Origin of the sequence: Kitasatospora sp. NPDC088351 (assembly GCF_040685575.1) — a bacterium.
In the GTDB taxonomy this organism is placed as follows: domain Bacteria; phylum Actinomycetota; class Actinomycetes; order Streptomycetales; family Streptomycetaceae; genus Kitasatospora.
In genome coordinates this window covers 9640-64773 of record NZ_JBFBIL010000027.1, presented here as the reverse complement: position 1 = coordinate 64773, position 55134 = coordinate 9640, and the positions used below count along the sequence as shown (strand labels likewise).

At 74.2% G+C, this 55134-nt stretch carries 50 protein-coding genes, 3 pseudogenes and 1 riboswitch (1 of these 54 only partly in view); of the genes and pseudogenes, 27 read left to right on the top strand and 26 right to left on the bottom strand.

Features of this window, described 5'->3' with window-relative positions:
- Positions 1-1058, bottom strand: the beginning of a protein-coding gene (locus AB0P06_RS20220; protein WP_363609121.1) for an ATP-binding domain-containing protein. The gene continues 1183 nt to the left of window position 1, outside the view; only the first 1058 of its 2241 coding nucleotides appear in the window; it begins with the start codon at positions 1056-1058; its stop codon lies off the left edge, out of view.
- Positions 1059-1176: 118 nt separating this feature from the next.
- Between AB0P06_RS20220 and purB the strand changes: the two genes are divergently transcribed.
- Positions 1177-2607, top strand: a complete 1431-nt coding sequence (gene purB / locus AB0P06_RS20215) for an adenylosuccinate lyase (RefSeq protein WP_363609119.1) — start codon at positions 1177-1179, stop codon at positions 2605-2607.
- Positions 2608-2648: 41 nt separating this feature from the next.
- On the opposite strand, the gene AB0P06_RS20210 is transcribed toward purB, so the two are convergent.
- Entirely contained in the window at positions 2649-4193 is a 1545-nt protein-coding gene (locus AB0P06_RS20210; protein WP_363609117.1) for an MFS transporter, read from the bottom strand.
- Positions 4194-4504: 311 nt separating this feature from the next.
- Positions 4505-4663, top strand: a riboswitch (cyclic di-AMP (ydaO/yuaA leader).
- A 3-nt stretch (positions 4664-4666) separates the two neighbouring features.
- Here AB0P06_RS20210 and AB0P06_RS20205 point away from each other — a divergent pair.
- Positions 4667-5635 carry a LysM peptidoglycan-binding domain-containing M23 family metallopeptidase gene (locus AB0P06_RS20205; protein WP_363609116.1) on the top strand — a complete coding sequence of 323 codons (969 nt, stop codon included), beginning with the start codon at positions 4667-4669 and terminating at the stop codon, positions 5633-5635.
- Positions 5636-5871: 236 nt separating this feature from the next.
- Here the strand turns inward: AB0P06_RS20205 and AB0P06_RS20200 are convergent, their stop codons facing one another.
- The gene (locus AB0P06_RS20200; protein WP_363609114.1) at positions 5872-6603 is read right to left on the bottom strand and encodes a DUF2470 domain-containing protein; all 732 of its coding nucleotides are present in this window, start codon (positions 6601-6603) and stop codon (positions 5872-5874) included.
- Between the two features lie 169 nt (positions 6604-6772).
- Between AB0P06_RS20200 and AB0P06_RS20195 the strand changes: the two genes are divergently transcribed.
- Complete coding sequence (locus tag AB0P06_RS20195; protein ID WP_363609112.1) at positions 6773-7984, top strand: MFS transporter; 1212 nt, start codon at positions 6773-6775, stop codon at positions 7982-7984.
- Between the two features lie 73 nt (positions 7985-8057).
- Here the strand turns inward: AB0P06_RS20195 and AB0P06_RS20190 are convergent, their stop codons facing one another.
- The 3 genes from AB0P06_RS20190 to AB0P06_RS20180 are packed head-to-tail and all read right to left on the bottom strand — an operon-like array spanning position 8058 to position 10416.
- Positions 8058-8483 carry a RidA family protein gene (locus AB0P06_RS20190; RefSeq protein WP_363609110.1) on the bottom strand — a complete coding sequence of 142 codons (426 nt, stop codon included), beginning with the start codon at positions 8481-8483 and terminating at the stop codon, positions 8058-8060.
- A gap of 29 nt (positions 8484-8512) precedes the next feature.
- Positions 8513-9283 carry an IclR family transcriptional regulator gene (locus AB0P06_RS20185; protein WP_363609108.1) on the bottom strand — a complete coding sequence of 257 codons (771 nt, stop codon included), beginning with the start codon at positions 9281-9283 and terminating at the stop codon, positions 8513-8515.
- On the bottom strand, positions 9280-10416 hold the full coding sequence (locus AB0P06_RS20180) for a sugar kinase (protein WP_363609106.1): 1137 nt from the start codon (positions 10414-10416) through the stop codon (positions 9280-9282). The genes AB0P06_RS20185 and AB0P06_RS20180 overlap by 4 nt, the downstream gene beginning before the upstream one ends.
- A gap of 129 nt (positions 10417-10545) precedes the next feature.
- On the opposite strand from AB0P06_RS20180, the gene AB0P06_RS20175 reads away from it, so the two are divergent.
- From AB0P06_RS20175 to AB0P06_RS20160, 4 genes are all read left to right on the top strand, one after another.
- The gene (locus AB0P06_RS20175; protein WP_363609104.1) at positions 10546-11847 is read left to right on the top strand and encodes an alanine racemase; all 1302 of its coding nucleotides are present in this window, start codon (positions 10546-10548) and stop codon (positions 11845-11847) included.
- A complete protein-coding gene (locus AB0P06_RS20170; protein ID WP_363609102.1) occupies positions 11847-13469 on the top strand; it encodes a D-aminoacylase in 1623 nt (540 codons plus the stop codon). The genes AB0P06_RS20175 and AB0P06_RS20170 overlap by 1 nt, the downstream gene beginning before the upstream one ends.
- Positions 13466-14161, top strand: a complete 696-nt coding sequence (locus tag AB0P06_RS20165; RefSeq protein WP_363609100.1) for a bifunctional 4-hydroxy-2-oxoglutarate aldolase/2-dehydro-3-deoxy-phosphogluconate aldolase — start codon at positions 13466-13468, stop codon at positions 14159-14161. The genes AB0P06_RS20170 and AB0P06_RS20165 overlap by 4 nt, the downstream gene beginning before the upstream one ends.
- A 78-nt stretch (positions 14162-14239) precedes the next feature.
- Entirely contained in the window at positions 14240-15820 is a 1581-nt protein-coding gene (locus AB0P06_RS20160) for an alpha-amylase family glycosyl hydrolase (RefSeq protein WP_363609098.1), read from the top strand.
- 109 nt (positions 15821-15929) lie between these two features.
- Here the strand turns inward: AB0P06_RS20160 and AB0P06_RS20155 are convergent, their stop codons facing one another.
- Genes AB0P06_RS20155 through AB0P06_RS20145 form a run of 3 tightly spaced genes read right to left on the bottom strand, consistent with a single transcriptional unit; the run spans position 15930 to position 16981 of the window.
- Positions 15930-16661 (bottom strand): (2Fe-2S)-binding protein, encoded by a 732-nt coding sequence (locus AB0P06_RS20155; protein WP_363609096.1) that lies wholly within the window; start codon positions 16659-16661, stop codon positions 15930-15932.
- Entirely contained in the window at positions 16658-16798 is a 141-nt protein-coding gene (locus tag AB0P06_RS20150; RefSeq protein ID WP_363609095.1) for a hypothetical protein, read from the bottom strand. Before AB0P06_RS20150 ends, AB0P06_RS20155 begins: the two co-directional genes overlap by 4 nt.
- Before the next feature lie 30 nt (positions 16799-16828).
- Entirely contained in the window at positions 16829-16981 is a 153-nt protein-coding gene (locus tag AB0P06_RS20145; protein WP_363609093.1) for a hypothetical protein, read from the bottom strand.
- 211 nt (positions 16982-17192) lie between these two features.
- Between AB0P06_RS20145 and AB0P06_RS20140 the strand changes: the two genes are divergently transcribed.
- The 3 genes from AB0P06_RS20140 to AB0P06_RS20130 all read left to right on the top strand — a co-directional run bounded on the left by AB0P06_RS20140 (position 17193) and on the right by AB0P06_RS20130 (position 19796).
- Entirely contained in the window at positions 17193-18413 is a 1221-nt protein-coding gene (locus AB0P06_RS20140; RefSeq protein ID WP_363609091.1) for a histidine kinase, read from the top strand.
- Positions 18414-18543: 130 nt separating this feature from the next.
- Positions 18544-18990: a hypothetical protein gene (locus tag AB0P06_RS20135; RefSeq protein WP_363609090.1), complete on the top strand. Its 447-nt coding sequence runs from the start codon at positions 18544-18546 to the stop codon at positions 18988-18990.
- Positions 18991-19100: 110 nt separating this feature from the next.
- Entirely contained in the window at positions 19101-19796 is a 696-nt protein-coding gene (locus AB0P06_RS20130; RefSeq protein ID WP_363609088.1) for a response regulator transcription factor, read from the top strand.
- A gap of 329 nt (positions 19797-20125) precedes the next feature.
- Here the strand turns inward: AB0P06_RS20130 and polX are convergent, their stop codons facing one another.
- Positions 20126-21853, bottom strand: coding sequence for a DNA polymerase/3'-5' exonuclease PolX (gene polX / locus AB0P06_RS20125; protein WP_363609086.1), 1728 nt, complete (start codon positions 21851-21853; stop codon positions 20126-20128).
- Positions 21854-22169: 316 nt separating this feature from the next.
- On the opposite strand from polX, the gene AB0P06_RS20120 reads away from it, so the two are divergent.
- From AB0P06_RS20120 to AB0P06_RS20110, 3 genes are all read left to right on the top strand, one after another.
- Complete coding sequence (locus tag AB0P06_RS20120; RefSeq protein WP_363609084.1) at positions 22170-22910, top strand: hypothetical protein; 741 nt, start codon at positions 22170-22172, stop codon at positions 22908-22910.
- A gap of 232 nt (positions 22911-23142) precedes the next feature.
- A complete protein-coding gene (locus tag AB0P06_RS20115; protein ID WP_363609082.1) occupies positions 23143-23787 on the top strand; it encodes a helix-turn-helix domain-containing protein in 645 nt (214 codons plus the stop codon).
- Positions 23784-25154, top strand: a complete 1371-nt coding sequence (locus tag AB0P06_RS20110) for an MFS transporter (protein ID WP_363609080.1) — start codon at positions 23784-23786, stop codon at positions 25152-25154. The genes AB0P06_RS20115 and AB0P06_RS20110 overlap by 4 nt, the downstream gene beginning before the upstream one ends.
- Before the next feature lie 60 nt (positions 25155-25214).
- On the opposite strand, the gene AB0P06_RS20105 is transcribed toward AB0P06_RS20110, so the two are convergent.
- From AB0P06_RS20105 to AB0P06_RS20095, 3 genes and pseudogenes are all read right to left on the bottom strand, one after another.
- The gene (locus tag AB0P06_RS20105) at positions 25215-25364 is read right to left on the bottom strand and encodes a DUF6629 family protein (protein ID WP_363609078.1); all 150 of its coding nucleotides are present in this window, start codon (positions 25362-25364) and stop codon (positions 25215-25217) included.
- 66 nt (positions 25365-25430) lie between these two features.
- A pseudogene (locus tag AB0P06_RS20100) lies at positions 25431-25498 on the bottom strand (hypothetical protein); the annotation flags it as partial.
- Between the two features lie 149 nt (positions 25499-25647).
- Positions 25648-26676, bottom strand: a complete 1029-nt coding sequence (locus AB0P06_RS20095; RefSeq protein WP_363609076.1) for a DMT family transporter — start codon at positions 26674-26676, stop codon at positions 25648-25650.
- 239 nt (positions 26677-26915) lie between these two features.
- Here AB0P06_RS20095 and AB0P06_RS20090 point away from each other — a divergent pair, with 239 nt between their 5' ends.
- Positions 26916-27179 (top strand): dsRBD fold-containing protein, encoded by a 264-nt coding sequence (locus AB0P06_RS20090; RefSeq protein WP_363609074.1) that lies wholly within the window; start codon positions 26916-26918, stop codon positions 27177-27179.
- A gap of 152 nt (positions 27180-27331) precedes the next feature.
- On the opposite strand, the gene AB0P06_RS20085 is transcribed toward AB0P06_RS20090, so the two are convergent.
- Positions 27332-28870 (bottom strand): MFS transporter, encoded by a 1539-nt coding sequence (locus AB0P06_RS20085; RefSeq protein ID WP_363609072.1) that lies wholly within the window; start codon positions 28868-28870, stop codon positions 27332-27334.
- Between the two features lie 99 nt (positions 28871-28969).
- Here AB0P06_RS20085 and AB0P06_RS20080 point away from each other — a divergent pair, with 99 nt between their 5' ends.
- Entirely contained in the window at positions 28970-29704 is a 735-nt protein-coding gene (locus AB0P06_RS20080; protein ID WP_363609070.1) for a helix-turn-helix domain-containing protein, read from the top strand.
- A 100-nt stretch (positions 29705-29804) separates the two neighbouring features.
- Positions 29805-30641 (top strand): DUF1963 domain-containing protein, encoded by an 837-nt coding sequence (locus tag AB0P06_RS20075; RefSeq protein ID WP_363609068.1) that lies wholly within the window; start codon positions 29805-29807, stop codon positions 30639-30641.
- A gap of 82 nt (positions 30642-30723) precedes the next feature.
- Here AB0P06_RS20075 and AB0P06_RS20070 read toward each other — a convergent pair whose 3' ends face one another.
- From AB0P06_RS20070 to AB0P06_RS20060, 3 genes are all read right to left on the bottom strand, one after another.
- The gene (locus tag AB0P06_RS20070) at positions 30724-31248 is read right to left on the bottom strand and encodes a hypothetical protein (RefSeq protein WP_363609066.1); all 525 of its coding nucleotides are present in this window, start codon (positions 31246-31248) and stop codon (positions 30724-30726) included.
- 81 nt (positions 31249-31329) lie between these two features.
- Positions 31330-31608 carry a hypothetical protein gene (locus AB0P06_RS20065; protein ID WP_363609064.1) on the bottom strand — a complete coding sequence of 93 codons (279 nt, stop codon included), beginning with the start codon at positions 31606-31608 and terminating at the stop codon, positions 31330-31332.
- Between the two features lie 48 nt (positions 31609-31656).
- Entirely contained in the window at positions 31657-31902 is a 246-nt protein-coding gene (locus AB0P06_RS20060; RefSeq protein ID WP_363609062.1) for an alpha/beta hydrolase, read from the bottom strand.
- A gap of 60 nt (positions 31903-31962) precedes the next feature.
- Here AB0P06_RS20060 and AB0P06_RS20055 point away from each other — a divergent pair.
- Positions 31963-32443, top strand: a pseudogene (locus tag AB0P06_RS20055) (MarR family transcriptional regulator).
- A gap of 59 nt (positions 32444-32502) precedes the next feature.
- On the opposite strand, the gene AB0P06_RS20050 reads toward AB0P06_RS20055, so the two are convergent.
- The gene (locus tag AB0P06_RS20050; protein ID WP_363609060.1) at positions 32503-33495 is read right to left on the bottom strand and encodes a hypothetical protein; all 993 of its coding nucleotides are present in this window, start codon (positions 33493-33495) and stop codon (positions 32503-32505) included.
- A 298-nt stretch (positions 33496-33793) separates the two neighbouring features.
- On the opposite strand from AB0P06_RS20050, the gene AB0P06_RS20045 reads away from it, so the two are divergent.
- The 7 genes from AB0P06_RS20045 (at position 33794) to AB0P06_RS20015 (ending at position 43665) form a co-directional block, all read left to right on the top strand.
- Positions 33794-35365, top strand: coding sequence for a DUF3604 domain-containing protein (locus AB0P06_RS20045; protein WP_363609058.1), 1572 nt, complete (start codon positions 33794-33796; stop codon positions 35363-35365).
- Positions 35366-35427: 62 nt separating this feature from the next.
- Complete coding sequence (locus AB0P06_RS20040; RefSeq protein ID WP_363609056.1) at positions 35428-36240, top strand: polysaccharide lyase; 813 nt, start codon at positions 35428-35430, stop codon at positions 36238-36240.
- 83 nt (positions 36241-36323) lie between these two features.
- A complete protein-coding gene (locus AB0P06_RS20035) occupies positions 36324-37889 on the top strand; it encodes an ABC transporter substrate-binding protein (RefSeq protein ID WP_363609055.1) in 1566 nt (521 codons plus the stop codon).
- Positions 37890-37942: 53 nt separating this feature from the next.
- The gene (locus tag AB0P06_RS20030) at positions 37943-38902 is read left to right on the top strand and encodes an ABC transporter permease (protein WP_363609053.1); all 960 of its coding nucleotides are present in this window, start codon (positions 37943-37945) and stop codon (positions 38900-38902) included.
- Positions 38899-39741, top strand: a complete 843-nt coding sequence (locus AB0P06_RS20025) for an ABC transporter permease subunit (RefSeq protein ID WP_363609051.1) — start codon at positions 38899-38901, stop codon at positions 39739-39741. Before AB0P06_RS20030 ends, AB0P06_RS20025 begins: the two co-directional genes overlap by 4 nt.
- Positions 39738-41558 carry an ABC transporter ATP-binding protein gene (locus tag AB0P06_RS20020; RefSeq protein WP_363609049.1) on the top strand — a complete coding sequence of 607 codons (1821 nt, stop codon included), beginning with the start codon at positions 39738-39740 and terminating at the stop codon, positions 41556-41558. Before AB0P06_RS20025 ends, AB0P06_RS20020 begins: the two co-directional genes overlap by 4 nt.
- 43 nt (positions 41559-41601) lie before the next feature.
- Entirely contained in the window at positions 41602-43665 is a 2064-nt protein-coding gene (locus AB0P06_RS20015; protein ID WP_363609047.1) for a hypothetical protein, read from the top strand.
- A 22-nt stretch (positions 43666-43687) separates the two neighbouring features.
- Here the strand turns inward: AB0P06_RS20015 and AB0P06_RS20010 are convergent, their stop codons facing one another.
- Positions 43688-44038, bottom strand: coding sequence for a hypothetical protein (locus AB0P06_RS20010; RefSeq protein WP_363609045.1), 351 nt, complete (start codon positions 44036-44038; stop codon positions 43688-43690).
- Positions 44039-44216: 178 nt separating this feature from the next.
- Positions 44217-45143: an AEC family transporter gene (locus AB0P06_RS20005; protein ID WP_363609043.1), complete on the bottom strand. Its 927-nt coding sequence runs from the start codon at positions 45141-45143 to the stop codon at positions 44217-44219.
- 97 nt (positions 45144-45240) lie between these two features.
- Between AB0P06_RS20005 and AB0P06_RS20000 the strand changes: the two are divergent.
- A pseudogene (locus AB0P06_RS20000) lies at positions 45241-45327 on the top strand (phosphohydrolase); the annotation flags it as partial.
- 31 nt (positions 45328-45358) lie between these two features.
- Here AB0P06_RS20000 and AB0P06_RS19995 read toward each other — a convergent pair.
- From AB0P06_RS19995 to AB0P06_RS19975, 5 genes are all read right to left on the bottom strand, one after another.
- Positions 45359-46669 (bottom strand): sulfatase-like hydrolase/transferase, encoded by a 1311-nt coding sequence (locus tag AB0P06_RS19995; protein ID WP_363609042.1) that lies wholly within the window; start codon positions 46667-46669, stop codon positions 45359-45361.
- A 3-nt stretch (positions 46670-46672) separates the two neighbouring features.
- Positions 46673-47698, bottom strand: coding sequence for a hydroxyacid dehydrogenase (locus AB0P06_RS19990; RefSeq protein ID WP_363609040.1), 1026 nt, complete (start codon positions 47696-47698; stop codon positions 46673-46675).
- Positions 47699-47774: 76 nt separating this feature from the next.
- On the bottom strand, positions 47775-48992 hold the full coding sequence (locus AB0P06_RS19985) for an ROK family protein (RefSeq protein ID WP_363609038.1): 1218 nt from the start codon (positions 48990-48992) through the stop codon (positions 47775-47777).
- 273 nt (positions 48993-49265) lie between these two features.
- Entirely contained in the window at positions 49266-49634 is a 369-nt protein-coding gene (locus AB0P06_RS19980) for a transglycosylase SLT domain-containing protein (protein WP_363609036.1), read from the bottom strand.
- 469 nt (positions 49635-50103) lie between these two features.
- Positions 50104-51663, bottom strand: a complete 1560-nt coding sequence (locus AB0P06_RS19975) for a carboxyl transferase domain-containing protein (protein ID WP_363609034.1) — start codon at positions 51661-51663, stop codon at positions 50104-50106.
- A 362-nt stretch (positions 51664-52025) separates the two neighbouring features.
- Here AB0P06_RS19975 and AB0P06_RS19970 point away from each other — a divergent pair, with 362 nt between their 5' ends.
- A complete protein-coding gene (locus tag AB0P06_RS19970; protein ID WP_363609032.1) occupies positions 52026-52697 on the top strand; it encodes a helix-turn-helix domain-containing protein in 672 nt (223 codons plus the stop codon).
- Between the two features lie 205 nt (positions 52698-52902).
- Positions 52903-53577 carry a universal stress protein gene (locus AB0P06_RS19965; protein WP_363609030.1) on the top strand — a complete coding sequence of 225 codons (675 nt, stop codon included), beginning with the start codon at positions 52903-52905 and terminating at the stop codon, positions 53575-53577.
- Between the two features lie 443 nt (positions 53578-54020).
- On the opposite strand, the gene AB0P06_RS19960 is transcribed toward AB0P06_RS19965, so the two are convergent.
- Complete coding sequence (locus tag AB0P06_RS19960) at positions 54021-54578, bottom strand: SMI1/KNR4 family protein (RefSeq protein WP_363609028.1); 558 nt, start codon at positions 54576-54578, stop codon at positions 54021-54023.
- Between the last annotated feature and the right edge of the window lie 556 nt (positions 54579-55134).

The following is a 55134-nucleotide window of genomic DNA, read 5'->3' as shown; positions in this document are numbered from 1 at the left end:
CAGACCCGGTGCGACAGACGCAGCCCGTCGCCGAGGTCGAGTCCGTCGGCGGGCGCCGACTGGTGGGCCCGGACGGCGCGTTGGAGGACGTCGGCCATCCAGGGGCCGCCCTTGGCGACGGCGGTGGCGGGGGTGTCGGAGGCCGTGGCGTCGACACCGGGGAAGAGCCCGCCGACGGTGCAGAGCACCACCTCGGTCTCGCCGAGCGCGGGCAGGACCTGGTCGATGTAGCGCAGGAAGGCCGGGCTGGGGCCGACGACCAGCACGCCGCGCCGCTCCAGCACCGCGCGGTGCGTGTACAGCAGGTAGGCGGCGCGGTGCAGGGCGGCGACGGTCTTGCCGGTGCCGGGGCCGCCCTGGACGACCAGGGCGCCGGAGAGCGGGGCGCGGATCACCCGGTCCTGCTCGGTCTGGATGGTGGCCACCGCGGTGCCCATCCGGCCGGTGCGCTCGCGGCCCAGCGCGGCCAGCAGGGCGGCCTCGCCGACCAGGGTGCGCCGGCCCTCCTCGCCGAGGCCGGCCAGGTCTAGGGCCTCGTCGTCCAGGCCGGTGACGGTGCGGTCGCGGGTGTGCAGATGGCGGCGGCGCACCACGGTGCCGGGGTCGGCCGGGGTGGCGGTGTAGAAGGGGCGGGCGGCGGGGGCGCGCCAGTCCAGCAGCAGCGGCTCGTACTCCTCGTCGGTCAGTCCGGTGCGGCCGATGTGGTGAACGGTGCCGTCGCGTGCGTCGAGCCGGCCGAAGCAGAGGCCGCGTTCGACGGCGTCCAGCCGGGCGCACCGGCGGGCGGCCTCGGTGGCACGGACCTCGCGCTCCAGCCTGGCCTGGTGGGTACCGCCGGCGCCGGCCTGGGCGAGGACGCCGTCCAGGGTGCGGCGGGTCTCCTCCCGGACGGTGTCCAGCCGGGCGTACAGCCGGGTGAGGCAGGCCTGTTCGGTGCGCAGGGCCTCGGCGAGCGCCTCGGCCGCCGACGGCTCCGGGGGTACGGCAGGGTTCGCCGCCGGTTCCGGATGTGCTGGTGCTCCCGGGCGGGCTGTCGGTTCCGCTGGAAATTCGTCCATCGATGTGGTATCCTTGCGGTGAGGAGTTTGTAGTGCCTCTAATTTTCCGTGCTCAAGTGACCCAGCCTACCCGATGCGCGGCCGTTCCGGCTGACCTCGGCTGTTAGGCTTGCGAAGCGTGAGCGCGAAGCCCCAGATCCCCAATGTCCTGGCCTCCCGGTACGCCTCGGCGACCCTGGCCCAGCTGTGGTCCCCCGAGCACAAGGTGGTCCTCGAGCGCCACCTGTGGCTCGCCGTCCTGAAGGCCCAGCAGGACCTCGGTGTCGAGGTGCCCGCCACCGCCGTCGCCGACTACGAGCGCGTGGTCGACCAGGTCGACCTCGGCTCCATCGCCGCCCGTGAGCGGATCACCCGCCACGACGTGAAGGCCCGGATCGAGGAGTTCAGCGAGCTCGCCGGTCACGAGCAGATCCACAAGGGGATGACCTCCCGGGATCTGACCGAGAACGTCGAGCAGCTGCAGATCCGCCAGTCGCTGGAGCACGTGCGGGACCGCACGGTGGCCGTCCTGGTCCGCCTCGGCCGTCTCTCCGCCCAGCACGCCGAGCTGGTCATGGCCGGCCGTTCGCACAACGTGGCCGCGCAGGCCACCACCCTGGGCAAGCGCTTCGCGACCGTCGCCGACGAGCTGCTGGTCGCCTTCAGCCGCCTGGAGGAGCTGATCGCCCGCTACCCGCTGCGCGGGATCAAGGGCCCGGTCGGCACCGCCCAGGACATGCTGGACCTGCTCGGCGGCGACACCGACAAGCTCGCCGAGCTGGAGCGCCGGGTGGCCGGCCACCTCGGCTTCCAGAACGTGCTGACCAGCGTCGGCCAGGTCTACCCGCGCTCGCTGGACTTCGAGGTGCTCACCGCCCTCGTCCAGCTCTCCGCCGCGCCCTCCAGCCTGGCCAAGACCATCCGTCTGATGGCCGGCCACGAGCTGGTCACCGAGGGCTTCAAGGAGGGCCAGGTCGGCTCCTCCGCGATGCCGCACAAGATGAACACCCGCTCCTGCGAGCGCGTCAACGGCCTGGCCGTCATCCTGCGCGGCTACGCCTCGATGACCGCCGAGCTGGGCGGCGACCAGTGGAACGAGGGCGACGTCTCCTGCTCGGTGGTCCGCCGGGTCGCGCTGCCGGACGCCTTCTTCGCCTTCGACGGCCTGCTGGAGACCTTCCTGACCGTCCTCGACGAGTTCGGCGCCTTCCCGGCCGTGATCGAGGCCGAGCTGGACCGCTACCTGCCGTTCCTGGCCACCACCAAGGTGCTGATGGGCGCGGTGCGGGCGGGCGTCGGCCGGGAGACCGGGCACGAGGTCATCAAGGAGCACGCCGTCGCCTCCGCGCTGGCGATGCGGGCCGGCGCCCGGGAGAACGAGCTGCTGGACCGGCTGGCCGCCGACGAGCGGATCCCGCTGGACCGGGCCGCCCTGGACGCGCTGCTCGCCGACCGGCTCTCCTTCACCGGTGCGGCCGGCGCCCAGGTCGCCGAGGTGGTCCGCCGGGTCGAGGCCGTCGCGGCCGCGTACCCGGAGGCCGCCAAGTACGCGCCGGGCGACATCCTCTGACGCCCCGTCTGCACTGACGCCGCGCCTGCGCCGGTGTGCCGTCAGTTCGCCGAGGGCCCTGCCGCCGTTCCGGTGGCGGGGCCCTCGGCCGTTCCGGCGTCGACGTGGCCCGGGTCGAGCGGCGGGGCGTTGGTGCCGCAGGACCACTGGCAGTCCGGCTCGGCCACCGGGCGGTGGTCCTCGGGGGCCAGCACATTGCCCCGGACGGTGGTGACGGCCACCAGCGCGCCGGCGACCAGCAGCCCGGCGCAGATCAGCATCGCGGTGTGGAAGGCCGAGTCCACCGAGGCGGGCACCCGGTAGGCCTCGCCGCTGAGACCGGCCAGGGCGGGCAGGGCGGCGACCGCGAGCAGGCCGGCGGCCCGGGCGGCGGCGTTGTTGACACCGCTGGCGATGCCCGCGTGCCGGACCTCCACCGCCGCCAGCACCGTGGCGGTCAGCGGCGCGACCAGCAGCACCATCCCGCAGCCCAGCACGGTGACGGCGGGCAGCACGTCCGCCCAGTACGAGGCGCCGGGGCCGATCCGCAGCATCAGCAGCACACCGCCCGCGCAGAGCAGCGGACCCACGGTGAGCGGCAGCCGCGGGCCGATCCGCTTGCCGAGCCGCCCGGCGCGTGCCGACAGGGCCAGCATCAGGACGGTGACCGGGATCAGGGACAGCCCGGAGACCAGCGGGGAGAACCCGGAGACCGTCTGCAACTGCACCACCAGGAGGAAGAACACTCCGCTGAAGGCCGCGTACACGCAGAGGGTGACCAGGTTCACCGCGGTGAACAGCCGGGAGGAGAAGAGGCCGAGCGGCAGCATCGGCTCCGGGCTGCGGCGCTCCACCGAGACGAAGGCCGCCCCCAGCAGCAGGCCGGCCACGCCGGTCACCCAGACGGACGCGGACACCCCTCCACCGGCCGCCGTCAGCGCGTAGGTGATCGCGCCCAGGGTCAGGGCGGCGAGCAGTGCGCCGAGGACGTCGAACCGGCCGGTCGCACTCTCGTCCCGGCTCTCCGGCACGTGCCGGGCCGCCACCGCGACCACCAGGACGGCGAGCGGGACGTTCAGCAGGAAGATCCACCGCCAGCCGGGGCCGTCCACCAGCCAGCCGCCGAGGAACGGCCCGACCGCGGCCGACACCCCGCCGAGGCCGGACCAGAGGCCGACCGCCGCCGAGCGGTCGTCCGGGTGGAAGACGGCCTGGAGCATCGCCAGTGAGCCGGGGGTGAGCAGGGCGCCGCCGATGCCCTGCACGGCGCGGGCGATGACCAGCACGCCGATGGTGGGCGCGGCGGCGCAGGCCGCCGAGGCGACGGCGAACCAGACCACGCCGATCAGGAACACCCGGCGGCGGCCGTAGCGGTCGCCGAGCGCGCCGCCGAGCAGGATCAGCCCGGCCAGGGTCAGCAGATAGGCGTTGAGCGTCCATTGCAGGGCGGCGAGGGGGGCGCCCAGATCGGCGCCGATCCGGGGCAGGGCGACGTTCACCACGGTGCCGTCGAGCATCGCCATGCTGGAGCCGAGCACCGTCGCCAGTAGTACCCAGCGACCCTGCGCGGTGCCCAGGCGCAGGGTGCCGGCCTCGGAGGTGGCCACCGCCCGATCGTGCGCCCCGCGGGCCGACGTGACAAGGGTCACCGGGGGGTGTGTCGGCGAATGGCATTCCGTAGGTGATCGCGTGCGTACTGACGCGAATATCGGCGGAGTGTCGCCGGGCGGTCGCTCCAGGTCAATGGATTGTGTGCGTACCGTGCAGCCGATCATTCGGAGTGTCACGACGCCTCGGGGCTTTGTGGTGACTTCACGTGATCGACATTGCTTAGCCCGTACGGATGGGTTTTAGTTCAGCGACCGCCCGGCCACGGCCCGGGCGGCCACCGGGTGGAACGCCTAGTCCTGCCGCTGCCCGGTGGTGCGAACTGAACTCTGTACGGCAGGAGCGGGGGACCCAAAGGTAAGTCGCCGGACCGGAATTCACGGTCCGGCTTGGGGTGAAGCCGCATTGCGGCCGGGCAACTCCAGCCCGAACCCGACAGCTCACCTCGTAGGCGTCGGAGAGGAAATCTTCCATGCCCGCACAGGCTCGTCGTATCGCCCTGCCCCGCGCCGCCCGCATCGGTATCGCCACCGCCGTCACCGGCGCCGCTTTCGCCCTTCCGCTGGTGACCGCGATCAGCGCCCAGGCCCACACCGCGCCGGCCGCGAAGCCCCGGCAGAGCAACTCCTCGACCGCCGACGCCGCCCCGGCCGCCGCCCCGCAGCAGGCCGCCCCGGCCGCCGCGCCGGTCGAGCAGAGCTACCAGGTCGTCGGCGGGGACACCCTGTCGAAGATCGCCGACGCCAAGCAGGTCGAGGGTGGCTGGCAGGCGCTGTACGAGCAGAACCGCTCGGTCGTCGGTGCCAACCCGAACCTGATCTTCCCGGGCCAGAAGCTCGCGCTCGGCGCCAAGGCCGCCGCTCCGGCCGAGGCCGCCAAGCTGGCCGCCCCGGTTGCTCCGGCCGCTCCGGCCGCCGCGCCGAAGCCGGTTCAGACCGCCAAGCCGGTCAAGCCCGCCCCGCAGACCCCGGTCCAGACCAAGATCGAGGTCGCCAAGCCCGCCACCCCGGCCCCGGTTACCGTGGCCGGCGTCGCCAGCTACGTCTCCCCGGTCGCCAGCCCGAAGCTCGGCACCGCCTACGGCGTGGCCGGCTCGATGTGGTCCTCCGGCCACCACACCGGCGCCGACTTCGTCGTCTCCACCGGCACCCCGCTGCGCGCCGTCGCGGGCGGCACCGTGGTGAAGGCCGGCAACGGCGGCGCCTACGGCAACGAGGTCGAGATCAAGCTCGCCGACGGCAAGTACGCCCAGTACGCGCACCTGTCCTCGATCGGCGTCAGGATCGGCCAGACCGTCACCGCCGGCCAGCAGATCGGCCTTTCGGGCGCGACCGGCAACGTGACCGGCCCGCACCTGCACTTCGAGATCCGCACCGGTGCGGGGTACGGCACGGACGTCAACCCGATCGCCTACCTGCGGGCGCACGGCGTCGCCATCTGATCGGGCATCAGAACCACCGCTGGGTGCGGGGCGTACGGCCACTCGGGATGGTCATGTCGGGTGACCGCTCGACCGGGTGATCGCCGCACCGACAGTGGCACCCTGGGCGCGGGACACGCCCAGTCGGCCGGCCCGGCTCGCGAGAAATCCTCTCGCGAGCCGGGCTGGCCGTTTTCGTTTTACGTGACGCCAAGGGAAGTTGACGTCTGGTCAGCCCAGTTGACCGGTGGCCTGGTTCAGATCCGGTGGGCGGGCAGCGCGCGGTGTGCGGCGGTCAGCAGCTGGTGTACCCGGTGGCCGAACTCGTCCGCGTCCCGGGCGGGTTCGGGGAAGACCAGACGGACGTCGCGATGGCCGTGCGGGTGGTCCAGGCGCAGCACCAGGCCGTACCGGTCGAGGGCCAGCGGGCGGATCCCGGGCCGCTCGGTGAGTAGGTCCGGGTCGAGCAGGCGGGTGAGCACGGCGAGCGCGTCCGGGTGGTCGTCGGCGAGGTGGGTGAGCAGGCCGGCCTCGTAGCGGGCGAGCGGGTCGGGCCCGGCGAGGGCGAGGTCGGCGCCGGTCAGCGCGGTGGTGCCGTACGGGGTGGAGAGGACGGCGTGTGCGACGTCCAGGCGCAGGTGGACGCCGAGCCCGTCGTCGGCGAGGTGGGCCAGGTGGAGCCGGCCGGCCAGGGAGAGCCGGCCGCGGACGCGGTCGCGGACGGCGACCGGGGCGATGTCGGTGAGGTCCAGGACGACGGCGAGCCCGTCCTGCGCGCGGGTGGCGGCGAGGGTGAGCGGCGCGTCGAGGGGGGCGTGGAGGCGCAGCCGGGAGCCCTGTACCGCGATCGGGGTGTCCAGCTCATGGTGCTCGCCGCAGGCGCGGATCACCACGGAGGAGGTGGCGGTGAGCAGACTGCAGACCCGTTCGGCGGCGGTGGGTTCGGGCGCCTCCGGCGCCTCGGGTGCCGTGGTGTCCACGGGGCTCATGGCTGACCTCCAGTAAGTTAGGTGAGCCTAACCTAATCGTGCCGAGGGGTACTGGCAAGCGTGGCGTATGTTCACCTAGGCAATATCCGGCGCTTGCAAGTATCTGGATGGTAGACGTATTGTCGGCGCTGGTAGTTGCACATGCAATCGTCTTGGAAAGCAGACTCTCATGCCCCTCGCGCTCCTGGCGCTGGCGATCAGCGCCTTCGGCATCGGCACCACCGAGTTCGTGATCATGGGCCTGCTGCCCGAGGTCGCCGGCGACTTCTCGGTGTCCATCCCCACCGCGGGCCTGCTCATCTCCGGCTACGCGCTCGGCGTCGTGGTGGGCGGACCGCTGCTCACCGTCCTCGGCACCCGGATCCCCCGCAAGGGGATGCTGCTGATGCTGATGGGCCTGTTCATCGCCGGAAACCTGGTCTCCGCCGTGGCGCCCGCCTTCGGCCTGCTGATGGTCGGCCGGATCCTCGCGGCCTTCGCGCACGGCGCGTTCTTCGGGATCGGCTCGGTGGTCGCGGCCGATCTGGTCGCCCCGCAGAAGCGGGCCGGCGCCATCGCCCTGATGTTCACCGGGCTCACCGCCGCCAACGTCCTCGGCGTGCCGATGGGCACCCTGCTCGGCCAGCACTTCGGCTGGCGGTCCACCTTCTACGTGGTCGCGGCGCTCGGCGTGATCGGGTTCGCCGGCATCGCCGCGCTGGTGCCCGTCCAGCGGCGCGCCGAGGGGGCCCGGCTCGGCCCGGAGCTGGCGGTCTTCCGCCGGCCGCAGATCTGGCTCGCGCTGACCATGACGGTGTTCGGCTGGGGTGGCATCTTCGCGATGTTCACCTACATCACGCCGATGATGACCGAGATGGCGGGCTTCGCCGACACCAGCGTCACCTGGCTGCTCTTCCTGTTCGGCATCGGGCTGTTCGTCGGCAACCTGCTCGGCGGCTGGTTCGCCGACCGCGCGCTGATGCGCAGCCTGTACGTGATCCTGGCGGTGCTGGCGGTGCTGCTGTTCGCCTTCACCTTCGCCTCGCACAGCAAGGCCGGCGCGATCATCACCATCCCGCTGATCGGCCTGTTCGGCTTCGCCACCGTCGCGCCGCTGCAGAAGCGGGTGATGGACCAGGCCGCCGGTGCGCCCACGCTGGCCTCGGCCGCCAACATCGCCGCGTTCAACCTGGGCAACGCGCTCTCCGCCTGGCTCGGCGGGCTGGTCATCTCCGCCGGGCTCGGCTACGACGCGCCGAACTGGGTCGGCGGGCTGCTCACCGTCGCCGCGCTGGGCGTCGCCCTGCTCTCCGGCACCCTGGAGCGGCGCGAGGCCAAGGGCGCCGCCCGGGTGGTGGCGCGCGGCGCGGCCGCCGAGCAGGCCGTCACCGCCGGCCGGTGACGGCGGACGAAAGCGCCGGGGCCCGGACGGCCGACTGGTCGTCCGGGCTCCGGCGCGTACCGCCTCGGGCGGCTCAGCCGATCACGGCCTGCGCGTCGATCTCGACCAGCATCGGCTCCTGCGGCAGCTCGACGAAGATCGTGGTGCGGCAGGGCTTCACCCCGCCGGCCTTGACGTTCTCGTCGATGAACTCGGCGTAGACCTCGTTCATCAGCGGGAAGTCGGCGCGCTTGGTCAGGTAGACGCGGAACATCACCACGTCCTCGATGGTGGCGCCGCCGGCCTCGACGATGGCCTTGACGTTCTCCAGCGTCCGCCGGGTCTGCGCCTTGACGTCGCCGTGGTACAGGTACTCGCCGGTGGCCGGGTCCTGCGGGCCCTGGCCGGAGACCTGCAGGATCGGGCCCTTGCGGACGCCCTGGGAGAACATCCAGGCCGGGGCGGGGGCGCCGTCGGTGCGGATCTCGGTCTTGCCGTTGACGGGCTGCTGGTCGCTCATGCGGTGCTTCCTCGGTTGGTGATGGTGGGTCAGGCGGTCGGGGCGGCCGGCCCGGCGTGCGGCGGCTGGCCGCAGTCGGCGGAGACGGCGCGGGTGGTGGCGAGCAGCTGCGGCAGCAGTTCGAGCACCTGCTCGTAGGGGAGCACGACGTCCGGGACGGAGATCGACGCGGCGGCGACCACCCGGCCGCTGGCGTCCCGGATCGGCGCGGCCACGCAGTTGATGAAGGCCTCGTGCTCGGCGTGGTCCTGCGCCCAGCCCTGGGCGGAGACCTTCTCCAGCTCGGCGAGCAGGGCCTCGGGGGTGGCCAGGGTGTGCGCGGTGTGCGGGATGAAGTCGATCCCGGCCACCACCCGGCGGCGCTCGGGCACCGGCAGGTCGGCGAGCAGCACTTTGGAGACGGCGGCGCTGTGCAGGGCGGCGCGCAGACCGATCCGGGAGTACATCCGCACCGGGTGGCGGGAGTCGTACTTGTCGATGTAGACCACCTCGCCGCCCTCGTACGCGGCCAGGTGGACGGTCTGACCGGTGGCCGCGTTCAGCCCGGCCAGGTGCGGCGCGGCGATCCGGCGGATCCCGCGCTGTTCCAGGGCGAGGCCGGAGAGGGCGAAGAGTCCGGCGCCCAGGTGGTAGCGGTAGGCCGGGTCCCGGTAGACGAAACGTTCCTCTTCGAGGCTCTGGAGCAGCCGCAGCACCGTGGTCTTGTGCACGCCGAGCACCTCGGCCAGCTGGTCGAGGGAGCGCTCGCCCTCACCGAGCTCGGCGAGGATGCGCAGGGCGCGGGTGACGGTCTGGCTCATCGTGCTCCAAGGGCCGGGGACGCGGCCGGTCGAGGGTCGGGGGCACCGCCCCCGGCCACGGGCAGTACCGGGGACACGATGCCATCCGCCGAGACCCGGGTCGCGGCCCAGTCCCCCGGGGAGGCGGTCAGCAGGGCGGTGACCACCGGCTCGGGCGGCAGCTCGGCCTGGTCGCCGTGGGCGGTGAGCGCGCAGGCCGCGCTGAGGTGGCCGAGCCGCAGCCGGCTGCGCTGGTCCAGGCCGCGCACGGTGGCGGCCAGATAGCCGGCCGCGAAGGCGTCGCCCGCTCCGGTGGCCTCGACCACCTCGACGGCGAGGGCCGGCTCGGTGACGGCGGTGCCGTCCCGGTGCAGGGCCGTGACCATTCGGGCGGCGTCCTTGACCACCACGGTGGCGGGGGAGGGGAAGAGGCGGCGCAGCGCGTCCGGGTCGCCGGTGCCGAAGGCGGCCTCCGCCTCGTCGGAGCCGAGCAGCAGCACGTCGGCCGCGTCCAGCAGGGGCGGTAGGACGGCCGGGTCGCGCTCGCGCCACAGGGCCGGGCGCCAGTTCAGGTCGAAGCTGACCAGACGGCCCGGGCGGCGGTCGGCCAGCAGGGCGCGGAGCAGCTCCAGACAGTCGTCGGAGAGGGCGGCGGTGATGCCGGACAGGTGCAGCAGCCGGGCGCCGGCCAGCAGCCGGGCGGCGGCCGGATCGTCCAGCACGGCGGGGGAGAGCGCGGACGCCGCGGAGCCGCGGCGGTGGTAGTGCAGCCGGCTGCGGCCGGGCCCGAGGTCGTGGCGGCGGCCGGTGCTGCCGCCCACCTCCTTGAGGTAGAGGCCGGTCGGGCGGTGCGGGTCGACGGCGACCGCGGACACGTCCACCCCGCGTGCGGCGACCTCGCCGGTCAGGCGGCGGCCGAAGCCGTCGTCGCCGACCCGGCTGATCCAGGCGCTCGGCACACCGAGCGCCGCCAGGGCGCCCGCCACGTTGGACTCCGCGCCGCCGACCGAGAGGTGGAAGTTCTCCACCGACTCCAGCGGGCCCGGCCGGTCGGGCAGCAGGACGGCCATCGACTCGCCCACGCACACCGCCTCCACCGCCGGGGTGCGGCGCGGCGGGGTGCCCGAGCTCACGGCCTGGTCCTGTCGTGGCATCTGCTGGGCTCCTCGTGTCCTGCGGCTGACCGTTCCGTTGACCTTCGTCCGGCGCCGATGCTAGAACCGTGATGCCAGCATGTGCAACCCTCGTTGCGTATGTTGCAACATCGGCGATGGAGGAAGACCGTGGAACAGACCTTCGCAAGCAGCGGCACCGGGCCGGGCATCGACGCCGGCAAGGTGGCGGCCCTTGCCGACGAGGTGCTCGACTGGCGGTTCAAGGCCCTGCCGCCCGAGGCCTGGGGGCTGAGCGTCCGCGACTACCTCGCCACCCGGCCCGCCCTCGCCGGCCTCGGCACCCCGCTGCTCACCCTGGACGCCGCCGCGGTCGACCACAACGTGCGGACCATGGCCGAGTGGTGCGCCAAGGCGGGGGTGGCCCTCGTCCCGCACGGCAAGACGACCATGGCGCCCGCGCTCTGGCAGGCGCAGCTCGCCGCAGGCAGTCACGGCATCACCCTCGCCAACCTGCCGCAGGTGCGGGTGGCCCGGGCCTTCGGCGTCCAGCGGATCCTGCTCGCCAACACGCTGCTCGACCCCGCCGGACTGGGCTGGCTCGCGGCCGAGCTCACCGCCGACCCGTCGTTCGCCTTCGTCTCCTGGGTGGACTCCGCCGAGAGCGTCCGGCTGATGGACGAGGCCCTGCGCGCGGCCGGCGCCGAACGGCAGGTCGAGGTGCTGGTCGAACTCGGCGGCCCCGGCGGGCGCACCGGAGCGCGCGGCGTCGAGGAGGCCGTCGAGATCGCCGCCGCGGTACTGCGCGCGCCCACCCTGCGGCTGGCCGGCGTCGGCGGCTACGAGGGGGCGCTGGCCCACGACGCGAGCGAGGAGGGGCTGGCCACCGTCCGCGGCTATCTGCGGGCCCTCGCCGATCTGCACGGGCGGCTCTCCACCGCCTGCTCCAGCGGCGCCGAGCCGATCGTGTCGGCCGGCGGGAGCGCCTACTTCGACCTCGTGGTCGAGGAGCTGGCCGGGCTGCCGGACGCCCTCGTGGTGCTGCGCTCGGGCGCGTACGTGGCGCACGACGACGGCTTCTACCGGGGCATCTCGCCGCTCGGGCGGGGCGCCGGCCAGGCGCCGTTCCGCAGCGCCCTGCACGGCTGGGCGCGGGTGGTCTCCCGCCCCGAGCCGCAACTGGCCCTGCTCGACGCCGGCAAGCGCGACCTGCCGTTCGACGAGGGCCTGCCGGAGCCGCAACTCGTCCGGGGCGGGCCCGGGCTGGCCGGGACGGCCGCCCGGATCACCGCGCTCAACGACCAGCACGCCTTCCTGCGCGACGCGGGCGACCTCGCCCCCGTCGGTGCCGTCCTGCGGCTCGGGGTCTCGCATCCGTGCACCGCCTTCGACAAGTGGACGATGATCCCGGTGCTGGACGACGCGGACAGCCCCGAGCCGAAGGTCACCGGCCTGGTGCGGACGTATTTCTGATGAGGCCTCAGGCGGAAGGGCAGGCCCTCGTCTTCAAGGGTGCCACGGTCGTGGACGGTACCGGCGCCGAGCGGTACCGCGCGGACGTCCGGATCAGCCACGGACTGATCACCGAGATCGGCCACGGCCTCGGCGCCGTCCGGGAGGTGGACGCCGACGGGCTCGTCCTGGCACCCGGCTTCATCGACATGCACGCCCACTCCGACCTGGCCCTGCTGCTCGAACCCGAGCACCCCGCCAAGGTCACCCAGGGCGTCACCTGCGAAGTGCTCGGCCAGGACGGCCTGTCCTACGCGCCGGTGGACGACGGCACGCTCGCCGCGCTGCGCCGCCAGATCGCCGGCTGGAACGGCGACCCCGAGGGCTTCGACTGGGACTGGCGCACCGTCGGCGGCTACCTGGACCGGCTGGACCGCACCGGCGTCGCCGTCAACGCCTGCTACCTGGTGCCGCACGGCTCACTGCGGATGCTCGCCATGGGCTGGGAGAACCGGGCACCGAGCGCGGCCGAACTCGACCTGATGCGCCAACTCCTGGCCCAGGGGCTGCGCGAGGGCGCGGTCGGCCTCTCCAGCGGCCTCACCTACACCCCGGGGATGTACGCGGACACCGCCGAACTGGTCGAGCTGTGCACCGTCGTCGCGGCGCACGGCGGCTTCCACGCGCCGCACCAGCGCTCCTACGGGGCCGGGGCGCTGGAGGGCTACGCCGAGATGGTGGAGATCGCCCGCCGCTCCGGCTGCCCGCTGCACCTGACCCACGCCACCATGAACTTCGGCGTCAACCAGGGGCGGGCCGGTGAACTGCTGGACCTCGTCGACCGGGCGCTGGACGACGGCGTGGACCTCACCCTGGACAGCTACCCCTACCTGCCGGGCTCCACCACCCTGGCCGCCCTGCTGCCCGGTTGGGCCACCGAGGGCGGCCCGCAGGCCACCCTGGCCCGGCTCGGCGAGGCGGACGCCCGCGAGCGGATCCGGTACGAGGTGGAGGAGAAGGGCAGCGACGGCTGCCACGGGGTGGTCACCGACTGGGAGACCATCCAGATCTCCGGCGTCCGCGCCCCCGGCCTGGCCGCGGTGGTCGGGCGGACGGTCGCCGAACTCGCCGCCGAACAGGGCCGGTCCGGTACCGAGGTCTTCCTCGACCTGCTGTGCCGGGACGAGTTGGCGACCACCATCCTCCAGCACGTCGGCCACGAGGAGAACGTCCGGACGATCATGCGCCACCGCGCGCACACCGTCGGCAGCGACGGCCTGCTGGTCGGCGCCCGGCCGCACCCGCGCGCCTGGGGCACCTTCCCCCGGTACCTCACCCGCTACAGCCGGGAGCTGGGCGTCCTCACGCTGGAGGAGACGATCGCCCGGATGACCGGCCGCCCCGCCGCCCGGCTCCGGCTGGACCGGCGCGGCCTGATCGCCCCGGGCCACCACGCCGACCTGGTCCTCTTCGACCCCGAACACGTCCAGGACGCCGCCACCTTCGACCAGCCCCGCCGGCCCGCCACGGGCATCGAGTACGTCTTCGTCAACGGCACCGCCGTCATCCAGCAGGGCCGCACCACGGGCGCCCGCCCGGGCCGCGCCCTGCGCCGAACCGACCGAGGGACCCGAGCCGCATGAGCCCCGCACAGCCCCTTCCCGCACAGCCCCTTTCCGCGCGGTCCGCTCCGGCGCAGTCCGTGCTCGCCACCGCCCGGGCCGCGCTGGCCGCCGAGCCGGTGATCGCCGTCGTCCGCGCCCCCCGGATACCGGACGCCGCCGCACTCTGCGCCGCGCTCGCCGAGGGCGGCATCACCTGGGCCGAATTCACCTACACCACACCGGATGTGACGGACCATCTGCGCCGGGCCTCGGCCGAGGGCTGGCGGGTCGGGGTCGGTACCGTGCTCACCGCCGAGCAGGCCGAGCGCGGCGTCGAGGCCGGCGCGTCCTTCCTGGTCACCCCCGGCTGCCGGCCCGAGGTGGCGCAGGCCGCACATACCGCCGGGGTGCCGGTCGTGCTCGGCGCGCTCACCCCTACCGAGGTCGCCCAGGCCGTCGACCTCGGGGCCGCCGCCGTCAAGATCTTCCCGGCCAGGGCCTTCGGCCCCGGCTACTTCAAGGACCTGCACGGCCCCTACCCGGACGTGCCGCTGGTCGCCTCCGGCGGCGTCAACGCGGGCAACGCGGCGGACTTCCTCGCGCACGGCGCGCTCGCGGTCTGCGCCGGCACCGACGTCGTGCCGCCGGCCGTCGTCGCGGCCGGGGACTGGGCCGAGATCACCCGCCGGGCCAAGGCGTTCACGGAGGCGTGTGCGACACGAGCCGCCTGACGCGGACTGTCGGGACGGCCGGGATCGGACGACAATCGTTAGCCCGGCCCCCGGCACCCGGCAGGAGGATCCACCCCCATGACCTCGACCCGACCCGGCCCCGACTGGCTGGCCGACGCCGTCCTCTACCAGATCTACCCGCAGACCTTCGCCGACTCCGACGGCGACGGCATCGGCGACTTCGCGGGCATCACCGGGCACCTCGACCACCTCGCCTGGCTCGGCGTCGACACCGTCTGGCTCAACCCCTGCTTCGCCTCGCCGTTCCGTGACGCCGGGTACGACATCAGCGACTACCTCGCCCCGGCGCCCCGCTACGGCACCACGGACGACCTGGTCGCGCTGGTCGAGGCCGCCCGCCGCAAGGGCATCCGCGTCCTGCTCGACCTGGTCGCCGGCCACACTTCGGACCGGCACCCGTGGTTCCTGGCCGCCGCCGAGGACCCGGGTGACCACCGCTACATCTGGTCCGACCGCCCGGTGGACGGCTTCGTCGCCTCGCCCGGCCGTCGGCCCGGTTGGTACCGGCCGAACTTCTTCGACTGTCAGCCCGCGCTCAACTTCGGTTACGCGCACAGCCGTTCCGACCAGCCCTGGCGCCAGCCGGTGGACGCCGACGGGCCGCGCGCCAACCGCGCCGCCCTGCGGGAGATCATGGCGCACTGGCTCGGCCTCGGCCTGGCCGGCTTCCGGGTGGACATGGCCTCCTCCCTGGTCAAGGACGACCCCGGCTTCGTCGAGACCGCCAAGCTCTGGACCGAACTGCGCGACTGGCTCGACCGCGCCCACCCGGGGGCCGCGCTGTTCGCCGAGTGGGGCGACCCGGCCGTCGCCGTCGCGGCCGGGTTCCACGCCGACTTCTTCCTCCAGTTCGGCGGCCCCGACCGGGGTCTGCCGCTGCGCTCGCTGTGGAACAACGGCGCCGGCACCGCCGAGGAGCGCTGGACACAGGGCCCCTGCTACTTCGAGGCCGAGGGCCGTGGCACCCCGCAGACCTTCCTGGACGCCTGGCGCTCCGCCGCCGAACTCACCGAGGGCACGGGCCATATCGCCCTGCCCACCGCCAACCACGACTTCTCCCGGCTCGCCACCGGCCCGCGCACCGCCGAGCAACTCGCCCCCGCCTTCGCCTTCCAGCTCACCTGGCCCACCCTGCCCGCCGTCTACTACGGCGACGAGATCGGCATGCGGTACCTGCCCGGGCTCCCGGACGTCGAGGGCAGTGTGCTCGGGCCCCACTACAACCGGGCCGGCTCGCGCACCCCGATGCAGTGGGAACCGGGCCCGAACGCGGGCTTCTCCACGGCGCCGCCCGAGCGGCTCTACCTGCCCGTCGACCCCGACCCGCACCGCCCCGACGTCGCCACCCAGCGGGCCGATCCGACCTCCCTGCTGCACACCGTCCGCCGGCTGATCTCGCTGCGCCGCGCCCACCCCGGCCTCGGCGCCGGCGGCACGGTCGAGGTGCGGCATGCCGGCTACCCGCTGGTGTACACCCGGGCCGGGCGGTACCTGGTGGCCGTCAATCCGAGGCGCGAGCCGGGGGCGGTGCGGTTCGGGCCGGGCGCGCTCCGGCCGCTGGACGTCCAAGGGGTGCGGATGGTGGACGGGGAGCTGCGGGCCGAGGGCTTCTCCTACGGGGTGTTCGAGCTGGTCTGACCGGGGGCCCCGCGGGCGGCACGCTGATGGCCGGCGCGGCCCTGTACGAGGGGCGCGGGCCGCGGCAGTGTGCTCGCCCGGGCGGGGGCCGCCGGTCAGGGGCGGGCCGCTACCCGGCCCGGGGCTCAGGCGGGCGGGTGAAGCAGCAGTCGCCGCAGACCCCGGCGCCCGGGCCGACGCGGTAGTACAGGCAGCAACTGTTCCGGCGGAACGCGGTGCCGCGCGGTCCGAGGGCGCGCAGCACACCGGTGCCGGCCAGCGGCGGGCGGTCCAGCAACTCCGCGACGAGGGCACGGCCGTGGCCGGGTGCCCCGTGGGCGTCCAGCATCCGCAGCGCGCCCGCCAGCGCGGACGCGGCGTTGCCCCAGAGCAGCCGGCCGGCGATCGGCGCCACCGTCCGGACGGCCGCTCCCAGTGGCGTCAACTGGCCCTGGACGACGGACTGGTGGAGCCGCTCGGTGAGCGGTTCACGTCCGGACGGCGCGGGTGCGTACGGCGTCCAGAGATCGATCGGCCCCTGGTCGGGCACCCGGACACGGGCGCGGTCCGGGTCCAGGTCGGGCACCACGCCCAGCAGGAGGGCCGAGCCGAGGCCGACCGACCAGAACCGGGCGGCCAGCCCGAGGTGCAGGATCGACGCCGCCACCCGGGGCTCGGCGGTGCCCAGTCGCTGTGCCACCACGCGCACCCGCCCCGCCAGCAACGAGTCCGGTCCGCCGGCGTACAGCTCGCGCAGCGGCCGGAAGCCCGGGGGCGGGCCCTCCCCGGGGGCGGTGGCGACGTCCAGGGCGAAGTACGGTCCGACGGCGGCCAGTTGCCGGTAGTCCAGCACGGGGGTCACCGGCCGGCGCCCGTCGGGCCGGTGAACACGGCGGGCGGCGCGGAGCGGGTGACGTGTCCGGGCGGGCCGACGGTGACCAGGTGGGCGGCCCGGTCCTGGGCGGCGGGGACGGCGGGAGTCGCGCGGTCGTCGATCATCGGGCCGTCCTCCGGGGATGGTCCGGGGCGTCAGCCCCGCACGGTGAAGTTGCCACTGCTGGTGCGGATGAACGCTACCGCGCCCCGGCAGTCCGGGACGGGCCGACCGAACGCTCCCCGGAGCCGGCCGAGCCGGTCGGCGCGGCCGTTGTCCTGGACGGTGATCGAGACCTTGGAGCCCACGAGCCGGCGACCGGGGAACCACGGTGCCTCGCCCCGGGTGATCACGCCCGTGGCGACGGCGTCCCGGCTGCGGCCGGATCCGCTCCGGTGTCCTGCGGTCCGTCAGTTCTGCCGCACGGGAGCGGGATCGCTCCGCCCGGGTAAGATTCCGCCCTCCCCCGGGAGGACCGTGCCGCCGTACCGCCGGGACCGGCCCCGTAGGCTCGGGCGCATGCGTACCGACCCTCCGCCCCCGGCCTTCGTCGCCCCGGTTCGCCGGTTGCTGGCCGCCGGCGCCGTCCTGGTGCTGCTGGCCCCGGTGGTGCCGGCCCGCCCGGGTGACCGCGCGGCGGCCCTGCTCGTCGCCGCCATGGCCGCGCTCACGGTGCTGGTGGCGACGGTCCGGTGGCCGGCCCGGAGGGTGACGCTCGGGGCGGCCGCCGTCGTCGTGGCCGCCGCCTCGCTGGCACTCGACGCGGGCTACTCGGGCCTCTACCGGCTCCCCGCGTTCTGGCTGCCCTTCGAGTGGCTCGCCCTTCTGGTGCTGCTCGGCCGGGCGATACGCCGGGTGCCGGGCCGATGGGTGGGCGCGGTGGCGGTCCTGGTCGGCCTGGCGACGCTCCTGGTGCCGCTGCGCTTCACCCTGCGGACCCCGCACGGTGGATGGCAGGACTCGCTGGTTGCCCTCCTGCTCTCGCTCCTCCCGGCCGTCGGCGTCGCCGGGGCGGGCCTCTACCTGCGCGTGCTGGACACCCGCCGGGAGCGCGCGGTGGCTCGCGCCCGCCGCGAGCAGCGGCTCGAAGTGGCCCGGGGACTGCACGACTTCGTCGCCCACGAGATCACCGGCATCGTCCTGGAGGCACAGGCCGGCCAGCTGCCCGGCCAGGACCGGGAGGAGACGGCCGCACTGCTGCGCCGCCTGGAGGAGGCCGGACTGCGGGCGCTGGACTCGATGGACGAGATGGTGGGCGCCCTGCGCGACCCGCAGTCCGACGCGGCGGCGGCCGGCCGGACGTCCGGTGCCACCCGGATCCGCGGGCTGGCCGATCTTCCGGAGCTGGTCGGCCGCTTCACCACGACCGGCCCCGCCGGTGCCGAGGTCCGCGCCACCGTCGAGCTGGCGCCGGATGCCACCGGAGTGCTCTCCGCCGAGGCCGAGGCCACCGTGTACGCCGTCGTCCTGGAGTCGCTGACCAATGTGCGGCGGCACGCGCCGGGCGCCACCGAGGTGGCCGTCCGGGTGACGGCCGGTCCCGGCCGGGCGGTCGAGGTGTCGGTGACGAACGACGGCGGGGCGGCGCGCGGCCCGAAGGGCCTGCTGCGCCGTCGCGTGGGCGGCGGCACCGGGCTGGCGGGCCTGGCCGAACGCGCCGCGGCGCACGGCGGCACCCTGGAGGCGGGCCCGTACCGGCCGTCCGGCTGGCGGACCGTCTGTGTGCTGCCGGTGCGGTAGGCGGCCCGGCCCGGGCGGGGCGCGCGGTCGGCCGGGTGCCGGGTATCTGCCGAACGGCAGATGGCAGCGGCGGGCGCAGCGGCGAGGCTCGTAGTCGTCACCGACCCGCTCCTGCCGGAGGATCCACCTCATGACCAGTACCCCGTCCGTCCGCCGGGCGTTTCCCCGAATGTCTGCCCGGGCGTCTTCCGGGCGGGCGCCCGCCACCGTTCTGGCCCTGGTCCTGGCCGCCTTCGTCTCGTCGGCCGCCGTCACCGGCTGCGCGACGGCGAAGGACGCCACCCCTGAGGAGAAGGTCTTCAGCTACGGCGGAACCACCCTCGACGTGCGTGCCCACGGCCTCCCCACCGACCTGGTCGCGACGGACCGTCAGGATGTCAGGGTGATCCGCTGGTTCGAAGCGCGGGTCATCGGTTCCAAGGAAGCCAGTTGGAGCCTGGACGGTGATGCCCTCGACCTCAGGGCCGGCTGCAACGGCATCGCCAACTGCGATGTGAGGTTCCGGGTGGAGGTGCCGCGCGGTCTGACCGTTCTGCGTGACGGCCGGGCGACCGACCTCGGGGGCAACGCCTCCTGACACCGGCCGTCCTTGCCTCCGGTGTCCGGGTGGGGTGGTGGTGCGCCCGGGGGCGTGGTGCCGACGCGGCCCGGTGTGGCCGGGGCCGTCGGCGTGCGAGACTGCTCGGCGTGACGAGCCCGAACCCGCAGCCCATCCGCACGTTGATCGCGGACGACCAGGAGGCGGTCCGCCGGAGCGTGCGGCGGATTCTGGACGCCCAGCCCGACATCGAGGTGGTCGGTGAGGCCGCCGACGGCGCCGCCGCGCTCGAACTCGCCGGGCAGCTGCGCCCCGACGTCGCTCTGGTCGACATCCGGATGCCCCGGATGGACGGCCTGGAACTGACCCGCAGGCTGGCCGGACCGGGTGCCGTCACCCCGGTCAGGGTGGTCGTGCTGACCACCTTCGACCTCGACGAGTACGTCTATCCGGCCCTGCGGTACGGCGCGTCGGGTTTTCTGCTGAAGCGTTCCGGCCCGGCGTTGCTGGCCGAGGCGGTCCGGGCGGCGGCGGGCGGCGAGAGTCTGATCAGCCCGTCCGTCACCGTCCGCCTGCTGGAACACGTCACCGCGCCCCGGCGTGCCGAGCGGCGGCCCGGACCGGTGGTGCCGCTCACCGAGCGGGAGGTGGAGATCGCCGGACAGGTGGCGGCGGGCCGGACCAACGCGGACATCGCCGCCGAGCTGTTCATCTCACCGGGCACGGTCAAGACGCATGTCGCCAGCATCCAGCGCAAGCTCGACGTGCCGAACCGGGTCGGCATCGCCGTGCACGCCTGGGAGATGGGGTACCCGGTGCCGGCCGCCGGGGGCCGCGCACCCTGAACCGTCCCGGAGGCCCCGGGACGCCCCGGGGGTGTCCGGCGTCGGCCTGCGGTGTTCCGGGCACCGGTGAACCTGCGAGGCCGGGGTGGCCTCCGGACTACGTCCTCCGGCCTGTTAGTTCGATCGTCGACCGAGGTACCAGCGGCAGACCTTGATCCGTCTCGATCTGTCGCCACTGCCTCCTGCGGTCAAACTCCCACTGTTACCTCGCAGGTTCACTACCATCATGCGCCTCTTACGGCCCAGGCACCAGGGGTTTCCGGGTCCGGAACCGGGCAATTCGGGAATATTCCGGACCGGTGGCGCGAGGCGTGGCCCCGGGGCGGTCATCACCGCAGCGCGTCCTTGCGCAGGAACCGCTTCAGCCGCTGCCAGGGCCAGGTGTTGATCACGTCCTCGGCGGTCAGCCAGGCCCGTTGGGCGGTGCCGATCCCGTACACCGGGTAGGCCAGTTGCGGGGTGGAGTGGGCGTCGCTGTCGATCGAGAACCGCACCCCGTGCCGTTTCGCCCGCAGCACGTCCTCGTCCCGCAGGTCGAGCCGCTGCGGCGAACTGTTGATCTCGATCGCGGTGCCGGTCCGGGCGGCCGCCTCGAAGACGGCGTCCAGATCGACGTCGATCGGCCCGCGCCGGCCGATCCGCCGCGTGGTGAGATGGCCGATGACGTGCACGTAGGGGTTCTCGCAGGCGCGGATCAGGCGGCGGGTCTGGGCGGCCCGGTCGGCGCCGAAGTGCGAGTGCACCGAGGCCACGCACACATCGAACCCGGCCAGGAACTCGGCGGGCCAGTCCACACCCCCGTCGGGGCCGATGTTCAGCTCCGTGCCGTGCAGCAGGCGCATTCGCCGGTGCCGGCCGGCCAGTTCGCGCAGCCGCTCGCGCTGGGCGAGCATCTTCTCGTCCGTCATCCGCTGCATGACCAGGTCCGGCGCATGGTCGGTGACCGCGTAGTAGGCGTAGCCGCGGGCGGCCGCCGTGTCGATCATCTCCTCCAGGGTGGCCAGGCCGTCGGTGAGATCGGTGTGGGTGTGCAGGTCGCCGCGGAGGTCGCGTTGGGTGACCAGGTCCGGCAGGTCGCCGCGCAGGGCCGCCTCGATCTCGCCGCGGTCCTCGCGCAGCGGCGGTGCGATCCAGGGCAGACCGAGCGCCGCGTACACCTCCTCCTCGGTCGCCGAGACCACCTTCTTCCCGCTCTCGGCGCCGAACAGCCCGTACTCGGAGAGCTTCAGCCCGGCCCGGACGGCCATGGTGCGCAGCTTGATGTTGTGCGCCTTGGAGCCGGTGAAGTACACCAGCGCCGCGCCCCAGTCCTCCTCCGGCACCACCCGGAGGTCGACCTGGAGGCCCTTGGCGGTGCGCACCGAGGTCTTGGTCGGGCCCTGCGCGATCACCTCGGCCACGTACGGGAGTCCGGCGAGCGCGGCCATCAGCGGTGCGGAGTCCTCGGCGGTGGCGAGCACGTCGATGTCGCCGACGGTCTCGCGCATCCGGCGCAGCGAACCCGCGTAGGCGCAGCGGGTGCAGCCCGGCACGGCCGCGATCGCCGCGACGATCTGCTCGGCCTGCTCGGTGGCCGCGTCGAGCAGCGTCCGCCCGCCGGACTGCCGCAGCAGTTCGATGCCGTGCAGAATCTTCTCGCCGCTGCGCGCGCCGAACCCGGGCACCTCGCGCAGCCGTTCGGCGCGGATCGCCTCGGCGAGCTGGTCGACGGAGGCGATGTCGAGGTCGCGGTAGAGGGCGAGCGCGCGTTTGGGACCGACGCTGGGGACGGCCATCACCTCGCGGACGCCGGCCGGGATCATGGCCCGCAGCTTCTCCAGGGACTCCATCCGGCCGGTCGCGAGGTACTCGGCGATCTTTTCGGCGGTGGACTTGCCGACGCCGGGGATCTGCTGGAGCCCCTTGGTGTCCAGCCCGGCGACGTCCTCCGGGAATCCGCCGACCGCGCGGGCGGCCTTCTCGTAGGCGCGGGCCCGGAAGGCGTCCCCGCCGGTGATCGAGATCAGGTCGGCGTACTCCCGGAGCAGCTCCTGGACCTGGTCGTTGAGCCGGGGCACAGGGCCAGTTTAGGGCGGGCGGGGTGATCGGGCCGGGTGGGCCGATCGGTCGGGGAGGTCGGGGGCGCGGGGGTGTTCCGGTGCGCCGGGGCTCTGGTGTTGTCGGGTGCGCTCCGCCGGAGGGTGGGCGCGCCCCGCCGCTCGGGGGGTACGGGTCCAGCCGTTCGGCGGGGTGCGGTGGTTGGTTCGCGCCCTGGAGCCGGATTGTCACCCGTCCGGTGCGGGCGCAGGCTTGGCGGAAGGGCCGGTGAGGCGGCCTGTTCCGGCCCGCCGCGCACCTGACGGTGGCCGCCGGTGAGGCGCGAGGGGTACAGCGATGGCACGCGGGAAGCTCTGGGCCTATGTCGCGTCGGGTGCCCGGGCGCTCGGCGGGTTCGGCGCGTTCGGGGGCTTCGGTGGCGGGTTCGGCGTGGGCGGGGACGGCGTCGGCGAACCCGACGAAGGCCCGGGCCGGTCCCACCCGGGCTCGATGGCCGGGCCGCGGGTGCTGTCCCGGCCCGAACTGGACCGGGTGCACTGGACGGACCGCCCGGAGGGCTGCCCCGCGCAGGCGCACCACGTCCAGGTGGCCGAGCTGGTGCAGCGGGTGCTGCGCGGCGGCGGTCGGGCGGCCCAGGTCGCCAACCGGGTGCCGGTCGGTCTGCCGGTCGTGGTCGCGGACGCCCGTCGACTGGAGTCGGCGCTGGCCGGGCTGGTCGATCACGCGATCCGGCGCAGCCCGCTCGGTGGCAGGGTGCTGGTCAGGGCGGACGCGGTGACCGGACCGGGTGGGCCGGGGCGGTCGGGGCAGGTGGGGTCCTCGACGCGCTCGGGGTATGCGGGGCAGTCGGGGTACTCGGGGCAGGAGAAGGCGCGGGTGGAGATCCGGGTGGTGGACCGCGGTGCCTGCGAACTCCCCGGGGCGCGCCCGTGGTTGATCGAGGGCGGGCGCCCCGGCGGCCCGGTCGGCCTGGCGGTGCAGGGCCTGGTGAGCGCGGCCGGCGCCCGTCTGGAGGCCGAACAGACGCCCGGCGGCGGTCTCACCCTGGTGCTGACCCTCCCGGTGGCCCGCGACTGACCCGTGTGGGCGGGCCGCCCTGTTCGGGTGGCCCTGCTCGGGCCGGCGGCGCGAGGCCGCGGTCCAGTCGCCCGGGGACGGTTCCGTCCCCGGGCTTCGTGCTTTCCTCCTGCCGTTCACCCGGAGCCCGGGCCTGGCGTCGGCCTGTCGTCCGCAGTGCGCGACGGAACCGCCAATACTTCTTCGCAAATAACCCTTTGCGAAGAAGTGTTTGCGGTTCTACGCTGCTGCCATGACCGAAGAACGCCGGTGGCCGCACAGTTCGGACCCGCAGACCGATGTCGTCCTCGATGCCAAGGGCCTGCGGGCCCTGGCCCATCCCGTGCGGGTCCAGCTGATCGGGCTGCTGCGCAGGCACGGCCCGTCCACCGCGACCAGGCTCGCCGAGCGGATGGGGCTGACCTCGGGCGCGACCAGCTATCACCTGCGCCAGCTCGCCGCCGCGGGCTTCGTCGCGGAGGACACCGAGCGCGGCAACGCCCGCGAGCGGTGGTGGAGGTCCGTCCACCAACTCACCTGGTGGACGGACATGGAGCTGGCCGACGAGGAGCCGGAGGCCGCCCTCGGTTACCTGCGGTCGATCGCTGCCGTACACACGCTGACCGCGCAGCGGGCCCTGAACGCGTACGAGACCATGCCTCGCGACTGGCGGCACGCGCTCGATCTCAGCGACTGGGGGCTGCGGCTCACCCCCGAGGAGGCCCACGGGCTGGCGGAGGAGCTGGCGGCCGTCGTCGGGCGCTACCGCAGGGCGGACACCGAGGGGGCCGCTCCGGACGGCACCGAGCGGGTGGCGGTGGTCGTCCAGCTGCTGCCCGATCCCGAGGGCGAGGGCGGGGACGAGGGCGCTTCGGCCGGATCGGGGGAGCGGTCATGACGGCCGTGGACTCGCCGGCTGCCGCACCGCCGCGCAGCGTCCGGCCGCTGGCCGGGGTGCTCGCGGCGACGGCCGTCTCGCTGACCGGCACCCGGGTCTCGGCCATCGCCCTGCCCTGGTTCGTCCTGGCCACCACCGGCAGCGCCACCATGACGGGCCTGGTCGCCTTCGTCGAGATGACGCCGTATGTGCTGGTCAAGGCGTTCACCGGGCCGCTGATCGACCGGCTGGGCCCGCGCGTCGTCTCCTGGACGACGGACGCGGTGAGCGCCGTCGCCGCAGGCCTCGTCCCGCTGCTGCACGGTCTGGGCGTGCTGCCGTTCTGGCTGCTGCTGATCATGGTCGCGGTGGTCGGCGCGGCGCGCGGGCCGGGGGACTTGGCCAAGGAGGTGATGGTCCCCGAGGCGGCCGACCGGGCCCGGGTGCCGCTGGAGCGGGCCACCGGGCTCTCGGGAGTCACCGAACGGCTGGCCTCCACGGTCGGCCCGGCGGTGGGCGGCGGTCTGGTCGCGCTGCTGGGGCCGATGGCCGGTCTGGCGGTCAACGCGGCCGCCTTCGCGCTGGGTTCGCTGGTCATCGCGCTCGCCCTGCCCCGGGGCATGGGGCGGGCGGTGGCCGCCGCGCAGCCGGCGGCGGAGGGCACCAAGGCGCAGGACGAGCGGGAAGCGCTGGGCGAGCCGGGCGAGCAGGCCGGCTACTGGCGGATGTTCCGGGAGGGCTTCACCTTTCTCCGCGGCGAGCCGTTGCTGCTCACCGTCATCGTGATGCTGGCGGTGACCAACCTGCTGGACGCCGGCTTCATGACGGTACTGGTGCCGGTCTGGGCCCGGGAGTCCGGCGGCGGCCCGGCCGCCATCGGCCTGACCGGCAGCGCCTGGGGGATCGCGGCCGTCACCGGAAGCCTGATAGCGGCGGCCGTCGCCCACCGGCTCCCACGCCGGGCGGTGTTCTTCGCGGGCTTCCTGCTCTGCGGGGCGCCGAGGTTCCTGGTTCTCGCGCTGGACGCGCCGATGTGGGCCGTGCTCGCGGTGTTCGCGGTGGGTGGCTTCGGCTCGGGATTCCTCAACCCGATCCTCGGTGCGGTCCTGTTCGAGCGCGTGCCGCGGCGCCTGCTCGGCCGCGTCCGCGCCCTCGGTGACTCCCTGGCCTGGGCCGGGATCCCGCTCGGCGGCCTGCTCGCCGGTTCGGCGGTGGCCTTCGCCGGGCTGATACCCGTGCTGTTCGTGAGCGGAGGCCTGTACTTCGCCACCACCATGCTGGCCGGCCTCCGCCCGGAGTGGCGGGAGATGGACCGTCTCCGCGGCCAGGGGCAGGCGGCGGACGTCCCCGATTCGGCGTCGCCCGAGCGGTCGGCGGTGTCGGCGTAGGGGTGTCAGGAGGTGATCCGGGCCCTGGGGAGGGGCGGGGCCGACCTGCCGACGGGTGGGTCAGAAGCGGGCCGGGCGGCCGGCCCAGTGGAGCAGGACGACACCGACCAGTGCCGCCAGCGCGCACCAGGTCGACACGAAGGCCAGCCGCCACAGTACCGAGCAGAGGACGGCCCCCGCGCCGGTGAGCACGCCGAGGCGGCGCAGCACACTCCGGCCGGGACCAGCACCGGCAGCATGGGCAGCGCGATCGCCGCCCGTGCGGTCCGGGCCCACCCGGCCGGTCCGGCAGGAAGTTCACCGTCCGCGCCGAGCCAGACCGCGGCCTCGACCAGCTGATGCACGCCCAGCACGAGCGGGAGCGCCGCCAGCGGCAGCCGTTCCGGCCGTCCGGCGCGGAGCGCCTCGCCAGGCAGAGCACACCGATGCCCGAGACCGCTCCGCCGGCGACCAGATCCGCCTGCGCGCTCCAGCACATCCGCCGGCCCGCCGGCTACCGGGCAGGTCTGGTGTCGTCGGCGCTCCCGGCCCGGGTCTTCCCGGCCCTGGCGTTCTCGGTTCCGGCGTTCTCGGTTCCGGTGCCGCTGCCGGCCGTCGGCGACTCGGCACCGGCCCGTTCGGCACCGGCCCGCTCGAGGTCGGGCGGCCCGCCGACGTCCTTGGGCGGGTCGCCGACGCTTCCGGGCATCGCCGGGTGGCGTCCGATGACGATCACCCCGACCACGATGGCCAGCAGCCCGGCCGACTCCCAGGCCAGCGCGCCGGGGGTGATCCGCAGGCGGTCGCCGAGAAAACCGACCGCGCAGGCGATCCCGGCGAGCGGCTGGGCCGCCGTCAGCGCGGGCAGTGACATCCGCAGCGGTGCGGCCTCGAAGGCGCTCTGCACCAGCAGCAGTCCGACCACGCCCGCCGCCACCACGGCATACGGCTGCCAGCTGCGCAGGACGGCGTCCAGCCCGTCGTGGTCGAGGCGCTGCGTCGTCGTCCGGGTGAGCGCGTCCTGGAGCCCGTAGAGCAGACCGGCGGCCAGGGCGAGCAGGGTGGCCTCCTCGAACAGCGGCAGCCGACGGGCGAGCGAGACCAGCAGCAGGGTCAGCCCGACCACCGTCCCGACCACCAGCCAGTGCCGCAGCTCCCCGGCCGGCGGACCGCCGCCGGTGGGGCGGCCGGCCAGGATGAAGGCCGTCACCCCGAGGCCGAGCAACAGCACCCCGGCCCAGCCCGAGCGGCCGAGGCTCTGACGGGTCAGCACCCGGGAGAGCGCCATGGCGAACAGCAGGTTGGTCGCGAGCAGGGGTTCGACCAGGGAGACCTCGCCCTGGTTGAGCGCGAGCGCGGAGAGCACCAGACCGCTGACCATGAAGCCGGTGCCAAGCAGCCACTCGGGCATCCGCATCAGGTCGAGCAGCAGGCGCCAGTGCAGCAGATCGGCACGAGGGGCCCGCTGCGCCGCGTGCTGCTGGAGGACGAAGCCGAGGCCCAGGCAGCAGGCGGCGCTCAATGCGAGAAGGAAGACCGCCACGGAGGGACCACCCGAACGTCGCTGATGGCGCCGCCCCGGCGGTCTCTGGGTTCGACGGCGGTCGCGGCGCGCTCTGGCCAGCGTACCGCCGGGGCTGGGCGTCGGCCGGTCCGGCCGCGCTTGCCGCCGTGGGCGTGGCGGGCGCACGCTGGTGTGAGCGGCTTTGTGAGCGGCCGTGTGCTCCGGCATCCGTGCCGGTCCGAGCAGGCGCGACGGGGGCCGGCGCCAGGAGGTGTGGCATGCACAACCAATGGGATGTGGAGCTGAGCTTCGAGGAAGACGGTGTGCACACGGGGTGCGACGCGAGGCTGACCGGGGCGAGAGCGCCGGGCCTCAGCGCCCACGGGGAGTCCGTGAAGAGCGCGGAGGACCGTCCGCTCGCCCGGATCGGCGAGGAGGTCGCGGCGTCCCGCGCCCTGGAGGCGCTCTCCCGCAAGTTGCGGGCCCAGGCGGCCGGGGAGATCGAGGACGAGGGGCACCGGCCCGGTTATCTGATCTACTGACCGCGATGTCCACCGGAGCTACCGGCTGCGGCGTCTACCGGCCGCGACCGGCCGCGACGTCGCCCGCCGATTCGACCGGGGCCGACCGGGGCTGACCGGGACCGCTCGTGGCCGCCGCCCCGCCTGGCGCGGAGGCGGCGGCCCGGCGCGGTTCACCGTCGTGCGGCCGCGTCGCGCGCCTCGTCGAGTGCCACCTCGCCGGCCGCGGCGGCTTCCCCCTGCGGGACGGCCTTCGGGCCCGGCTTCGCGCGCGGCACGAACAGCACCGCGATCACGGCCGCCGCACCCAGCAGCGCGGCGGTCACCACGAACGCCCGGTCGTACCCGGCCGCCAGTGCCGCCGCCGGTGTGTCACCCGACTCGGACGCGTGCCGGGTGGCGGTGACCGCGAGGGTGGAGAGCACCGCGAGGCCGATGCTGCCGCCGCACTGGCGCCCGGCGTTCAGCAGCCCGCTGACCAGCCCGGCCTCGTGCGGGGCGACCCCCGAGGTGCCCATCGAGGTGTTGGTGACCATACAGATCCCGATGCCCACACTGGCCACCAGGGACGGCCCGACGAACGCGGTCAGATAGCCGGACGACTCGTCGAGCCCGCCGAACCAGAGCATCCCGAGGCCGGCCAGCAGCAGGCCGCCGGTGAGGGCGGCCCGGCCGCCGAAGCGGGCGGTGAGCCGGCCGGCGACCATACTGCCCGCCATCGTCCCGGCGCAGAACGGGAGGAACGCCGCGCCCGCCGCCAGCGGGCCGTAGTGCAGCACGTTCTGCAGGTGCAGCGAACAGAAGTAGAAGCCGACCAGCATCGAGGCCCCGATCAGGGTGACGATCACGCTCGCGACCCACGCCGTACGGACCTTGAGCACGCCGAGCCGCACGATCGGCGCGGCGGCGAACCGGGCCTCCCAGGCCACGAAGGCGAGGCCGAGCAGCAGGGCCGCGCCGAGGGTGCCGAGCGTCCGGGCCGAGCCCCAGGGGTGGCGGTCGGTCTCCATCAGCCCGTAGACCAGGACGGTCATCGCGGTGGTGCCGAACGCCGCGCCGACGACGTCCAGCCGGCCGGTGCGCTGCGGGCGGACGGCCGGTATCGACCGCAGCGCCAGCAGGGCGGCCACCAGCACGATGGGCGCGTTGACGAAGAACACCCAGCGCCAGTCGAGCAGGTCGGTCAGCACACCGCCGAGCAGGACGCCCAGTGCGCTGCCGCCGGCGGTCACCATCGACCAGATGCCCAGTGCGCGGGCGCGGGCCGGTCCCTCGGCGAAGGTCACCATGATCAGCGTCAGGCTGATCGGAGCCAGCACCGCGCCGGCGACGCCCTGCCCGGCGCGGGCGGCGATCAGCTGGGCGGGGGTCTGGGCGAGCCCGCCGAGGACGGAGGCGATCCCGAACAGCACCAGCCCGGAGAGCAGCGCGCGGCGGTGCCCGGCGAGGTCGGCGATCCGGCCGCCGAGCAGCAGCAGGCCGCCGAAGGCGAGTGCGTAGGCGTTGACCACCCACGGCAGCGCGCTGTCGGCGAAGCCGAGCGCCTGGCCCATGGCGGGGAGCGCGATGTTCACGATGCTGGCGTCGAGCGTGACCATCAGCTGGCAGACGCAGACGGTCGCGAGGACGATGCCGGGGCGGGAGTGGCCGTGGGTGGGGGAGCTGGGCCCGGCGGGTGCTGTCCTGACGGTGGATGGGGCGGCTTGGGGCATGGCGACCTCCGATGCGAACGTTGTTCGCGTAAGGTAAGCCTTACTTAATGACGTGTGCAAGCGCGCTGCTGGGAGGGGGTGCCGTGGCAGGATGACGGGATGTCTGAGCAGAGCGGTCCGGCCGCATCCGGCGAGTCCGGCGGTTCCGGCGGGACGGGCGGTCCGGGCGAGGCGGCCGACCGGGGCCGGTACGGACGCCGTCGCCCCCGGCCCGGGCTGACGACGGCCGGGGTGGTCGCGGCCGGGCGCCGGGTGATCGAGCGCGACGGGATCGAAGCCCTGACGATGCGTGCCGTGGCGACCGAACTCGGTACCGCGCCGGCCTCGTTGTACCGGCATGTCACCGACCGCGACGCGCTCCTGCTGGCCGTCCTGGAGGAGATCGCCGCAGGCCTGCCGGTGGACGTGCCGGGCGCCGATCCGAAGGCCCGGCTGCTGCGGCGTCTGTGTGACGCCCACGACTACATGGCCGGACACGCCTGGGTGCTGCACATCCTGATCCGGGGCGAACTCGTCGCCGAGAACGCCCTCGACTTCAGCAACGCCTGCCTCGCCGACCTGATGGCCGCCGGCCTCCCGCCCGCCCGGGCCATGCCGGCCTACCGGTCCTGCTGGCACCTCGTCCTCGGCGAGCTGCTTGCCGACCACCCGGTGAGCCCACCCCGCGAACCCAGCCAGCGCCGCACCGTCTTCGCCTCCGTCGACGCCCGGCGGCTGCCGGACCTGGCCCGCGCCCAGGCGGCGGACCCGTACCGCGGGCCGGGCGCGCACTGTGCCGAACTCGCGGTGGCGTTGCGGGCGTTGATCGACGGTCTGGTGGGAGCGGAGGAGTGAGGGGCGTGCCTCCTCGCGCTGAACGGCGCGGTGGGGCCGGCGGGTGAAGGGAAGGCCCGAACGGCCGCAGTGTGTCATCGGGGGTCCGTAGAGTGACGGCATGATGCGCCCGAACCCTGCAACCGCCGGTGACGAACGGACGCTTCGACGGCTGATCGGCGAGGCCGGGCTCGCGCCGTGGGAGCGCGAGCTGGTGGAGGTGGCCGAGCACGGAATCGCCCTGGGGCCGCGCCCCGCCGGCTTCGAGGGGCCGGAGCCGTTCTCCCGCTGCGGCGGCGTGCCGACCGTTCCGCCCGGCTTCAGGTGGCCGTGTACCGGGTCCGGACCGGATGCGCTGCCGGACTGCTTCGTCGCCCAGATCGATCTGGCGGAGGTCTCGCGGGAGGACGTCAACGGGCTGTTGCCGTCCCACGGCCTGCTCTACTTCTTCTTCCTCGGCCATGACGGCTTCGGTGGCCGCGACCCGGTGACCGTCCTCTTCTTCCCGGACGGGGTGGCCGCCGACACCACGCCCTACGATGTGGCCTCCGATCCGGCGTTCGCCGATGCCACCGCCGGCTGGGGCGCCCCGCCGTGGGAGTTCACCGGCCCGCCGGCCCCGCTGTACGCCGTCGGCAAGGCCATGCTGGCGCGGGTCGAGCGGTTCCACGACGAGCCGCTCGTCGACCTCCCCGACGAGGCCGCCGACCGTCTGGCCGCGCTGGGGTCCGCCGCCTTCGACGTCGCGCCGGAGCGCCACGCGTACCTGGTGCTGCTCGGCCCCGACCGGGAGACGGACCAGTACGTGGTGCCGCCGCACGGCCTCGGCCCGGAACGGATCCTGCTCGATGCGGGGCGCCCGGACTTCACCGAATGCCCGCTCTACTACGTCATCCGCGACGAGGACCTCGCCGCCGCCGACTTCAGCCGAATCGAGGCGGTCACCGTCCAGCGGTGACCCGCTCCGGGGCGCGGGCCGTGACGTGCCGGCGGTCCGCACCGCCGGTGACGCTGAAATGCCGGTAACGGGGGCATGCCGCTCAGCCCTTGATGAGCGGATCGTATGGCTCACCCTCCGGCGTGAAGACCAGAGTGAAGTCCTTGCCCGCCTCGGTGGCGACCTCGCGCAGGCGAGCCAGGACTTCGGCCTCAGTGGGGAGGTCGATGCCGAGAGCCGCAGCCGCGCGGTCCCGCCGAACTGTCAGGTCGGGCATGTCCTCCACGTACTCGGCCGCCAGCTCGCGGCTCTCCTCCGCGGTGAACGCCCGGCAGTCGCGCCACCAGGGTGCGACCAGGAGGAGCCGCAGCAGCTCCGGCAAGCCGATCGCGACCAGAGCCGCGCCGCCTTCGGAATCCGCATACAGGACTGGACGTTCCTCGGCACCATCGCCGCAGAAGAAGTACGTGCCCCCGGCTCCATCGCCCGCGAAGCCTTCCAGCGCCGCGCCTGACGCGAGGTGGACCTCCTCGCCGTGGTCCCCCCGGCCGAGGTCGAAGTCGCCCGGCCAGGCCAGGAAGCGGGCAGCCTCGTCGTGTTCGACAATGGCGGTGATCAGCGATTGCATGCGTCGCACCTTAGCGGCCGGCAAGGACAGTCCTGGGCGACCGTGTTCGCCGTGTCCGTCCGGGGGCTGCTGTCGTGCCGGTCAGGGGCGGGCGGCCAGGAAGTCCGTGAGCCGGAGGTTGAGTTCGGCGGGCCGGGCCATCGGGAGGGTGTGGTGCGAGACCCCGGGCAGGACGGTCACCGCGGCCTCGGGGAGGGCGCCCCTGGCCCGGTCGGCCACCCGCAGGGCGTCGTGCGCGCGGCGGTGCTCCGCCGGCAGGACCAGCACCGGTGCGGTGAGCCGTCGCAGGCGGTCGGCGGTCGGCCGGGGGCCGGTGACCACCCGCGAGGCCGGGAAGCCGGCGTGCCCGAGCGCGTACACCTCGCGCCAGTCGGCGTCGAGGCCGTCGCCCCGGCTCTCCCAGTCCAGCTACGAGCGGGCCCGCGCGGCGCTGCGGGGCGGGAGGAAGAGCGGCAGCGCCCGCAGCGGGTAGCCGGGGCGGAAGCCCGCGAAGCACTGGGCCGGGTCGAGCGGCGCCAGCCGGCCGACCCGCGCCGGGGTGTGCAGCGCGTACTCCAGGGCGATCCACGTGCCGTACGAGTGGCCGCAGAGATCGGCCTCGGTGACGCCGGGTCCGTCGAGCACCGCGTCCAGCCAGGCCGGCAGCCCCGGCACCCCGCCGAGCGCGGGACCGTCGTGACGTGCGGGCGAAAGGACGGCAGGGTGGAGGACCGGATGGGCAGTGAGGTGGACAGCCGTGAGGACGAACCGCGGGACCCGGTGCGGCTGGTCCACCTGCTGCGCGGGCTGACCGTCGAACTCGACCTGTTCGGCGCCGAGTTCGCCGGCCGCCACGGTCTGCACCCGACCGATCTGCGGGCGCTGGTCACCCTGCTTGGACGCCGCCCGCGCCGGGCGGGTGGTCACGCCCGGCCGGCGCGGCGGGACGCTGCGGCTGAACTCGGCCGGAATCACCGGGCTGGTGGACCGCCTGGAGCGGCTCGGCCTGATCCGCCGCGAGCGCGATCCGGGGGACCGGCGGAAGGTCCGGCTGGTGGTCGAGGAACGCGCGATGGAGCTCGGGCAGGCGTTCTTCGGGCCGCTGATCGCCGGTCCGGTGGGGGCCATGGGCCGTTTCGACGCGGCCGAACTGGCGACGGCCCGGTGTTTTCTGCCGGCCATGACCGAGGTGGTGGCCGCGGCCCGGGAGGAGTGACGCCACCACGCTCCCGGGCCACGCCCCCGGCGTCTGCGGCTCGTCGGGGTCGCGGTCCGCTACGGCCGCAGCCCGGCGAACTCGTCCAGCACCGCGACCCGCAGTTCGTGCGCGCCGTCCGCGCGGGTCTGCTCGTAGTACAGGTACCAACTGCCCCGGGCCGCGACCACGTCGGCGTAGCGGACGCCCAGCCAGGGACCGTCCTCATCGAGCCGCCGCCAGTCGCGCAGGTCGGTGGAGACGGCGAGGCCGCAGCGCTCCTCGTAGTTGCCGCCCGCGTCGGCGGAGCCGTCGTAGAGCGCGAGCCAGCCGCCCCGGCCGTCCGGCAGGACGGCGGTGATCCGGGACTCGTACGCGTCCCAGCCCGCGCCCACGTCCAGCACCTCCGAACCCCGGCCCGCCGGGGCGGTGAAGCGCAGACCGTCCGGTGAGACGGCGAGCGCGCTCGGCTGGACGGTCAGGCCGGTGGTGTGGATGTCGGCGTCGGCGTGGGCGGCGGCGCGTTCCTCGGGGGAGAACGCCCGGGCCCGGGAGACCGTCGCGAACAGCTGGACGGCGCCGTCGTGTTCGAGCAGGTACGGGTCCTTGACGCCCTCGGTGCCGGTGCCGGCCGCGGTGAGCACCGGCGTGCGGGTGGCGAGGTCGAAGGCGTCCGGGGAGTCGGCCCGGACGACGTCGATGCGCCAGCGGTTGTCGGCCGGGTCGACGTAGCTGAGGTAGAGCAGGTAGGAGCCGTCGCGCCGCAGCAGGGCGAAGCGTTCCATCGAGGGGGAGTCCAGTTCGGCGCGCTCCACCGACCAGAGGTCCCGGAACTCGACGCCGTCGGTGCTCTCGGCCACCGCGCAGCGCCAGCCGCGGTCGCGTCCGCCGCCGGCGCCGCCGTCCAGGCCGCGCGGGCGGCGCTCGCGGTAGGTGAGCAGAAAACGGTCGCGGTCGGCCTCGTAGCGGATGCTCGGGCAGCCGGCCCAGTAGCCGGGATCGGGCCGTTCGGGGGCGCGGACGACGATCGAGCCGCCGAGGTCGGGAGGGGTGGGCAGAGCGGTGGGGAACACGGTGGACCGTCCTTGTCGAGGCGGGTGATGGGCTCCGGCAGTTTCTATCAGATCGATAGAAAGTAGGGGATGGTGCGCCCATCGTCACCGCCAGGCTGTGGCCTGGGCACCTCCCTGTGTGGCCTGCGGGCTTCTGTGAATCCCGTGTTTCACCCTGTGGCGATCGGACAACACCGACCGCTCTGGCCTTGACCACCTCCGGAAGATCGGGAAAGACTTCTTCTCATAGTCAATCAAATGTCGGGCCAGCGACCCTCGCACCGGCACCCCGAAAAGACCGCAGAGGACGACCGACCCGATGACAGCCCCCACCACCGACGCGCCCGGCTACGGCGGTCTCGGCCTGTACGTCGGCGACATCCACAACCACTGCGGCATCAGCTACGGCCACGGGTCCATCGAGGACGCCTACGCCAACGCCCGGCTCCAGCTCGACTTCGCCAGCGTCACCGGCCACGGCTGGTGGCACGACCTGCCCGAACGCACCCCCGAACTGGCCTCCCTGGTGGACTACCACACGGAGGGCTTCGCCCGGCTCGCCCGGCGCTGGGAGCACGTTCAGGAGGTCACCGCCGCCGCCCACCAGGACGGGCGCTTCGTCACCTTCCAGTCCTTCGAGTGGCACAGCCTCGCCTACGGCGACCACTGCGTGTACTTCGACGGCCCGCGCGGCGAGATCATCCGGGCCGGCAGTCTGGAGGAACTGCGCGCCCGGCTGCGCCGGCTCGCCGCCGAGGGCGTCCGGACCTGGGCGATCCCGCACCACATCGGCTACGGCACCGGACGGCGCGGCATCAACTGGTCCACCTACACCGAGGAGTTCGCCCCGGTGGTGGAGATGATGTCGATGCACGGCTGCGCCGAGTCCGACGAGGCGCCGCGCGCCTATCTGCACACCATGGGCCCACGCGACACCACCGGCACCGCCGTGCACGGTCTGCGGCTGGGCCACCGGTTCGGCCTGATCGGTTCCACCGACCACCACAGCGCCTTCCCCGGCAGCCACGGCCACGGACGACTGGCCGTCTGGGCGCCGGAGTTGACCCGCACCGGGATCTGGGACGCGATCCAGCAGCGCCGCACCTACGCCATCACGGGCGACCGCATCCTGCTCGCCACCTCCGTCAACGACACCCCGATGGGCGCCGAGACCGCCCCCGCGGCCCGCCGCCGGATCCGGGCCACCGTGCACGGCCGGGACGCCCTCGACCATGTCGAGGTGCTGCGCAACGGTGTCCCGATCCACCGCGTCAGCCGCCACGAACTCCTGGGCGGCGAGGGCTCGTCCACCGGATTCGACGGCACGCTCGGCTTCGCCGTCGGCTGGGGCAGGCGCGGCGAGCCGGTCCGCTGGGACGTCACCCTGCGCGTCGAGGGCGGTCGACTGCTGGACGTCCAGCCCAGGTTGCGCGGATCCGAGACGGTCGCCCCGGCGGAGGCCGAACCGGCGGACCACCGGCCGTCCGACTGGCAGCGCACCGGGCCCGCCGAGATACGGCTGCGCACCGTGACCGACGGCAACCCCAACACCGCCACCGACAGCACCCAGGGCTTCTCGCTGCGGGTCGCCGGGGACGCCCGCACCCGGCTGGCCGCCGTCGTCAACGGTGTCGACACCTCCTGGTCCGTCGCCGAGCTGCTGGAGGGGCCGCGCAGCGGATTCACCGGCGGGTTCGTCTCCGGCGCCTACCGCTTCGACCGGGCCGTGCCCGCCCGGGAGCTCACCGCCGAACTGGACCTGGTGGACGAACGCCCGGCCGGGGACGCCGACTTCTACCACGTACGGGTCCGGCAGACGAACGACCAGTGGGCCTGGTCGAGCCCGACCTGGGTCGGGCCGGCGACGCGGTCCTGTCGCCGGGCCGGCTGACGCAGCCGTCGGCCGGCCGTACCCCGGTCACCCGTCCGTACGCCCCGAGGAGAACCCGACCCATGTCCCGCCAGCCCCAGCGCCGCCTCGCCGGTGCCGTCCTCACCGCCGCCCTGGCCCTCGGCGTCACCGCCGCACCCGCCTGGACCGCCCACGCCGCCACGGCGGCCGGTGTCCCCTCGGCGGCTGGTGCCGTTACGGCCGCCTCGGTCGTCTTCGCCGACGACTTCGAGTCCGGCACCGTCGCCAACTGGACCCGCCAGCGCATCGACGGCAACGGCTCCATCACCGTCACCGGCGCGCCCGCCGGGGGCACCGGGCAGGCCGCCCGGTTCAGCGTGCCCAACGACGGGCAGTCCTACCGCGCCGAGGTCGCCGTCAACGCCCTCGGCTGGGGCAGCTACCGTTTCGCCCTGGCCGACTACCTGCCCGCCGACTGGGCGCAGACCTCCACCGAGACCATCGTCGCCCAGTGGCACGGCTACCCGCTCGCCGACGGCAGCGACACCAAGCCGCCGATCGCGCTCACCGTCAAGGACGGCAGCTGGCGGCTCAAGGTGCACTGGCTGACCGATCCGACCACCGTCCAGGAAGCCGTGATCCCGCTCGGCACGGTGCAGTTCGGGCACTGGAACCAGTGGGCCTTCGACATCGCCTGGTCCACCGACACCACCCCGGGCGCGATCACCGTCCTGCGCGACGGGGTGCAGGTCGGCGCCTACAACGGTCTCAACAACTACCACCAGAACCAGGCACCGTACTTCAAGACCGGTATCTACCGCGCCAACTGGAACCCGGCCAAGAACATCCCGTACCCGACGGGCGGACCGGACGTGGTGCTCTACAGCGACAGCGTGGTCGTCACCAAGTACTGAACCGGCGCCGGGCGGGATCCGCTCTCCCCGGAGCCCGCCCGGCCTGCCCCGCCGAACCCCAACCACCAAGAGGTAGTAGCACCATGAGCGATGCGGCCCACCGGCACGCCCTGCCCCGAAGAGGATTTCTCGGCCTGAGCGCCGGAGCGGTCCTGCTGGCGGCGGGCTGCCGCTCCGCCACCGATCCCACCGCCGACGGCGCCAAGGGCGCGTCCGCCACGGCCTCCGCGCCCGACCTGCAGATCGTCTACGGCAGTGCCCCCGACCCGACCCAGCTCCTCCACCGCGGGCCCGACACGCCCGCCTTCGTCAATCTGGTGCTGGACCGGCTGGTCGACCTCGACCCGCAGACCCTCCAGCCGGTGCCGTGGCTCGCCACCTCCTGGGAGTGGAGCGCCGACCGGCTCAAGCTGGTGCTGAAGCTGCGCGAGGACGTCACCTTCCACGACGGGCGTGCGCTGAGCGCCGACGACGTGGTGTTCTCCCTGGTCGGCGCCGCCAAGACCTCCCAGGTCAAGCCGCTGCTGGAGCGACTGGCGGACATCCGGGCCAGCGCCGGGAACGAGGTCACCCTCACCCTGGCCAGGCCCACCAGCAACCTCTTCGACGCGCTCGCCTTCAACCCGGTGGTGGACGCGCGGAGTTACGTGGACGGCAAGGCCGCCGACAAGGTGAACGGCACCGGCCCGTTCACCTGGCAGTCCTTCAAGGGTGGCAACCAGCTCGACCTGGCCCGCTACGACCGCTACTGGCAGAGCGGCCGACCCCGGTTCGAACGGATCACCATCCGATCGGTGACGAGCAGTCAGGCCGCCCTGTCCGCACTGCAGTCCGGCCAGGCCCAGCTGATCGGCGCGGTGCCCGGCCGCGACCTCAAGGTGCTGGCGGGCAACCCCGGCTTCACCGTGCAGTCCGCCAAGGCCTCCTACCAGCAGGCCTTCCTCGGCGTGAACATCGCCACCAAGCCCTTCGACGACATCCGGGTCCGCCAGGCGCTCCAGTACGCGGTGGACCGCGAGCGGATCGTCAGCCAGGTCTACGGCGGCAGCGCCGAGGCCAGCAGCCTGCCCTGGCCGTCCAACACGCCCGGCGTCACCCCGGACCAGGTCAAGCGGTACGGGCACGACCCGGAGAAGGCGAGGGGCCTGCTGAAGGAGGCCGGTGCCGAGGGTGCCCGGGTACCGCTCACCGCCGCCAACTCGCCGGTCTTCGCCTCGCTGGTCGAGCTGGTGAAGTTCGACCTGGAGCAGGCCGGCTTCGGGGTCGACGTCCAGCTGCTGGACAACGCGGCGATCCAGCCGAAGATCCAGCAGGGCACGCTGGAGGGCCTGTTCGTGGCCAACCACGGCATGGTGAGCGTCTCGCCGCTGAGCGGTATCACCGTCTCCGGCCCGCTCCAGGTCGGCAAGAACACCTCGCACGTCACCGATCCCGCCTTCGCCGAGTTGCAGAGCCGCGCCTTCGCGGCCGTCGACGAGAAGGCCCGGGCGGACGTCAATCACGAGCTCTCCGAGTACCTGCTCGCCCAGTCGTTCCACATCACGCTCGCGCACGCCTGGGAGACCTACGCCCTGGCCTCCTCGGTGCACGACGTGGCGACCAGCGCCCTGGGCTACCTGCGGCTGACGGACACCCGCCGGGACGGCTGACCGAGCCCGAGCTCCCTCCACCCGCACCCCTCCACCGAACCCCGGAGAACCCCGTGCCGTACTGGACCAGAAAGGCCGCCGGAGCGCTGGCCACGCTCTGGCTCGCCTCGGTGGCCGTCTTCCTGCTGCTGCACCTGGCCCCCGGCGACCCGGTCTCCGCCGCGCTCGGCGCCGAGGCCGACCAGGAGCAGCGCGAGCAGCTCGGCCGCCAGTTGGGAGTGGACCGGCCGTTGCCCGTCCAGTACCTCACCTGGCTGCGCGGACTGCTCACCGGCGACCCGGGACTCTCCTTCCGCTACCGCGAGCCGGTCACCAAGATGATCGGCCAGAGCCTCGGCAGCACCATCCAACTCGCCCTGGCCGCAGGCCTGCTGATGCTCGTCCTCGGGCTGCTGCTGGGAGCCGCGCTGGCCGCCGAGCGGCGCGGCCGGCTGGCCCGGGCCCTCGACCCGGTCACCACCGCCGTGCTGGCGCTGCCGGTGTACGTCACCGCCGTGCTCTTCGTGTTCGTCTTCGCCGTCCTGCTGCGGGTGCTGCCGGCCGGTGGCGAGAAGGACCTGTTCGCCGCGCCGGACCTCGCTGTCCAGTACCTCGCGCTGCCCGCCGTCGCGCTGGCGCTGCCCGGTTCGGTGGTGCTGGCCAGGCTGCTGGCCACCGAGATCCGGCGCACCCGCCAGGAGGAGTTCGTGCTGACCGCGATCGCCAAGGGCGCCCCGCCCCGGCGGATCCTGCTGCGGCATGTGCTGCCCAACAGCCTGGCCCCGTTCTTTGTCGAATTCGGACTGAACCTGGGCGAGTTGCTGGGCGGAGCGGTGGTCGCCGAGCAGTTGTTCGCCCGGCACGGCCTCGGTCAGCTGCTGCTGGACGCGATCAACCAGCGCGACTACCCGGTCGCCCAGACCCTGATCATGCTCGCGGTCGCGGTGGCGGTCACCGTCCAGCTCGGCTCCGAGCTGCTGGTCGGCCGGCTCGACCCGAGGATCGCCCGTGCCGGCACCGGGGAGGCCCGATGACCACCGCCGCACCCGTCCGACGCCGCGCCCGGCCCGTCCTGCCCGCCGCCCTGCGCAGCGGCAAGGGCCGCACCGGGGCGGTGCTGGTGGCCCTGGTGGTGCTGCTCGGCCTGCTGGGCCCGCTGCTGCTCTCCGCCGACCCCTACCGGCAGGGCCCCGACGCGCTCGCCGGACCGTCCTGGGAACACCCGCTCGGCACCGACGAGGTCGGCCGCGACCTCCTGGTCCGGGCCCTGTACGGGGTGCGGATCGAGCTGCTGGTCTGCCTGCTGGCGGTGCCGGTCGCCGCCGTTCTCGGCACCCTGCTCGGGCTGCTCGGCGGGCTCAACCGGCTGCTCGGCGAGGCCGTGCAGCGCCTCTTCGACCTGCTGCTCGGCTTCCACGGTCTGCTGCTCGGCCTGGCGATCGCGCTGATCGTCCGGCCGGGGCTGGGCAGCGTGGTGGCGACGATCGTGCTCAGCGCCCTGCCCTCGTTCGGCCGGCAGGCCAGGGCGGCCCTGCTGGCGCAGCTCTCCCGCGACCACGTGGTGGCCGCCCGGGTGCTCGGCGTGCCGCGCGGGCGGACCCTGCGCCGGTACGTCCTGCCGAACGTCACCGACGCCGCCACCGCGCTGCTGGCCGTCGGGATGGCGCACGCCGCGAAGATCGAGGGCGGGCTGAGCGTGCTCGGCTTCGGCATCCAGCCGCCCACGCCCTCGCTCGGCACGATGATCAACACCGGCAGCAAGTACCTGTTCCTGGAGCCGGGTTACGCCCTCGCGCCGGTCGTCCTGCTCGGCCTGCTGGTGTTCGGGCTGACCCTGCTCGCCGACTCGTTCAACCGGGAGAAACTGCGGTGACCGCGACCGAGACCACCGCCGCCCCGACCGCGGCGCCCGCCGCCCGCGCGCTGCTGGAGGTGGACGGCCTGCGCGTCACGGCGGCCGGCGCCGAGGTGGTCCGGGGGGTGGACTTCACCCTTCGCCCGGGCGAGATCCTCGGCCTGGTGGGGGAGTCGGGCTCCGGCAAGACGCTCACCGCGCTGGCCGTCAACCGGATGCTCCCGCCCGGCTGCGGGACGGTCGGCGGCGCCGTCCGCTTCGACGGCACCGATCTGCTCACACTGCCCGAACCCGGCATGCGCGCCGTTCGCGGACGCCGGATCGGCATGGTCTTCCAGGACCCGCTCGCCTACCTCAACCCGCGGATGCCGATCGGCCGCCAACTGGCCGAAGCCGCCCGGGTGCACGGCGCGGGCCGGGCCGAGGCCCGGGCCCGCGCGCTCGAACTCCTCGACCTGGTCGGCATCCCCGAGCCGGAGCGCCGCTTCCGCGACCGCCCGCACGAGTTCTCCGGCGGGATGCGCCAACGCGTGCTGATCGCCATGGCGATGACCAACCGGCCCGACCTGCTGATCGCCGACGAGCCCACCACCGCCCTCGACCCCACCACCCAGGCGGGCATCCTCGACCTGCTGGTCCGGCTGCGGGACGAGACCGGCACCGCCGTCCTGCTGATCACCCACGACCTCGGGGTGGTCGCCCGGACCTGCGACACCGTCCAGGTGATGTACGCCGGACGGATCGCCGAACGGGCACCCGCCAAGAGGCTGTTGGCGCAGCCCCGGCACCGCTACACCGCAGGTCTGCTGGCCGGGGTGCCCCGCCTGGACGGCCCGCTGGGCCGCCCGCTCACCGTGATCCCCGGCAGCCCGCCCGCCGCCGGGGAGGACCGGCCCGGCTGCGCGTTCGCCCCGCGCTGTGCCGCCGCCACCGAGCGCTGCGCGAACGAGCCTCCGGCCTGGGAGAGTTCGGGCGAACGGGGGTTCGCCTGTCATGTCCCGGCGGCCGGACTGCCGCTGCCCGTGGCGGCCGTGCCGGTCCGGCGCCCGGCGCCACCGGCCGGCGAACCCGTGCTGGTGGCCGACGGCCTCACCGTCCGGTACGGCCGCCGGGCGTTCGGCCGGGGCCCCGGCGCGCCCGCGCTGGACGGGGTGAGCCTGACGGCCGCGCCCGGCCGGGCGGTCGGGGTGATCGGCGAGTCCGGCTCCGGCAAGTCCACCCTGGCCAGGGCGTTGCTCGGGCTGCTCCGGCCACAGGGCGGCACCGTCCGGGTCGGCGGCCGCTCCTGGTCGGAGGTGCCGCCGAGCGAGGAACGGGCGCTGCGGCGCCGGGTGCAGTTCGTCTTCCAGGACCCGTACGCCTCGCTGAGCCCCCGGATGACGATCGGGCAGGTGCTGTCCGAGCCGCTGGTCACCCATGGCCTCGCGGGCGAGGCGGAGTTGCCCGGCCGGGTCGCCGGGCTCTGCGAACTCGTCGGCCTGCCGCCGGGGTTGCTCGACGCCCGGCCGCACCAGCTCTCCGGTGGGCAGCGCCAGCGGGTGGCGATCGCCCGGGCGCTGGCCGTTGGCCCCGAGGTGCTGGTCGCGGACGAACCGACCTCGGCGCTCGACGTCTCCGTCCAGGCGCAGATCCTCAACCTCTTCGCCGATCTGCGGGAACGGACCGGTGTCGGTCTGGTCTTCATCTCGCACGATCTCGCCCTGGTCCGCCACCTCTGTGACGAAGTGCTGGTGATGCGTCACGGCCGGGTGGTCGAACACGCCCCCGCCGACGAGCTGTTCGGCGCGCCCGCGCACCCGTACACCCGGCAGCTGCTCGCCGCCGCCCTGCACTGATCCGACCCGCGTCCCGACCTCACGCCAGGAGTGCTGTCCCCCCATGTCCGCCGCACACCCCTCCCGCCGCCGGCTCCTGCTCGGCGCGGGCTCCGTCGCCGCCCTGAGCGCCCTTCCCGTCGCGCCCGCCCGGGCCGCCGCCTCGTCGTCCGGTGCCCAGCCGCCCGTTCCGCGGCCGTTCGGTGCCCAGCCGTCCGGCACCCCCCGGGTCACCGGACTCGGCCCCGGCAACGCGGACTTCCCGCTGATGAGCGCCACGCTGCTGGGCGAGACGCTCTGGATCGGCTCGCGCAACCTCGCGCCCGCCAAGGTGGTCGGCTACCACCTGCCGACCGGCCGGGTGACCGCGACCGCGGTGCTGCCGACCGGCAACTTCGTCCAGGGCTCGGCCGGTCACGGCGGCGCACTCTACCTCGGGGTGACCGACGCGCCCCAGGCCGTCAACCTCTACCGCTTCGACCCGGCCGACGGCGGTGTGCACGCTCTGGCGAACGTCCCCGGCGCGGACGTCCGGGACGTGGCCGTCGCCCCCGACGGCGTGGTGTACGCGACCGGCCGGCAGAAGGGCCGTGCGGCCGGGCCGGGTCTGTACGCCTACGATCCCGCCACCGGTGTGGTCACCGAGGTCGCCTCGCCCGCGCCCGGTGCCACCCAGGGCCGGGCGGTCGAGGCCACCGCCACCCACGCCTACCTCGGTGTCGGCAGCAACCTGGCGGGTGGCGGCGGGGCGACCCTGGCCACCCTGTACGCCGTCGACCGGGTGAGCGGCCGGGCCGTCGACATCACCCCGCCGGACCTGGTGAACGACACCATCGTCCGGCAGATCGCCGTCCTCGGCGACGACCTGCTCGCCGTCAGCACCGAGGGCAAGCCCGCGCACGTCGCCTTCCTCGACCCGGTGACCCACGCCGTGCTGCGGTCCTTCGCGGTGCCCGGCACCAAGAGCATCACCAACTTCCAACGCCTGGGCGACACCGTCTGGTTCACCTCCACCGAGCGCGGCATCGTCTGGCGCTACCGGCTCGGCGCGGGCACGCTGGAGCAGCTCGCCACCCCCGTGCCGGACGGCAACTCCTGGGGCCTGGGCCGGATCGGCGACACCCTGGTTGGCGTCACCGAGGGCGGTACCGCCTGGACGCTCACCACCGGCACGGGCGCGGTCACCACCCGGGACCTGGTCGAGGCCGGCGCCCCTGCCGAGGCGCAGCTAGGGATGTCGGTGGCGGCCCACAACGGCCGGGTGTACGTGGGCGGCAACGGCTCGGTCGCGCTGCACGACCTCGACGCCGGCACCGTGCACAAGCTCCCGGTGCCCGGGGAGGCGAAGGACACCGTCATTCTCGACGACGAGACCCTCTACCTGGGCGTCTACTCCTCCCAGGGCATCTGGCGCTACCGCCCTGGGCCGGACGAAGTCCCCGTCCAGGAGGCGGCGTTGCCGCAGGAGCAGAACCGTCCGCAGGTGATCCGCTGGGACGAGGAGAACCGTCTGCTGCTGCTCGGTGTCCAGGCCGACACCACGGGTGGCGGGTCCTTCGTCACCTACCGGCCCGGCAGCGGGCGGCCGACGGTGCACGTCGATCCGCTGGGCGCCGAGCAGTTGGTGCGCGCGGTGGCGGCCGGGCGCGGCCAGGCCTTCCTCGGCGGCGACAATGCCAGGACCACCGGCCCGCGCGGCGACCTGGCCGCCTGGGACCCGGTGGCCGGGCGTGAACTCTGGCGGACCGGAACGGACTTCGGCTCGGGTATCAGCAGCCTGGTGGTGCACGGGCCCACCCTGTACGGCATCACCGTCAACGGGCAGGCCTTCGCGGCCGATCTGCGGACCGCCCGGCGGGGCCGGGACGGGTGGACGGCCCCGGTGATCGGTGCCCGTGCCGACCTGCGGGCGATCACCTCGGCCAACCCGCGGCTGCTGGTGGCCGCCGGCCGGCTGTACGGGATCAGCGAGCGGACGCTGTTCCGGCTGGACCCGGCCACGCTGGCCGCCACCGTCCTGGTCCAGGTGGACGCCGAGTGGTACAGCGGTGCCAGGGTGGCCGTCGACGACCGCGGTCTCCTGTACACGCTGCGCGGCCGGGAGCTGATCGCCGTCCGGGACCGCTGACCCCGGCCGTCCGCCGGGCGGTTCAGAACCACGTCTCCCCGTAGTGGTCGCCGGGGTGGCCCTCGCGGAGCAGACAGATCTCATGCTCGGCGGGGGGCACCGGTTCCTCCTCCTCGTCGGCCACGGCGGGGCAGCGGGGGGCCAGTTCCACCACGTACTGCGGCCAGGAGGCCCAGTGGAGGTCGTACCCGACCCCCTGGACCAGCGCGGAGTGGGTGCCCTGGTGGCCGGCGACGAGCTCGCAGCGCAGCCGCGACTCCATCATGAAGGCGGCGTGCGGCACGTTGTTGAAGTGGTCGATGTCGGCCTGGGGGAGCGCCACGACGGCCGGGCAGTGGCGCTTTTCGACAGGTGCGTGGGACGCGTGAGTCATGCGCGTCAGCATCCCACCCGGGCTGCCGGAGGTGGGTGGTTTCCACCATCTTGTACGCGTCACGAGGGAATTTTGTCGGCCCGTGTACGGGTGGCGGGTACGCCTGCTTCTTCGGGGCCCGCATCCGGGTCGGCCGTCGGTATCCGGGGCAGAGGCCGGCATCCGGACCGTCACCCCGTCAGGACGGTCCGAGGGCCCAGCCGACCACCGAGAGGGTCGCCATCGAGACCAGGGTGGAGCTGAGCACCGCGTCCCGGGCGAGCGCCGTGCCCTGCCCGTACTCGCGGGCGTAGACGAACACGTTCTGCGCGGTGGGGAGGGCCGAGAACAGGACGACGGTGAGCAGCTGGTGCGCGGGCAGGTGGAGCAGGAAGGCCCCGACGGCGAACGCGGCCAGCGGCTGTATCAGCGTCTTGACCGCGACCGTCACCCCGACCTCCGCGTACCGGGCGGTGCCGGTGACCGGCGGGCGGCCGTGCAGGGACATGCCGAGCGCGACCAGAGCGGTGGGTACGGCCGCGCCGCCGAGCAGTTCGCAGGAACGGTTCAGCTCGGTGGGCGGCTGCCACCCGAGGGCGGAGACCAGCGCGCCGAGGGCGGCGGCCAGCAGGATGGGGTTGCGCAGCGGCAGGGTGAGCGCCGCCCGGCGACCGGCCGTCCCGGTGTCGAGGACGGTCAGCACGGCCGGGGTGACGAGCAGAATCTGGAACAGCACCACGGGCGCCACGAAGGAGGCGTCGCCGAGCACCTGTACGGCCACCGGGATCCCGAGATTGGCCGAGTTGACGTACCCGGCCGCCATCCCGCTGATCACCCGCTCGCCGAGCCCCCGGTGGAACAGCAGGGACGAGGCGAGCAGCCCGAGACCGGTCGCGACCGCCGTCCCGGCCGCGAAGGCCAGCATCGAGGGATTGGCGAACCGGTCCAACGGTGCCCGGGCGATCATCAGGAACAGCGCGGCCGGCATGGCCACATGGAAGACGAAGCGGCTGAGCACCGACTCCGCCTGCGGCCCGAGCAGCCCGGTGCGGCCGACCAGGTAGCCGACCCCGGTGAGGGCCCAGATCGGCGCGAATCCGGACAGCAGCGGGTGCAGGCTGGGCATGGTTCCTCGGGTGGTGAGAACGGCGTGCCGGGCGGTCGCGGGGGTCGCCCGCCACCTGCCGCAGTCAATCAGACCCCGCTCCGCCTACCATGACCCGGTGGAGCATCTGAGCCTGGCCGAGGTGGAGACGATCGCGCGGCGCGCCCATGCCGGACAGGTCGACAAGGGCGGCCGCCCGTACGCACTGCTCGGCCTGGACTCCGGCTGACGCTCCGTCAATCATGCTCTTTGGTGGGCGCCGCGGGGACGAACCGGGCGAACGGGTCGGCGGTGCGGGCGCAGTGCTCGTCGAGCAGGCCGCGGAAGCGGTCGAGCAGGGCCGAATGGCGGGTGTCCACGGCCAGGTTGACCATCTCGCCGGGGTCGGCGGTGAGGTCGAAGAGCTGCTCACGGTGGTCGCCCCAGGCGTAGCAGACGTACTTGTGCCGCTCGTCGCGGATCATCCGGCCGAGGGCGTTGTTGAAGCCGGGCAGCTCCCAGCGGGTCTCCACGACGACGGTCTCGCGCGGCTCCCGGGAGCGGACGCTGCGGCCCGGCAGCCCGGGTGGCGGGGTGACGCCGGCCAGGTCGCAGAGGGTCGGGACGAGGTCCAGCCCGGTGGAGACCAGACGGTCGCTGACCGCCCCGGCGGCGGCGTCGCCGCTCTGGCCGCCGGGGCCCGGTGCACCCGGCCCGGCGACGAGGAACGGCACCCGCACCGACTCCTCGTACAGTGCCCACTTCTGGTTCCAGCGGTGGGCGCCGGCGCCGTCGCCGTGGTCGGAGCTGAAGACCACCACGGTCTCCCGCCCGCCGGGCCGCTCGCGCAACGCGTCCAGCAGCAGCCCGAGGTGCCGGTCGACCCGTTCCACCAGCGCGTAGTACGCGTAGCGGTAGCGCCGCCAGTCGTCCTCGCGCCACTGCGCCGTCGGGTGGGTGTGCGGCCAGGCCTGCTGGGCGAGACGGGGGAGGCGGGCCTCGTACGGCGCGGGCGGGAAGTTGGCGGGCAGCGGCGGGCACTGCTCGACGGGCGGCGGCGCGGGGAGCGGGCCGGTGCGCGGGTCCTGGCCGCGGGCCCACTCGCAGATGCCGTGCGGTTCCAGGAACGAGGCGACCAGCAGGAACGGGCGCTCGCGCGGCTCGCGGATGAACCCGGCGGCGGCGTGGGCGAGTCCGGCGTCGTCCCCGGCGGGGTGGATCCGCCGGAAGCCCCGGCCGTCCGGCAGGTCCAGCTCGGGCAGATGCCACTTGCCGCCGTAGCCGCAGTCGTAGCCGGCCTCGGCGAAGAGCCGGCCGAGCAGTGGCTCCGGGCCGCCGCTGTTGCCGGTGACGCCCAGGGTGCTGGGCAGTCGGCCGGTCAGCAGACTGGCCCGGGACGGTGTGCAGAGCGGCTGGGCGCAGTACGCCTGGCGGTAGCGGGTGCCGACGGCGGCCAGCGCGTCCATGTGGGGCGTGGCGAGGTGCGGGTTGCCCGCCGCGCTCATCGCGTCGGCGGTCTGCTGGTCGGTCAGGACGACCAGGATGTCCGGCTGCCGGGTGTCCGTCACGGGTCAGGCCATCCGCTCGTAGGTGTGCCGGTCGAGCGCCCAGCGCAGCGGCTCGCCGGCCGCCCAGCGCTCGAACTCCCCGACCACCAGGTCCCCGAGGCGTCGGCGCTCCAGCGCCTGGCTGCCGGCGAGGTGCGGGGTGACGACCACGTTGGGCAGTGTGAACAGCGGCGAGCCGGGCAGCGGCGGTTCCGGATCGGTGACGTCCAGCACCGCGAACAGGTCGGGCCGTCGGGTCAGGACGTCGAGCAGGGCGGGTTCGTCGAGGACGGCGCCGCGCGCGGTGTTGACCAGGGTGGCGCCCGGCTTCATCGAGGCCAGCAGCCGCCGTCCGACCAGCCCTCTGGTCTCGGGGACCAGCGGGGTGTGGACGGTCACCACGTCGGCGGTGGCGAACAGTTCCTCGATCCCGACGCTCCGGACGCCCGGCGGTGCCTCGGTGTACGGGTCGTGGGCGATCACCCGCACGTCGTACGCGCGCAGCCGTTCGCAGACCAGCCGGCCGGTGGCGCCGAGCGAGAGCACGCCGACCGTGGAGCCGTACGCGCCCGGCGCCCGGCCGACCCGGACGGCCGTGCGCGCGGCGCGGGCGGCCAGGACGTGCCGCCAGCCGTCCTTGAGGGCGTAGACGATCTGGGCGACGGTGAACTCGGCGACGGGCAGGGCGTTGGCGTGGGCGGCCGTGACGAGCGGGATGCCGGCCGCCCAGAAGGCCTCGCCGGCGATCCGGCGCACCGAGCCGGCGGCGTACAGCACCAGACGCAGCCGGGGCAGGCGGGCGAGTGCCGGGGCGTCCAGGACGGGGCCGCCCCAGCCGGTGAGCAGGACCTCGGTCCCGCGCAGCGCGGCCGGTTCGGCGGCCAGCCGGTCGGCGCTCCAGACCCCGCCGGGGGCGGCCGGGTCCGCGATCAGTTCGGCCTGTGCGGCGACCCGGGCGCGGGCCTCGGGCCCGTAGACGTCGGAGAAGCGCTCAGGGTCCATCGCGAAGGCGGCCGCGAACATCCGGGTCTCCTTTGGTCGAGTGCCCACGGATGAGTTTCTATCACATTGAGAAATAGTGGAGCCGGGAGAGGCGTGGCAAGGGGAGGGGGTGGAGGAGCGAGCGCTACCGGGTGATGAAGGTGGCCCCGTCGGCGAGCCGGACGGCGGCCGCGGCCGCGCCGACCAGCTCGGTGGTGGTCGAGTGCACCACCATCAGCCGGGGCAGCACCGGCACCCGGCCCTGCAGCCGGGACTCGATGGCGGGCAGCATCTCGCCCCCGCTCTCCCAGAACAGCCGCCCGCCGAGCGCGATCAGCTCGGGCCCGAGCACGGTGCTGAGGTTGGCCACCAGCAGGGCCAGGTCGTCGGTGAACTCGTCGACCAGCCGGACCGCGGCCGGCTCCCCGGCCCGGCCGAGCCGGAACAGCTCGGCGACCCGCTCGGCCGAGGTGCCGGAGACGGTGAGCCCGGCCTCGGTGATCCGCCGGTCCACGGCGTGGTCGCCGACCCGGGACTGGGTGTCGCCGGTGCGCCCGAGCGGCCGGTCCAGCGCCCGGCGGTCGGTCATCAGATGGCCGAGCGCCCCGGCCGAGCCCAGCCGCCCCCGGTGCAGCCGGCCGCCGAGGACGATCCCGGCGCCGACCTCGATGCCCACCACCACGGCCGCCAGGTCGCTCACCCCGGTGCCCGCCTCGCCGTGCTGGACTGCGAGTGCGACCAGGTTCACATTGCTCTCCACCGCCACCGGGATGCCCAGTCGCTGCTGGAGCAGCGCGCGAAGCCGCATGCCCGGCCAGTCCAGCGCGGGCGCGAACTCCACCAGCCCGGTCCGGTCCCGCACCACCCCGGGCACCCCGACCACCAGCGCGCGCGGCGCGCCGGCGTGCCGCCCGGCCCACTCCCGCAGGCCGTCCACCAGCGCCAGCAGCGGGCCGGTGAGGTCCTCGGCGGCGGGTTCGCGGCCCCGCTCCGGTCCGAGGTCCGCCCAGTGGTGCTCGGCCTCGTGCAGCACCGTGCCGTGCAGGTCGGTGACCACGCCGATGATCCGGCGCGGGCGCATCGCGACCGCGAGGACGGTCTGCGCGCCCGCGTTGTAGCGGATCAGCTGGGGCGGGCGCCCGCCGCTGGACGGCGCCCGCTCGGCCTCCACGAGCACGGCGCCCTCGGCCCGCAGCACCTCCACCAGGCGGTGCACGGTGGCGGTGCTCAGCCCGCTCTCGGCCGCCAGCTGCTGCCGCGAGAGCGACCCGTGCCGCCGCAGCACCTCCAGCAGCACGGTCTGGTTGACCTGGGCCACGGTCTGGGTGGTGGCGGTCGCCGGAGTGCGCGGGGACTGGGGCACCGGGTGCTCCTCGGGCCTGGTCGGGTGGGGCCCGAGCGGTCGGGACTTTGTCTCGGCCCGAATATATCCGACCCGCTACCGGCCGGACCGCCGTCGGACTGCCGCGGGGCTGCCGCCGGAACCGGACCGGGCGGGAGCATCCGCACACGGCGAGAGGGCCTGTGCACGCGGATCGCGCGTGCACAGGCCCTCTCGGTCACCCCGGTGATCCCTGTCCGACCCCGGGGTGAGGGGGGACAGTGGTCTGAAGTCGGGTGTAAGTCGCCAGGCGGCTTAGTACCAGTGGTTGTTCTGCCAGAAGGACCAGGCGGCGTTCGGGCTGCCGTAGCGGGAGTTCATGTAGTCCAGGGCCCACTTGATCTGGGTGGTGGCGTTGGTCTTCCAGTCCGCGCCGTGCGAGGCCATCTTGGAGCCCGGCAGCGCCTGGGCCAGGCCGTACGCACCCGAGCTCGCGTTGGTCGCGGTCACGTTCCAGCTGGACTCGTGGGCGATGATCTGGCTGAACGAGGCGAGCTGGTTGGCCGGCACGATCTGGGCGGCGATGGACTGCGGGGTGGCGGCCGAGGCGGTGGCGGGCATCAGGCCGGCGCCCAGGGCGGTCAGACCGGCGGTGCCGGCGAGAACAGCGGCGGAGGTACGCATACGGAGCTTGAAAGCGGGCATAAGGAACAAGACCTCAATCGGGTTGGGCCGTGTCATACCCCGTCTCGACCATGGCCGGACAGGGGCCGTAAGGTCGCGGGGCGTGACTTGGCGGGAAGCCGGATCCGGCGGGACAGGGGCCGGAGCGGCTGACTGAGCCATTGTTGGCATGCCGGATCGGCAGTCGCCAAGACCCCCTGGTTACGATCCACCGTCGTATCAGGGGCTGGTGCCGTGGATTCGAAGGAGCGGCTAGGTGCTGTCGCTTGTGGCCGCTGACCTGGGCAGACGGTTTAGTCCGTACACGTGCTAGTGGCTGCGCCCGGGCACCACTACCGGTCGTCGTGGACGTCAATTCCGTGTGAGCGCACTCACCGGGCACCCCACCGCGGCCGTCACCGGCCGGCCCGTCATCGTCACGGTGTGTGCCGGTGATCTACGGCCGGTTGAGACCGGCGCCACACCCGCCTCAGCGCGCGAGCACGTCCCCCAGCCGACGATGGCGCCGGGCCCGTGCGGCGAGTCGCTCGGACTCCGGGGCTCCGGCCAGCTCGCCGAGCGCCGATCCGACCGCGCGCCCCAGCCGTGCGCAGAACGCGGCCGGTTCCTCGGCGGCGTCCGGCAGCTCCGGGACGACCAGATCGACCAGACCGGCACCGGCCAGGTCGTACGCGCCGATGCCCTGCGCCCGGGCCAGCTCGGCGGCATGCCCGCCGTCCCGGTGGACGATCGCGGAGGCGCCCTCCGGCGGCAGCGGCGCGAGCCAGGCGTGCTCGGCGGCGAGCACACGGTCGGCGGGCAGCAGAGCGAGCGCGCCCCCGCCCGACCCCTGGCCGAGCAGCACCGCAAGCACCGGCGTCCGCAGGGCGAGCAGGGTGGTCAGGGAGTGCGCGATCTCGATCGCGACGCCGTCCAGCTCGGCCTGCGCGGACAGTTCGGCGCCGGCCGTGTCCACCACCGTGACCAGCGGCAGCCCCAGCTCCTCGGCCAGCCGGGCGGTCCGCCGTACGGCGCGCAGGTCGGCGGCGGTGAAGGGGCGTTCCCCGGTCGGGCCCGGCCGCTGCTGTCCGACCACCAGGGCCGGCCGCCCGTGCAGCACGGCGAGCGCCCGTACCAGTGCCCCGTCCCGGCCGCCGGGCGCGTCCAGCAGGACCAGCTCGCCGGCGGTGCGGCGCAGCAGCTCGCGGGTGCCCGGCCGGTCGGCCCGCCGGGTGCGCCGGACGGACTCCCAGGCGTCCGGGCGCGTGGCGGGCTCCGGCCCGGGCCGGCCGAGTGCGTGGGCGGTCCCGGAACCGCGGGCCTCGTCGGCCTGCCGGGCTTCACCGCTCGCTTCACCGGGCGCCGCCGGGTGTGCCGTCAGGACGGACAGCGACCGCCGCAGCACCTCCCGCAGCTCCTCCGGCGCCACCACGGCGTCCACCAGGCCACGCCCGGCCAGCGTCTCGGCCCGCTGCACGTCCGGGGGCAGCTCCATCCCGCGCAGTTCCTCGTACACCCGAGGCCCGAGGAAGCCGAGCCGGGCCCCCGGCTCGGCGAACACCAGCTGCCCCAGCGTGCCCCAGGAGGCGAAGACCCCGCCCATGGTCGGGTTGCGCAGATAGGTGAGGTACGGCAGCCCGGCGGCCCGGTGCGCCTGCACGGCGGCGGTGATCCGCACCATACAGAGGAAGGCCGCCGTCCCCTCCTGCATCCGCGTTCCGCCCGACACCGGCAGCGCGACCAGCGGAAGCCGCTCGGCCGTCGCCCGCTCCACGGCCCTGGTGATCCGCTCGGCCGTGGCCACCCCGATCGACCCGCCGAGGAAGCCGAACTCGGACACCACGAGTGCCACCGCCCGCCCGGCGATCAGCCCGGCTCCGGTGAGCACCGCCTCGTCCACCCCGGTCCGCTCCCGCGCCCTCGCCAGCGCGGCCCGGTAGCCCGGGTCCGCCGGCTCCCCGTCCAGCGGCTCGTCCCAGCTCCGGAAGCCGCCCGGGTCGACCAGCGCCCCGATGAGCTGATGCGCCGTCAGTGACGTTCCCGTACCCATCGCCCTGCCCCCGCCCTCACGAGTCGTCGGCCTCCGCGCACCGACAAGATCCACCCTACGCAGCACCGCCCCCGCCCGTCCCGGAGCGACGTGCGCGTGTGAGCGGCCCGACAGGTTCGGCGGCCCGTCCTCAGGGAAAGTGCGCGTCCAGTACGCCAGGACCTCCCAGGGCCCGATCGCATCCAACTCCTCGCCCCCGGGAAAGAGCAGGACCGCGATCCGGCGGAAGCGTTCGTCGCCCGTCGGCGCGATCGGAGCAGAAGCGGTGAGGGGGTTCCACCGCCCACGATGACGCTGGACCAGGCCCCGCCCGGGCCGTCGGGCAGGCCGCGGCCGTACCGCCGGTTGCTAGGGTCGGACCCATGGCAGCCAGCAGCGCGAACCCCCCCGGACGGCTGCGCCGCGACGCGCAGCGCAACCGCGACCTGCTGCTCGCCACCGCCCGCGACCTGTTCTCCCGGCGCGGACTGGACGTGCCGCTGGACCAGATCGCCAAGGAGGCCGGGGTCGGCAACGCCACGCTGTACCGGCACTTCCCGACCCGGGAGGCGCTGATCGGAGAGGTGTTCGCGGACGCCGCCGCGGTGCTGGCCGGCGCGGGGGAGGAGGCCCTGGCGGCGGCGGACGCCTGGGGCGCCATCGAGCGGTACTTCGGCCGGATCTTCGAACTGGTCGCCGCCGACCGGGGGATCAACGACCTGGTCACCCAGGCCATCCCCACCATCCCAGGGATGATCGAGATCAGCCGGCAGAACGCCGCCACGGTGGGCGCGCTCGTCGCCCGCGCGCAGCAGCAGGGCAGCATGCGCGCCGACGTCGTCACCATGGACCTGCTCTTCATGCTCGGCCCGCTCTGCCGCGCGCTGCCCGCCACCGCCGAACTGCGCCCGGACCTCTGGCGCCGCTACCTCGCCCTGCTGCTGGACGGCTTCCGTGCGCAGGCCACCCACCCGCTGCCGGTACCGCCGATCGGCGAGGAGCACCTGGACAAGATGTTCGCCGACCTCTGGGAGGCCGAGAGCCCTGATGCGTGACGCCTGACGCCTGATGCCCGACGGCGAACGCCCGGCGCGTGCTGCCGGGCACGCCCTCGGCCGGACGCGCCGCCCCCGGTGTCAGGACCGCGTACGGATCGGTGCCGTCCACGTCAGGGCTCCGTCAACGAACGGCCCCCGCCCCGGCCACCCGGCTTTGCTGGAACCCGCACACATCAGCGCAAGCCAGAGGGGCAGGCAGGGCATGGCGGACAACGGCGCCGGCAGCAACGCGGACGAACCGGCCGACGAACGGCCGGTGGACGACTGGACGGCGGGTGGCTGGACGCCGGCCGACCGGTCGGCCGACGAGGACGGTGAGGACGGCGGCGGGCCGGACGGGCGCCGCCGGATCGTGGTCGGGGTCAGCGGCTCGCTCGGCAGCATCGCCGCTCTGCACCACGCCGTCGCCGAGGCCCGCCGCATCGACGCCGACGTGCTCGCCGTGCACTGCTGGACCCCGGCCGGCGGCGAGTTCGGATACCGCCGCTCACCGTGCCCGCCCCTGCTCACCGCCTGCCGCGACGCGGCCTCGGCCCGGCTGCGCCAGGCCCTGGACGACGCCTTCGGTGGTGCCTTCACCGGGGTGCGCCTGTCCAGCCAGGCCGTACGCGGCGAGACCGGCCAGGCACTGGTCCGCTCCGCCGACCGGCCCGGCGACCTCCTCGTCCTCGGCGCGGGCAGCCGTGGCGCGATCGCCCGCGCCCTGCGCCCGTCCGTCACCGCCTACTGCGTCCGGCACGCGGTCTGCCCGGTCCTGGCCGTCCCGAAGCCGCCCCTGCAACGCGAACTCGAAGCCCTCGAACGCCGCCACCACACCCGCCTGCGCCCGCTTCTCGGCACCGGCGGCGAGACCGGCCTGCTCTCCGCCGGGCGCTGAGGAGGCGACGCCGCGATGCAGTCCCGCCCCTACCGCCTGCCGGTTGCCGTGTCCGGGGCGGTGGCCCTGGTCGCCGCCGCCGCGCTGCTGCCCGTCCTCGCCGTCCTCGGCGAACTGCGCCCCACCTGGGTCGCCCTGGCCGCGTACGCCGCCCTCTGCGCCGCACTCGGCCGGCACTCCCGTCCGGCCGCCGCCCCGCTGATCGGCCTGGCCACCTGGCTCTTCCACAACGGCTTCGTCGAGCACCGCCACGGCGCCCTCGGCTGGTCCGGCCCGGCCGCCGAGACCGGGCACCTGCTCCTCTTCACGGCCGCCGCCCTGCTCGCCGCACTTCTTACCCGGCTCCTCGCCGCCCTTCCACGCCGTCGGGCGCACCCCGTCCGCCTGCCCGCCCCGTGCTGCGCCACCACGACGGCGACTGGCACCCGGCGGCCTGACCGCCGTCAGCCCGCGATCCGCGCGGCCGCGTCCGGCCACGGCTCCATCACCCGGGACTCGTCCGCCATCGCCTCCTCCTCCCACCAGCCGGCCCCGTCGAGCCAGCCGTCCAGCCACTGCGCCAGCGACGGCGCGTCCTCGAACCACGCGTCGGCCCAGTCGTCCCCGACGGCGTTGGGCTCGAACAGCAGCACCGGCGCGCCCGGCCGCAGACAGTCCACGGCCGCGTACATCCCGCAGCCCCAGTCCAGTACCGGGAGCACCCCGGCCGGCCAGTGCGGCCCGTCCTCCTCCACCCCGGCCGCCTCGTCCGACCGGGCCCGCTCGCCCCGGTAGACGGAGACCACCGACGGCTCCTCCCCGCTCAGCGGCAGCATCGCGCCGTCCGGCCCGAACCCGCCGTTCCCCACCTCCCGGTACAACCGCAGCAGCAACGGCGGCAGCGTGAACCCGACCACCGCCTCCACCCCGGCCACCTCCGCCGACCTGACCCCCGCGCCCAACTCCTCCCCGTCCTCCGCCGCCCGCACCCGCACCCGCTCCACCAGCGCATCCTCACTCATACGCCGATCCTGCCACCTCCGTACGGCAGTTGACCGACCACTGTCCCGGCACCCGTCGCTGCGAGGGTGTGCGCGGCCATCAGATGCGGGCGCGGCTTCGAACCGCCGACAGCTGCTTTGCAAGAGCAGCGCTCGACCGCCGGCTGTTGTGTACGTGCCGCTCGCCGCGGCCGGGCGGCTTCGGCGGGGTGGAGTGAGTGGCCGTCATGGGGGTTTCTCCCCCGGTTCGGGTGGGTGTTCCGAGCTGGTAGTGTTCTTCTTGTCGCGAGGGAGATGATTCCTCGTCAGGCGTCAGTGGTGCTACAGGAGCACGTCCTACTTTCAGTAGGGAGAGTCCGTTCGACCCGGGCCTGGCGCTCCACTTTCGGATGGGGTCCGGTGCCGTTTCTGGTGCCGGGCCTTGTTCGTTTCCGCGGGGGTTTCCGTGCGGGTCGCGGGCGGGTTCGGGTGGGTGTTCTGGGCTGGTAGTGTTCTTCTTGTCGCGAGGGAGATGATTCCTCGTCAGGCGTCAGTGGTGCTACAGGAGCACGTCCTACTTTCAGTAGGGAGAGTCCGT

Excerpts from the sequence above, each read along its gene's own strand:
- AB0P06_RS20205 (WP_363609116.1), top strand. The coding sequence starts at position 4,667 with ATGCCCGCACAGGCTCGTCGTATCGCCCTGCCCCGCGCCGCCCGCATC.
- AB0P06_RS20200 (WP_363609114.1), bottom strand. The coding sequence starts at position 6,603 with ATGAGCCCCGTGGACACCACGGCACCCGAGGCGCCGGAGGCGCCCGAA.
- AB0P06_RS20195 (WP_363609112.1), top strand. The coding sequence starts at position 6,773 with ATGCCCCTCGCGCTCCTGGCGCTGGCGATCAGCGCCTTCGGCATCGGC.
- AB0P06_RS20190 (WP_363609110.1), bottom strand. The coding sequence starts at position 8,483 with ATGAGCGACCAGCAGCCCGTCAACGGCAAGACCGAGATCCGCACCGAC.
- AB0P06_RS20185 (WP_363609108.1), bottom strand. The coding sequence starts at position 9,283 with ATGAGCCAGACCGTCACCCGCGCCCTGCGCATCCTCGCCGAGCTCGGT.
- AB0P06_RS20180 (WP_363609106.1), bottom strand. The coding sequence starts at position 10,416 with ATGCCACGACAGGACCAGGCCGTGAGCTCGGGCACCCCGCCGCGCCGC.
- AB0P06_RS20170 (WP_363609102.1), top strand. The coding sequence starts at position 11,847 with ATGAGGCCTCAGGCGGAAGGGCAGGCCCTCGTCTTCAAGGGTGCCACG.
- AB0P06_RS20165 (WP_363609100.1), top strand. The coding sequence starts at position 13,466 with ATGAGCCCCGCACAGCCCCTTCCCGCACAGCCCCTTTCCGCGCGGTCC.
- AB0P06_RS20160 (WP_363609098.1), top strand. The coding sequence starts at position 14,240 with ATGACCTCGACCCGACCCGGCCCCGACTGGCTGGCCGACGCCGTCCTC.
- AB0P06_RS20150 (WP_363609095.1), bottom strand. The coding sequence starts at position 16,798 with ATGATCGACGACCGCGCGACTCCCGCCGTCCCCGCCGCCCAGGACCGG.
- AB0P06_RS20140 (WP_363609091.1), top strand. The coding sequence starts at position 17,193 with ATGCGTACCGACCCTCCGCCCCCGGCCTTCGTCGCCCCGGTTCGCCGG.
- AB0P06_RS20135 (WP_363609090.1), top strand. The coding sequence starts at position 18,544 with ATGACCAGTACCCCGTCCGTCCGCCGGGCGTTTCCCCGAATGTCTGCC.
- AB0P06_RS20120 (WP_363609084.1), top strand. The coding sequence starts at position 22,170 with ATGGCACGCGGGAAGCTCTGGGCCTATGTCGCGTCGGGTGCCCGGGCG.
- AB0P06_RS20115 (WP_363609082.1), top strand. The coding sequence starts at position 23,143 with ATGACCGAAGAACGCCGGTGGCCGCACAGTTCGGACCCGCAGACCGAT.
- AB0P06_RS20110 (WP_363609080.1), top strand. The coding sequence starts at position 23,784 with ATGACGGCCGTGGACTCGCCGGCTGCCGCACCGCCGCGCAGCGTCCGG.
- AB0P06_RS20090 (WP_363609074.1), top strand. The coding sequence starts at position 26,916 with ATGCACAACCAATGGGATGTGGAGCTGAGCTTCGAGGAAGACGGTGTG.
- AB0P06_RS20085 (WP_363609072.1), bottom strand. The coding sequence starts at position 28,870 with ATGCCCCAAGCCGCCCCATCCACCGTCAGGACAGCACCCGCCGGGCCC.
- AB0P06_RS20080 (WP_363609070.1), top strand. The coding sequence starts at position 28,970 with ATGTCTGAGCAGAGCGGTCCGGCCGCATCCGGCGAGTCCGGCGGTTCC.
- AB0P06_RS20075 (WP_363609068.1), top strand. The coding sequence starts at position 29,805 with ATGATGCGCCCGAACCCTGCAACCGCCGGTGACGAACGGACGCTTCGA.
- AB0P06_RS20070 (WP_363609066.1), bottom strand. The coding sequence starts at position 31,248 with ATGCAATCGCTGATCACCGCCATTGTCGAACACGACGAGGCTGCCCGC.
- AB0P06_RS20045 (WP_363609058.1), top strand. The coding sequence starts at position 33,794 with ATGACAGCCCCCACCACCGACGCGCCCGGCTACGGCGGTCTCGGCCTG.
- AB0P06_RS20040 (WP_363609056.1), top strand. The coding sequence starts at position 35,428 with ATGTCCCGCCAGCCCCAGCGCCGCCTCGCCGGTGCCGTCCTCACCGCC.
- AB0P06_RS20035 (WP_363609055.1), top strand. The coding sequence starts at position 36,324 with ATGAGCGATGCGGCCCACCGGCACGCCCTGCCCCGAAGAGGATTTCTC.
- AB0P06_RS20025 (WP_363609051.1), top strand. The coding sequence starts at position 38,899 with ATGACCACCGCCGCACCCGTCCGACGCCGCGCCCGGCCCGTCCTGCCC.
- AB0P06_RS20015 (WP_363609047.1), top strand. The coding sequence starts at position 41,602 with ATGTCCGCCGCACACCCCTCCCGCCGCCGGCTCCTGCTCGGCGCGGGC.
- AB0P06_RS20010 (WP_363609045.1), bottom strand. The coding sequence starts at position 44,038 with ATGACTCACGCGTCCCACGCACCTGTCGAAAAGCGCCACTGCCCGGCC.
- AB0P06_RS20005 (WP_363609043.1), bottom strand. The coding sequence starts at position 45,143 with ATGCCCAGCCTGCACCCGCTGCTGTCCGGATTCGCGCCGATCTGGGCC.
- AB0P06_RS19980 (WP_363609036.1), bottom strand. The coding sequence starts at position 49,634 with ATGCGTACCTCCGCCGCTGTTCTCGCCGGCACCGCCGGTCTGACCGCC.
- AB0P06_RS19975 (WP_363609034.1), bottom strand. The coding sequence starts at position 51,663 with ATGGGTACGGGAACGTCACTGACGGCGCATCAGCTCATCGGGGCGCTG.
- AB0P06_RS19970 (WP_363609032.1), top strand. The coding sequence starts at position 52,026 with ATGGCAGCCAGCAGCGCGAACCCCCCCGGACGGCTGCGCCGCGACGCG.
- AB0P06_RS19965 (WP_363609030.1), top strand. The coding sequence starts at position 52,903 with ATGGCGGACAACGGCGCCGGCAGCAACGCGGACGAACCGGCCGACGAA.
- AB0P06_RS19960 (WP_363609028.1), bottom strand. The coding sequence starts at position 54,578 with ATGAGTGAGGATGCGCTGGTGGAGCGGGTGCGGGTGCGGGCGGCGGAG.